The organism is Kitasatospora sp. NPDC022785 (genome assembly GCF_055561295.1).
The window spans coordinates 1-55,820 of record NZ_JBVHHB010000027.1 but is presented as its reverse complement, the minus strand read 5'-3'; the positions used below and the strand labels follow the sequence as shown (position 1 = coordinate 55,820).

At 73.3% G+C, this 55,820-nt stretch carries 54 protein-coding genes (1 of these 54 running past the window's edge); 39 read left to right on the top strand and 15 right to left on the bottom strand.

The window, feature by feature from the left end; translation table 11 throughout:
* The 7 genes from ACZ3YO_RS32070 to ACZ3YO_RS32040 all read left to right on the top strand — a co-directional run.
* A protein-coding gene (locus tag ACZ3YO_RS32070) for a sugar transferase (protein WP_465576382.1) crosses the window boundary here: on the top strand, positions 1-386 show its end. 1,138 nt of this gene lie to the left of the window's left edge; only the last 386 of its 1,524 coding nucleotides appear in the window; its start codon lies beyond the left edge, outside the window; the stop codon is at positions 384-386.
* A gap of 5 nt (positions 387-391) precedes the next feature.
* A complete protein-coding gene (locus ACZ3YO_RS32065; RefSeq protein WP_465576380.1) occupies positions 392-1,711 on the top strand; it encodes an O-antigen ligase family protein in 1,320 nt (439 codons plus the stop codon).
* The gene (locus ACZ3YO_RS32060) at positions 1,708-3,414 is read left to right on the top strand and encodes a lipid II flippase MurJ (RefSeq protein WP_465576378.1); all 1,707 of its coding nucleotides are present in this window, start codon (positions 1,708-1,710) and stop codon (positions 3,412-3,414) included. The genes ACZ3YO_RS32065 and ACZ3YO_RS32060 overlap by 4 nt, the downstream gene beginning before the upstream one ends.
* Before the next feature lie 178 nt (positions 3,415-3,592).
* Positions 3,593-4,318: a polysaccharide deacetylase family protein gene (locus ACZ3YO_RS32055; RefSeq protein ID WP_465576375.1), complete on the top strand. Its 726-nt coding sequence runs from the start codon at positions 3,593-3,595 to the stop codon at positions 4,316-4,318.
* On the top strand, positions 4,315-5,430 hold the full coding sequence (locus ACZ3YO_RS32050; protein ID WP_465576372.1) for a glycosyltransferase: 1,116 nt from the start codon (positions 4,315-4,317) through the stop codon (positions 5,428-5,430). Before ACZ3YO_RS32055 ends, ACZ3YO_RS32050 begins: the two co-directional genes overlap by 4 nt.
* Positions 5,431-5,495: 65 nt before the next feature.
* The gene (locus ACZ3YO_RS32045) at positions 5,496-6,287 is read left to right on the top strand and encodes a Wzz/FepE/Etk N-terminal domain-containing protein (RefSeq protein WP_465576369.1); all 792 of its coding nucleotides are present in this window, start codon (positions 5,496-5,498) and stop codon (positions 6,285-6,287) included.
* A complete protein-coding gene (locus ACZ3YO_RS32040; protein ID WP_465576367.1) occupies positions 6,284-7,447 on the top strand; it encodes a GNAT family N-acetyltransferase in 1,164 nt (387 codons plus the stop codon). The genes ACZ3YO_RS32045 and ACZ3YO_RS32040 overlap by 4 nt, the downstream gene beginning before the upstream one ends.
* A gap of 46 nt (positions 7,448-7,493) precedes the next feature.
* Here the strand turns inward: ACZ3YO_RS32040 and ACZ3YO_RS32035 are convergent, their stop codons facing one another.
* Entirely contained in the window at positions 7,494-8,756 is a 1,263-nt protein-coding gene (locus tag ACZ3YO_RS32035; RefSeq protein ID WP_465576364.1) for a glycoside hydrolase family 26 protein, read from the bottom strand.
* A 344-nt stretch (positions 8,757-9,100) separates the two neighbouring features.
* Between ACZ3YO_RS32035 and ACZ3YO_RS32030 the strand changes: the two genes are divergently transcribed.
* The 9 genes from ACZ3YO_RS32030 (at position 9,101) to ACZ3YO_RS31990 (ending at position 16,033) form a co-directional block, all read left to right on the top strand.
* Entirely contained in the window at positions 9,101-10,030 is a 930-nt protein-coding gene (locus ACZ3YO_RS32030; RefSeq protein WP_465576362.1) for a hypothetical protein, read from the top strand.
* A gap of 214 nt (positions 10,031-10,244) precedes the next feature.
* A complete protein-coding gene (locus tag ACZ3YO_RS32025; RefSeq protein ID WP_465547994.1) occupies positions 10,245-11,843 on the top strand; it encodes an ABC-F family ATP-binding cassette domain-containing protein in 1,599 nt (532 codons plus the stop codon).
* 327 nt (positions 11,844-12,170) lie between these two features.
* Entirely contained in the window at positions 12,171-12,404 is a 234-nt protein-coding gene (locus tag ACZ3YO_RS32020; protein ID WP_049658450.1) for a helix-turn-helix domain-containing protein, read from the top strand.
* A 231-nt stretch (positions 12,405-12,635) separates the two neighbouring features.
* A complete protein-coding gene (locus tag ACZ3YO_RS32015; protein ID WP_396324170.1) occupies positions 12,636-13,442 on the top strand; it encodes an enoyl-CoA hydratase/isomerase family protein in 807 nt (268 codons plus the stop codon).
* A 166-nt stretch (positions 13,443-13,608) separates the two neighbouring features.
* Positions 13,609-14,124 (top strand): Asp23/Gls24 family envelope stress response protein, encoded by a 516-nt coding sequence (locus ACZ3YO_RS32010; RefSeq protein ID WP_465576357.1) that lies wholly within the window; start codon positions 13,609-13,611, stop codon positions 14,122-14,124.
* 55 nt (positions 14,125-14,179) lie between these two features.
* Positions 14,180-14,371, top strand: coding sequence for a hypothetical protein (locus tag ACZ3YO_RS32005; RefSeq protein WP_396324168.1), 192 nt, complete (start codon positions 14,180-14,182; stop codon positions 14,369-14,371).
* Positions 14,371-14,730, top strand: a complete 360-nt coding sequence (locus ACZ3YO_RS32000; protein WP_465547999.1) for a hypothetical protein — start codon at positions 14,371-14,373, stop codon at positions 14,728-14,730. Before ACZ3YO_RS32005 ends, ACZ3YO_RS32000 begins: the two co-directional genes overlap by 1 nt.
* Complete coding sequence (locus ACZ3YO_RS31995; RefSeq protein ID WP_465576353.1) at positions 14,727-15,377, top strand: DUF6286 domain-containing protein; 651 nt, start codon at positions 14,727-14,729, stop codon at positions 15,375-15,377. Before ACZ3YO_RS32000 ends, ACZ3YO_RS31995 begins: the two co-directional genes overlap by 4 nt.
* Positions 15,374-16,033, top strand: a complete 660-nt coding sequence (locus tag ACZ3YO_RS31990; RefSeq protein WP_465576350.1) for an alkaline shock response membrane anchor protein AmaP — start codon at positions 15,374-15,376, stop codon at positions 16,031-16,033. Before ACZ3YO_RS31995 ends, ACZ3YO_RS31990 begins: the two co-directional genes overlap by 4 nt.
* A gap of 9 nt (positions 16,034-16,042) precedes the next feature.
* On the opposite strand, the gene ACZ3YO_RS31985 is transcribed toward ACZ3YO_RS31990, so the two are convergent.
* A complete protein-coding gene (locus tag ACZ3YO_RS31985) occupies positions 16,043-16,804 on the bottom strand; it encodes an SDR family oxidoreductase (protein ID WP_465576346.1) in 762 nt (253 codons plus the stop codon).
* Between the two features lie 205 nt (positions 16,805-17,009).
* Here ACZ3YO_RS31985 and ACZ3YO_RS31980 point away from each other — a divergent pair, with 205 nt between their 5' ends.
* Positions 17,010-17,435 (top strand): MerR family transcriptional regulator, encoded by a 426-nt coding sequence (locus ACZ3YO_RS31980; RefSeq protein WP_396324251.1) that lies wholly within the window; start codon positions 17,010-17,012, stop codon positions 17,433-17,435.
* Positions 17,436-17,768, top strand: coding sequence for a thioredoxin (gene trxA / locus ACZ3YO_RS31975; RefSeq protein ID WP_396324163.1), 333 nt, complete (start codon positions 17,436-17,438; stop codon positions 17,766-17,768).
* Positions 17,769-17,786: 18 nt separating this feature from the next.
* On the opposite strand, the gene ACZ3YO_RS31970 is transcribed toward trxA, so the two are convergent.
* Entirely contained in the window at positions 17,787-18,587 is an 801-nt protein-coding gene (locus ACZ3YO_RS31970; protein ID WP_465576342.1) for an SURF1 family cytochrome oxidase biogenesis protein, read from the bottom strand.
* 31 nt (positions 18,588-18,618) lie between these two features.
* A complete protein-coding gene (locus ACZ3YO_RS31965; RefSeq protein WP_465576339.1) occupies positions 18,619-19,614 on the bottom strand; it encodes a DEDDh family exonuclease in 996 nt (331 codons plus the stop codon).
* A gap of 179 nt (positions 19,615-19,793) precedes the next feature.
* On the opposite strand from ACZ3YO_RS31965, the gene ACZ3YO_RS31960 reads away from it, so the two are divergent.
* On the top strand, positions 19,794-20,837 hold the full coding sequence (locus ACZ3YO_RS31960) for a zinc-dependent alcohol dehydrogenase family protein (RefSeq protein WP_465576337.1): 1,044 nt from the start codon (positions 19,794-19,796) through the stop codon (positions 20,835-20,837).
* Positions 20,838-20,915: 78 nt separating this feature from the next.
* Here ACZ3YO_RS31960 and ACZ3YO_RS31955 read toward each other — a convergent pair whose 3' ends face one another.
* Complete coding sequence (locus tag ACZ3YO_RS31955; RefSeq protein WP_465576334.1) at positions 20,916-24,098, bottom strand: hypothetical protein; 3,183 nt, start codon at positions 24,096-24,098, stop codon at positions 20,916-20,918.
* 375 nt (positions 24,099-24,473) lie between these two features.
* On the opposite strand from ACZ3YO_RS31955, the gene ACZ3YO_RS31950 reads away from it, so the two are divergent.
* The 3 genes from ACZ3YO_RS31950 to moaA all read left to right on the top strand — a co-directional run bounded on the left by ACZ3YO_RS31950 (position 24,474) and on the right by moaA (position 27,522).
* Positions 24,474-24,830, top strand: a complete 357-nt coding sequence (locus tag ACZ3YO_RS31950; protein ID WP_465548014.1) for a DUF485 domain-containing protein — start codon at positions 24,474-24,476, stop codon at positions 24,828-24,830.
* Positions 24,827-26,437 carry a solute symporter family protein gene (locus ACZ3YO_RS31945; protein WP_465548016.1) on the top strand — a complete coding sequence of 537 codons (1,611 nt, stop codon included), beginning with the start codon at positions 24,827-24,829 and terminating at the stop codon, positions 26,435-26,437. The genes ACZ3YO_RS31950 and ACZ3YO_RS31945 overlap by 4 nt, the downstream gene beginning before the upstream one ends.
* Before the next feature lie 95 nt (positions 26,438-26,532).
* Positions 26,533-27,522, top strand: coding sequence for a GTP 3',8-cyclase MoaA (gene moaA, locus ACZ3YO_RS31940; protein ID WP_465576330.1), 990 nt, complete (start codon positions 26,533-26,535; stop codon positions 27,520-27,522).
* A gap of 81 nt (positions 27,523-27,603) precedes the next feature.
* On the opposite strand, the gene ACZ3YO_RS31935 is transcribed toward moaA, so the two are convergent.
* From ACZ3YO_RS31935 to ACZ3YO_RS31910, 6 genes are all read right to left on the bottom strand, one after another.
* Positions 27,604-27,840, bottom strand: coding sequence for a hypothetical protein (locus tag ACZ3YO_RS31935; RefSeq protein ID WP_465576328.1), 237 nt, complete (start codon positions 27,838-27,840; stop codon positions 27,604-27,606).
* 263 nt (positions 27,841-28,103) lie between these two features.
* Positions 28,104-28,496, bottom strand: a complete 393-nt coding sequence (locus ACZ3YO_RS31930; protein WP_465576325.1) for a DUF3099 domain-containing protein — start codon at positions 28,494-28,496, stop codon at positions 28,104-28,106.
* Positions 28,497-28,670: 174 nt separating this feature from the next.
* Positions 28,671-29,219 carry an RNA 2'-phosphotransferase gene (locus ACZ3YO_RS31925; protein ID WP_465576322.1) on the bottom strand — a complete coding sequence of 183 codons (549 nt, stop codon included), beginning with the start codon at positions 29,217-29,219 and terminating at the stop codon, positions 28,671-28,673.
* 31 nt (positions 29,220-29,250) lie between these two features.
* Positions 29,251-30,648 carry a metallopeptidase TldD-related protein gene (locus tag ACZ3YO_RS31920; protein ID WP_396324152.1) on the bottom strand — a complete coding sequence of 466 codons (1,398 nt, stop codon included), beginning with the start codon at positions 30,646-30,648 and terminating at the stop codon, positions 29,251-29,253.
* A complete protein-coding gene (locus tag ACZ3YO_RS31915) occupies positions 30,648-32,210 on the bottom strand; it encodes a TldD/PmbA family protein (RefSeq protein WP_396324151.1) in 1,563 nt (520 codons plus the stop codon). The genes ACZ3YO_RS31920 and ACZ3YO_RS31915 overlap by 1 nt, the downstream gene beginning before the upstream one ends.
* A gap of 152 nt (positions 32,211-32,362) precedes the next feature.
* Complete coding sequence (locus ACZ3YO_RS31910; RefSeq protein ID WP_465576318.1) at positions 32,363-33,511, bottom strand: MBL fold metallo-hydrolase; 1,149 nt, start codon at positions 33,509-33,511, stop codon at positions 32,363-32,365.
* A 370-nt stretch (positions 33,512-33,881) separates the two neighbouring features.
* Here ACZ3YO_RS31910 and fabG point away from each other — a divergent pair, with 370 nt between their 5' ends.
* Together fabG and fabI are read left to right on the top strand one after the other, a co-directional pair.
* Positions 33,882-34,601: a 3-oxoacyl-[acyl-carrier-protein] reductase gene (gene fabG / locus ACZ3YO_RS31905; protein ID WP_396324149.1), complete on the top strand. Its 720-nt coding sequence runs from the start codon at positions 33,882-33,884 to the stop codon at positions 34,599-34,601.
* A 2-nt stretch (positions 34,602-34,603) separates the two neighbouring features.
* Positions 34,604-35,371 carry an enoyl-ACP reductase FabI gene (gene fabI / locus ACZ3YO_RS31900; protein ID WP_465576315.1) on the top strand — a complete coding sequence of 256 codons (768 nt, stop codon included), beginning with the start codon at positions 34,604-34,606 and terminating at the stop codon, positions 35,369-35,371.
* Positions 35,372-35,536: 165 nt separating this feature from the next.
* Here the strand turns inward: fabI and ACZ3YO_RS31895 are convergent, their stop codons facing one another.
* Positions 35,537-36,211 (bottom strand): FadR/GntR family transcriptional regulator, encoded by a 675-nt coding sequence (locus tag ACZ3YO_RS31895; RefSeq protein WP_465548031.1) that lies wholly within the window; start codon positions 36,209-36,211, stop codon positions 35,537-35,539.
* A gap of 191 nt (positions 36,212-36,402) precedes the next feature.
* Here ACZ3YO_RS31895 and ACZ3YO_RS31890 point away from each other — a divergent pair, with 191 nt between their 5' ends.
* The 3 genes from ACZ3YO_RS31890 to ACZ3YO_RS31880 all read left to right on the top strand — a co-directional run bounded on the left by ACZ3YO_RS31890 (position 36,403) and on the right by ACZ3YO_RS31880 (position 38,603).
* A complete protein-coding gene (locus ACZ3YO_RS31890; RefSeq protein WP_465576311.1) occupies positions 36,403-37,704 on the top strand; it encodes a CynX/NimT family MFS transporter in 1,302 nt (433 codons plus the stop codon).
* Positions 37,705-37,773: 69 nt separating this feature from the next.
* A complete protein-coding gene (locus ACZ3YO_RS31885) occupies positions 37,774-37,896 on the top strand; it encodes an SGM_5486 family transporter-associated protein (RefSeq protein ID WP_396324145.1) in 123 nt (40 codons plus the stop codon).
* Between the two features lie 179 nt (positions 37,897-38,075).
* Positions 38,076-38,603 carry a SixA phosphatase family protein gene (locus ACZ3YO_RS31880; protein ID WP_465548035.1) on the top strand — a complete coding sequence of 176 codons (528 nt, stop codon included), beginning with the start codon at positions 38,076-38,078 and terminating at the stop codon, positions 38,601-38,603.
* A gap of 152 nt (positions 38,604-38,755) precedes the next feature.
* Here ACZ3YO_RS31880 and serB read toward each other — a convergent pair whose 3' ends face one another.
* Positions 38,756-40,018, bottom strand: a complete 1,263-nt coding sequence (gene serB, locus ACZ3YO_RS31875; protein ID WP_396324143.1) for a phosphoserine phosphatase SerB — start codon at positions 40,016-40,018, stop codon at positions 38,756-38,758.
* Between the two features lie 312 nt (positions 40,019-40,330).
* Here serB and ACZ3YO_RS31870 point away from each other — a divergent pair, with 312 nt between their 5' ends.
* The 4 genes from ACZ3YO_RS31870 to ACZ3YO_RS31855 all read left to right on the top strand — a co-directional run bounded on the left by ACZ3YO_RS31870 (position 40,331) and on the right by ACZ3YO_RS31855 (position 46,008).
* Positions 40,331-42,934 carry an FHA domain-containing protein gene (locus ACZ3YO_RS31870; RefSeq protein ID WP_465576306.1) on the top strand — a complete coding sequence of 868 codons (2,604 nt, stop codon included), beginning with the start codon at positions 40,331-40,333 and terminating at the stop codon, positions 42,932-42,934.
* Positions 42,935-43,224: 290 nt separating this feature from the next.
* Positions 43,225-44,322: a GAF domain-containing sensor histidine kinase gene (locus ACZ3YO_RS31865; protein WP_465576519.1), complete on the top strand. Its 1,098-nt coding sequence runs from the start codon at positions 43,225-43,227 to the stop codon at positions 44,320-44,322.
* Positions 44,315-44,971 (top strand): response regulator, encoded by a 657-nt coding sequence (locus ACZ3YO_RS31860; protein WP_396324141.1) that lies wholly within the window; start codon positions 44,315-44,317, stop codon positions 44,969-44,971. The genes ACZ3YO_RS31865 and ACZ3YO_RS31860 overlap by 8 nt, the downstream gene beginning before the upstream one ends.
* 131 nt (positions 44,972-45,102) lie before the next feature.
* Complete coding sequence (locus ACZ3YO_RS31855) at positions 45,103-46,008, top strand: hypothetical protein (protein ID WP_465576303.1); 906 nt, start codon at positions 45,103-45,105, stop codon at positions 46,006-46,008.
* Between the two features lie 25 nt (positions 46,009-46,033).
* Here ACZ3YO_RS31855 and ACZ3YO_RS31850 read toward each other — a convergent pair whose 3' ends face one another.
* A complete protein-coding gene (locus ACZ3YO_RS31850; protein ID WP_465576300.1) occupies positions 46,034-46,837 on the bottom strand; it encodes a hypothetical protein in 804 nt (267 codons plus the stop codon).
* Between the two features lie 149 nt (positions 46,838-46,986).
* Between ACZ3YO_RS31850 and ACZ3YO_RS31845 the strand changes: the two genes are divergently transcribed.
* From ACZ3YO_RS31845 to ACZ3YO_RS31815, 7 genes are all read left to right on the top strand, one after another.
* The gene (locus ACZ3YO_RS31845) at positions 46,987-47,778 is read left to right on the top strand and encodes an ABC transporter ATP-binding protein (RefSeq protein WP_465548046.1); all 792 of its coding nucleotides are present in this window, start codon (positions 46,987-46,989) and stop codon (positions 47,776-47,778) included.
* A gap of 154 nt (positions 47,779-47,932) precedes the next feature.
* Positions 47,933-48,355, top strand: a complete 423-nt coding sequence (locus ACZ3YO_RS31840; RefSeq protein ID WP_396324138.1) for an NfeD family protein — start codon at positions 47,933-47,935, stop codon at positions 48,353-48,355.
* Between the two features lie 10 nt (positions 48,356-48,365).
* Positions 48,366-49,406 (top strand): SPFH domain-containing protein, encoded by a 1,041-nt coding sequence (locus tag ACZ3YO_RS31835; RefSeq protein WP_465548048.1) that lies wholly within the window; start codon positions 48,366-48,368, stop codon positions 49,404-49,406.
* A 311-nt stretch (positions 49,407-49,717) separates the two neighbouring features.
* The gene (locus tag ACZ3YO_RS31830; protein WP_465576295.1) at positions 49,718-50,476 is read left to right on the top strand and encodes a sulfite exporter TauE/SafE family protein; all 759 of its coding nucleotides are present in this window, start codon (positions 49,718-49,720) and stop codon (positions 50,474-50,476) included.
* A 34-nt stretch (positions 50,477-50,510) separates the two neighbouring features.
* A complete protein-coding gene (locus tag ACZ3YO_RS31825; RefSeq protein ID WP_396324135.1) occupies positions 50,511-50,687 on the top strand; it encodes a DUF1272 domain-containing protein in 177 nt (58 codons plus the stop codon).
* Positions 50,688-50,729: 42 nt separating this feature from the next.
* Complete coding sequence (locus ACZ3YO_RS31820) at positions 50,730-51,032, top strand: 4a-hydroxytetrahydrobiopterin dehydratase (protein ID WP_465576292.1); 303 nt, start codon at positions 50,730-50,732, stop codon at positions 51,030-51,032.
* 100 nt (positions 51,033-51,132) lie between these two features.
* Complete coding sequence (locus ACZ3YO_RS31815; RefSeq protein WP_465576290.1) at positions 51,133-53,124, top strand: outer membrane protein assembly factor BamB family protein; 1,992 nt, start codon at positions 51,133-51,135, stop codon at positions 53,122-53,124.
* A 125-nt stretch (positions 53,125-53,249) separates the two neighbouring features.
* Here ACZ3YO_RS31815 and ACZ3YO_RS31810 read toward each other — a convergent pair whose 3' ends face one another.
* On the bottom strand, positions 53,250-53,780 hold the full coding sequence (locus ACZ3YO_RS31810; protein ID WP_396324132.1) for an HNH endonuclease: 531 nt from the start codon (positions 53,778-53,780) through the stop codon (positions 53,250-53,252).
* A gap of 293 nt (positions 53,781-54,073) precedes the next feature.
* Between ACZ3YO_RS31810 and tyrS the strand changes: the two genes are divergently transcribed.
* Positions 54,074-55,342, top strand: a complete 1,269-nt coding sequence (tyrS, locus tag ACZ3YO_RS31805; RefSeq protein ID WP_465548065.1) for a tyrosine--tRNA ligase — start codon at positions 54,074-54,076, stop codon at positions 55,340-55,342.
* Positions 55,343-55,820: the final 478 nt, after the last annotated feature.

Genomic DNA, 55,820 nt, shown 5'->3' with positions numbered 1-55,820 from the left:
GCAACGAGCACGAGTCCGCGACCCGCTGGAACATCGCCCAGGACCACCGGATGGGCGCCGTCGGCAGGTTGATGCGCCGCAGCTCCCTCGACGAGCTGCCGCAGCTGTGGAACGTCCTGCGCGGCGACATGAGCCTCGTCGGCCCGCGCCCCGAGCGCCCCTACTTCGTCATGCGGTTCAGCCAGGCCTACCCCGAGTACGCGGACCGCCACCGCGTTCCGGTCGGCCTCACCGGCCTCGCCCAGGTCAACGGCCTGCGCGGGGACACCTCGATCGAGGACCGGGCCCGCTTCGACAACCGCTACATCGAGAGCTGGAGCCTCTGGCAGGACGTCAAGGTCCTGTGCCGCACGGCGGCCCTGATGCTCCACCCGGACGGGAGCTGACCCGCGTGGCCCTCACCCTCACCGCCGTCCCCCGACCCGCCCGGGCCTTACGCCGGGCCGGGACGGCCCTCCTGGAACGGCCCAGCCTCCTCGCCGCCGCCACCGTCCTGCTGGTCTGCGTCCCCACCGGCGAGAAGGACGTCGCCGCCGCCGTCCACGTCACGGCGGCCGACCTCGCCTCGCTCGCCCTGGTCGCGCTCACCGCCGCCGGCCTGCTGCGCGGCCGCACGCCCGTGATCGGCCGCACCGCCGCCGTCGGGTTCGGCGCGATCGTGGTCGCCGCCGCCGTCGCCACCATCGGCTCCATCGACCCGGCCACCAGCCTCACCGGCTTCGTCCGCCTCACCCAGGTCTTCGTCCTGGTGCCCGCCGCCGTGCTCTGCGCGCTGCGCGACCGCACCGACCAGCGGCTGGTCCTCGGCTCCTTCGTCGCAGCCGCCCTGATCCAGGGCGTGGTCGGCGCCCACCAGTACCTCACCCGGACCGGCGCCTCCTACACCGGCCAGCCGATCCGGGCCGTCGGCACCTTCGGCGCGCTCGACGTCATGGCGATGTCCACCGTCGTCAGCTACGGCCTGCTCGCCGCCCTCGCCCTCGCCCTCGCCGAACGCGGGCCCGGCGGCGACCGGCGGCTGCGCCGCGCCATGTACGCGGCCGCCGCCTTCCTCGCCTTCCCGCTCGCCGTCTCCTTCAGCCGCGGCAGCTGGATCGCCACCGGTGCCGCCGCCGCCGTCCTGCTGCTGCGCGCCGACGCCCGGCTCGCCGTCCGCAGCGCCGTCCTCGCCCTGGCCGCCGGCGTGGTGCTGGTCGGCGGCCTCGGCCTCGGGGGCTCCGGCGTGACCGCCCGGCTCACCTCGATCGGCTCCGTCTCCGCCGCCCCCGACCAGTCGGTCTCCGACCGCTACGACCTCTGGTCCACCGCCGAACGCATCTGGCAGGACCACCCGGTGAGCGGCGCCGGCCCCAAGGCGTTCCAGCAGCTGCGCGACAGCCACGCCCCGCTGCGGCTCTCCTCCGGCAGCGACGCCGCCGACGCCACCATCGGATTCCAGCGCGAACCGCTGCTCTCCCCGCACAACATGTACTTCCTGGTCCTCAGCGAACAGGGCCTGATCGGGATCGTCGCCTACGCCGCCCTCTTCCTCGGCCTGCTCCTCGGCTGCCTGCGCCGCGCCTCCGGCCCCGGCCTCGCCGCCCTGGCCCTGCTGGTCTGGGTGCTGGTCGACTTCCTCTACGCGGACATCGGCGGCACCACCACGGTGCTGACCTCCGTCGTCCTCGGCCTCGCCGCCCGGGCCGCTGCTCCGGAGGCCGCCGCCCGATGACCACAGACCAGCCGGCCGCACTCGCCCCCACGCTGCCGGCCCCCCGGACCGCCCCCGCCGGGACCGACGCCGCCCCCCGACGGGGCTTCCTCGCCAAGGCCTTCGGCGTCACCGCCGTGCTCAGCGCCGCCGGCTCCGGCCTCGGCCTGCTCCGCGACCTGCTGCTGGCCCGCTACTTCGGCGCCAACCAGGGCACCGACGCCTTCCTGGTCGCCTGGACGGTGCCGGAGACCGCCGCACCACTGCTGATCGAGGACGCCATGTCCTTCCTCATGGTGCCCGCCTTCGCCCTCGCCCTGGTGCTGCGCGAGGAGCGGCCCGACGGCCCCGACCCCGTCCGTCAGCTGGTCCGTGCCACCCTGCCCTGGCTGCTGCTCGCCCTGAGCGCGCTCTCGCTCGGCGCCGCGCTCGGCGCCGACCAGCTGGTCGACCTGCTCGCCCCCGGCCTGGCCAACCCCGCTCTCGCCGTCACCTGCACCCGGATCACGGCGTTCACCGTGCTGCCGTTCGGCGTGGCCGGCTACCTCGCCGCCGCGCTCCGCGCGCACCACTGCTTCACCGCCCCGGCCGGCATCTACGTCGCCTACAACCTCGGCATCCTCGGCGTGCTGCTCAGCTGCCACGCGCTCTGGGGCGTCCGCTCCGCGGCGATCGGCGTCGCCCTCGGCAGCCTGCTGATGGCCGGCCTGCTGGTGAGCCCGTTCCTGCGCCGGCTGCGCACCGGCCGCCCCGCCAGGGGCCGCCGCTCGCGCCACGCGCTGGTGCTGATCCCGCTCGCCCTGCTGCCGGTGGCCGCGTTCACCCTGACCCGGCAGGCGCAGGTCTTCATCGAGCGCTTCCTCGGCTCCGCGCTGCCGCCGGGCACCATCTCGCACCTCAACTACGCCGTCAAGGTCTCCCAACTGGCCATGACGGCAGCCATCCTGATCTGCACCGTCACCTTCCCGCTGGTCGCCCGGGCGCTCGCCGCCGGGGATCTGACCGCCGCCCGCGACCGGGTCGAGAAGGACCTCGGCCAGGCCGCCGCCGTCGTCCTGCTCGGCACCGCCTTCCTGCTCGCCTGTGCGCCCTCGGTGGTCGCGCTGCTCTTCCAGCGCGGCGCCTTCGGCCCGCAGGACACCGCCGCCACCGCCGCCGTCATCCGGGTCTACAGCTTCGGCCTGCCCGCCCAGGCGCTGATCGGCGTGATGATCCGCCCGTACTTCTCGCTCCGCCCGGTGGTCCGCCGGGCCGGCCACCCGGGCAGCGACGACGGCGGCCGCCGGCTGCTCGACTGGTACCCGGCCGCCGCCATGGTCCTCGGCCTGGTCGTCACCGTCGTCGTCGGCCTGCTCAGCACCTCCCGCTTCGGCGCCCTCGGCCTGGCCGCCGGCAACGCGGCCGGGATCACCACCACCGCCGCGCTGCTGCTGCGCGGCCTGGTCCTGCGCGGCATCGCGCTGCGCCTGAGGCTGGTCCTCGGCGGCCACGCCCGGTTGCTGGCCGCCGCCGCCGGCGCGGCCGTCCTCGGCACCCCCGCGGCCGCGTTCCCCTCCGACCCTCTGCTCTCGACGCTGCTCGGGGGCCTCACCGTGGTGCTGGCCTTCGCCGCCCTCGGCACCGGCCTCGGTGCCCGCGAGGTGCGCGGACCGGTCCTCGCCGCCGTCCGGGCCCTGTGCCCGCCACCTGTCGCCGATGAAGGGAAGCTTCCCCATGGACGTTGAACGGGGTTCCCTCCGTTCGGCCCTGTCGGGCGTTCGCCGCTCAGCCGCGCCGACGGCAGCCGGCCCGCGCGCCGACGCACCGCGCACCGGCGCCCGCCGATCCCAGGCACGGCTGCCCGGAAGCCGCCGACCCGTCCCGGCCCCGCCCGGCCCGCAGAGCTCCTCGCCGTGGATCCTGATGTACCACTCGGTGGCGGTCGAGGAGGAGGACCCGTACCAGCTGACCGTCAGCCCCGAGCGGTTCGCCGAGCAGATCGCCTGGCTGCACCGGCGCGGCCGACGCGGCGTCTCGGTCCGTGAGCTGATGCGGGCCCGGGCCGCGGGCAAGGACGAGAAGCTGGTCGGCCTCACCTTCGACGACGGCTACGCCGACTTCGCCCGGTACGCCGTACCGATTCTGCACGCGTACGGCTTCACGGCCACCGCCTACGTGGTCGCCGACCTGCTCGGCCGGGCCAACGACTGGGACGCCGAGGGCCCGCGCAAGAAGCTGCTCACCGTCCAGGAGGTCACCGAACTCGCCGCCGCCGGCTGGGAGATCGGCTCGCACGGGCTCGGCCACCAGTCCCTTCCCGGCCTGGCCGCCGACGTTCTCGCCACCCAGACCCGGGAGAGCCGCCGGGCCCTGGAGGAGGTCGTCGGCGGCCCGGTGACCGGCTTCTGCTACCCGTACGGCGCCGTCGACCTGCCCGCCGCCCAGGCCGTCCGCGACGCCGGCTACGACTACGCCTGCGCCATCGCCCACTCCCCGCTGACCGGCCGCTACGCGCTGCCCCGCTGCTACGTCGGCGACCGCGACGGCGCCTGGCGGCTGCGCGCCAAGCGCGGCCGGCACCGGCTCCGCGACACCGTCACCGAGCTGCGCCGCAGCCGCCTGGCCTCGCGCTGGGAGGGCGGGCGGTGAGAGTGCTGCACATCGTCACCGGCCTCGCCTCCGGTGGCGCCGAGCGCCAGCTCCAGCTCCTGCTGCGGCACCTGCCCGCGCACCAGCACTGCGAGGTGGTCGCGCTGACCAACCCCGGCACGGTGGCCGCCGCGCTGCGCGCCGAGGGCGTCACCGTCCACCACCTCGCCATGCGCGGGAACCGGGACATCGGCGCACTGCCGCGGCTGGTCCGGCTGATCCGCGCCGGCCGCTACGACCTGGTGCACACCCACCTCTACCGGGCCGGCCTGTACGGACGCCTCGCCGCCCGCCTCGCCGGGGTCCGGGCCGTGGTGGCCACCGAGCACTCGCTGCACGCGGGGGTGATCGAGGGCCGCCCGGTCACCCGTGGCGTCAAGGGCCTCTACCTGGTCGCCGAACGCCTCGGCACCACCACGGTCGCGGTGTCCCGGCAGGTCGCCCAGACCCTGCACGCCTGGGGCGTCCCGCCGGCCCGGGTCGAGCTGATCCCCAACGGCATCGACACCGCCCGCTACCACCGCCCGGACGCCGACCGGGCCGCGGCCCGCGCCCGCCTGCGCGCCGAACTCGGCCTCCCGCCCGGCAGCTGGGTGGTCGGCGGGGTGGGCCGGCTGGTCCCGGGCAAGCGCTTCCACGTCCTGCTGGAGGCACTCGCCGAACTGGACGGCGCAGCGTGCCTCGTCCTGGTCGGCGAGGGCCCCGAGCGCGCCGCCCTGGAGCGGCGGGCCGCCGAGCTCGGGGTCCGGGACCGCCTGGTACTCACCGGCGAGCGCGACGACGTCCCCGAACTCCTCACCGCCCTCGACGTGCTGGCCGCACCCTCGACCGCGGAGACCTTCGGCCTCGGCGTCCTGGAGGGCCTCGCCGCCGGCCTCCCCGTCCGCCACAGCGCCTGCCCGGCGCTGGACGAACTACCACCCGCCGCCGCCCCGCAGGCCCGCCGGATCCCCTCCGACGCCGCCGCCTACGCCACCGCGCTGGGCGAGTTGCGCCACCTCAACGACCACAACAGCGACCCGCTGCCCCGCCCTCCGGCCGTCGGCCACTACGACATCGCCCGGGTGGCCGCCGACCTCGGCGCCCTCTACGACCGCCTGGCCCCCGCTTGAGCCGCCGGCCGCCCCCGACCCGCCGCGCCGCCGGCCCGGCGGCCCTCATGTCCAAGGAGCACCCCATGTCCGAACCGCGCCGAAGCGCCCGCAGCCTGGCCCGCCGCTGGTGGCCGGTGGTCCTCGCGGTGCCGCTGGGCGCCGCCGGCGGCGCCGGGTACGCCGCGGTGGCCCACCCCTCGTACGCCGCCAACTCCTATGTGATCGTGGTGCCGCAGAACCCGGGGGAGAACGTCACCGCGGTCAACTTCGCCCAGGCGTACGGCCGGCTGGCGGGCCAACCGCAGGTGCTCGCCGCGGCCGCCGCCGAGACCGGCCGGAGCCGCACCGACCTGGAGGCCCTGGTGCACGGCACCACCTCCCCGGACGCCCCGATGATCGAGATCACCGGCACCGGCGGCCGGCCGCAGGAGGCCGTCGAGGCCGCCGACGCGGTGGCCCGCTCGCTGGTCGCCTTCGCCAACGGCAGCACCAAGGAGACCGGTGTCCGGCTGGTCCCGCTGGCCCCGGCGGCCGAGCCGGACCGGCCGACCACACCCTCCGCCGAACTGGACGTCGCGGTCGGCGGCGCGGCCGGTGTGCTGATCGGCGCGCTGGTGATGATGACCCGTCGCCGGGGCGGCGACGGGCCCGCACCCGAGGCCGTGGCCGCGCCGACCGCCCCGCGCCCGCGCACCGAGGAGCCCGCGGCGGCCCGGGACGAGGCCCGGGACGGGGCCCCGGCCGCCCCCGCCAAGGCCCCGGCGGGCAGGGCCGGGCAGACCGAGCAGGCCGAGCAGACCGGCAAGAGCGATAAGGCCGACAAGGCCGACAAGAGCGACAAGAGCCAGAAGGCCGCCGCCGGGAGCGGACGATGAGCACCGGAGCCGCCCCGGCCACCGGTCTCCCCGCCCCGCCCGCCGCACCGGGCTGGACGGCCGAGCTGCGCCGGGAGGACGACGCCCTCGACGTCCTCGCCGAGGAGTGGGACGACCTGGCCACCCGCTGCCGGACGGCCACCTTCTTCCAGGCCGCCGCCTGGCAGCGTTCCTGGTGGCGCCAGTACGGCCGCCCGGGCGAGCTGCTGGTGGTGCTGGTCCGCCGGGACGGCCGGCTGGTCGGCGCGGGTGCTTTCCAGCGTCGCCGCGGCCCGCTCGGCGGCCTGACCGGCCTCGGCGACGGCCTGGTCGACTTCACCGACATCCTGCTCGACGACGACTGCGCCGACCGCGCCGCCGCCGAGTTCGCCGCCGTCCTCCCGCTCACCCGCCCCTGGCACAGCCTGGAGCTGCGCGAGGTGCACCCCGAGGCGGCCGTGCAGCGGGTGTTCGAGCAGTGGCCCGGCCATCGGCGCCGGTTCGCCGACTCGCTCTGCCAGTACCTCCCGGCCGTCCCGATGGACCAGCTGCTCAAGCGGCTGCCGGGCAAGACCGCCCAGCGCAACCGGGTCAAGCTGCGCAAGATCGCCGAGGTCGGCGTCGAGGTCCGCCCGACGCCGCCGGAGGAGGTGCCCGAGGCGCTGGAGGGCCTGCTCCGGCTGCACTTCCTGCAGTGGCAGGAGCGCGGCGTCACCGCGGAGCACCGCACCGAGCGGTTCGCCCGCCACCTCGTCGAGTCCACCACGGGCCTGGTCGCCACCGGCCGCGCCGCCGTGCACCAGTTCCGGCTGGACGGTGAGCTGGTCGCGGTCAACCTGCTGCTGCTCTGCCCGTCCTTCAGCGGCCTCTACCTGTACGGCGCGCACCCGGGGCTGCGCGACCGGCTGGACATCGCCGGGCTGCTGTTCGGCGCGGCGCTGGACGAGACGGTCGCGGCCGGGATCCCGGTGATAGGCCTGCTGCGCGGCCAGGAGCCGTACAAGCAGCGCTGGCGGCCGGACGGGCGGCCGAACCAGCGGCTGATCCTCGGCCCGCGCGGGCCGGCCCCCGCCGCCGGCGCCCGGGCCGGTACGGTGCGGGCCCGGCAGGTCGCGGTGCACGTGCTGAACACCCGGCTGCCGAGGCTCAAGGAGGCGTTGCTGGCCCGCCGCCGGAGCTGACCTGGTCCCGGCCGGCAGGCCCCGTCCACCGGGCTCCGGCGCCGGGTCAGCGCCGGGCGGGTCCGCCGGCCGGCGACGGGCTCGGCGAGGCCGTGGGCGAGGGCGAGGGCGACGGCGAGGCCGCCCCGGAGGGAGGCGTCGTCGCAGTGGCGGACGCGGACGCGGCCGGAGAGGCCGTGGGCGAGGCCGACGGCACCGGAGCAGCCGACGGAGCAGCCGACGGGGTGGCCGTCGCGGTGGGTACCGGGGCCGCCGACGGCACGGTGACCGGGGCCCCCTTGGACCCGGCCATGAGGTTCTTGAACCGGGCGCTGGACCGCGGGTTCTTGTCACACTGCCAGAACCCGTGCGGGCAGTAGTCGGTGACGGTCTGGTAGCTGGTGTCGTGGGTGCGCATCCACTCCACCATCCGCTGCACGTACTCCGGGTTGTCCCCGTTCCGGAACAGCCCCCACTCCGGGTACGAGACCGGTTTGCCGCGCTTGGCCGCGAACTCCACCTGGTCCTGCAGCCCGTACGGCTCGCGCACGTAGTCGTCGAAGGTGGCGCCGGCCGGCTGGTCGTAGCTGTCCATGCCGATGATGTCGACCACGTCGTCGCCGGGGTAGCACTTGGTCCACGGGATGGCGTCCGCCCCCCGGTTCGGGGCGAAGTCGAAGCGGAACCGCTGCCCTGGCACCGATCGCATGACCGAGACGATCCGCCGCCAGTACGTCTTCCAGGCGGCCGGGTCGGGCTTGCAGCGGTGGGTGTAGGTGACGCCGTTCATCTCCCAGCCGAGGGTGAGCACGGTGTCCGCCCCGCCGAGCGCGACCAGCCGGCGGGCGAGCTTGAGGAAGTGCCGGTCGAAGTCCCCGCGCGCGCCCTGGGCGAGCAGCCTCGCCACCTCGGCGTCCGGCACGTTGCCCTCGTTGGGCACCAGCATCGGCACGCCGAGGACGAGCATCCGGGCCGGGTCGGCGAGCCGCCACTGCGACCACATGCCGAGCACCACCGGCTCGCCCTCGATGTCGGCCCAGCCGTTTCCGGCCAGGTAGGTGTGGCCGACCTGCATGTTGGCGTTGTTCAGCCATTGCGCGTACCGGCCGAGCTGCGGGATGTAGTTGTCCCAGGAGCCGACGAAGGCACCGAACGGGGGCTCGTGCTGCGGCCGCTGGACGACCGGCCTGGGCGCCGCGCCGCGCGGCTGGACGGCGTCGGAGGAGAGGCTGTGCCGTTCGGTCTGGCTGAGTGGCGTCCCGGTCGGGACGCCGGCGGTGGTCAGCAGCAGCAGGGCGGCGCCGGCCAGCGTCAGGCGGCCGTATCGCATGGTCTCTCCTCCGGGCGTCGCAGAACGGGGCCGGATCGACGGACCGTGGTGCCCCGTTCGCAGACAGTAGGCCCAGGAGGCATCGGAAAAGCCGAATGTCACCCTAAAGTGGGCGATATTCGAACGCCGTCTGCCGCAACGTGCCGTGTATCACCTCTGTAACAGTCCGCGCGGCCCCGGGAGCCCTACCGCGGCGGGCCGTGCGGAGCGGCGGTGGGCCCGACGGCGCAGGTCGGCGGGCGGGTCCGGGGGAGGCCCGGGATCCGGCCGGTCCTCGTCCCACCGTTCGGACCCGAGGGAAAGTCCGGCTGACTCGTGTGGGTGCCGAAAGGTACGCTCCGCCCGTGTCCTGGAAGCCACTGCGTGTTCTCACCCCCCGATCGATCCTCCCTGCCCTGGCGGTGCTGCTGGTCCTTGTGGCGGGCGCGGCCGCGCACGCCAACAAGCCCGTGCCGTTCGGGGACCGGGTGGCCGAGCCGGGCGGAGCGGACGCCAGCCCGGTCAACGCGCAGTCGCTGAGCGCGGCCGACCTGGAGCTGAAGGTGGGCCCCGGCCTGGAGGCGTACAACCGCTCCACCGGCGAACACGCCTGGTCCTACCGCCGCGAGGGCGCCACCGCGCTCTACCTGTCGATGGCGGGCGAGAGCGCCGTGGTGGTCTGGGACGACGGCCTGGTCACCTCGGTACGGCCCGGCGACCACGAGGTGCGCTGGCACCGCGCCGTCCCCGGCCTGGCCGACTGGCTGCGCGGCGACGGCGAGCCGGGAGCCGACAAGCGCACCGAGGAGCAGCGCAAGCAGCTGGCGACGGAGCGCGCCGCCGCGGCCCTGCACACCGTCCAGCAGTCCGCGCCCTGGGTGGCGGTGGTCACACCCAACCTGACGATGGGTTTCCGCGACGGCGACGGCGACCTGCGCTACAACTCCAAGCCGGCCGGCAACTGCGTCTACGACCCGATGCGCACGGTCGGCACGGACTTCGCGGTGCTGGTCCCGCGCACCTGCACCAACAGCAGCGGCCAGCCGGTCTCCGGGGGCATCAACGGCTACCGGCTGGACAGCACCGGCTGGGTGCTCAACGCCGGTCCGGCGGTCTCGCTGAAGGCCCTGGACGGCCGCCGGGTGCTGATCTCGGACGGCCCGATCGTCGGCCCCAAGGTGTTCGACACCCAGGCCGCCGCCCCCGAGTCCGCCTGCGGCAGCCCGTCCGAGCCGTTCGCCGCGGTCCGCCCGCAGGGCACCTGCGCGGCCCCGGAGGCGGACTCCCAGCCGTAGCCGCGCTCCCGGGCGGTACCCCGGGCCGGTAATTCTCCGGGCCCCCTCGCGGGGCCCGGTAGACTTGCCGTCATGGCTGTTCTCTCCGGGCACTAGCGGGCGAGCGGCGCCGCCCCGAGCGGTCTGCCGGTCCACCGACGACGCCCCCCTTCCGCTGCCCCGGTCCTGAGCCCCGCCCAGGTGCCCGCCCACGTCCCAGGAGTAGTTCCCAGCCATGATTTCCGCCAACGCCCTCGAGCTGCGCGCCGGTGCCCGGGTCCTGATCGAGTCCGCGAGCTTCAAGGTCGCCCCCGGCGACCGGATCGGCCTGGTCGGGCGCAACGGCGCCGGCAAGACCACGCTCACCAAGGTCCTGGCCGGCGACGGCCTGCCGGCCGCGGGCACCGTGACCCGCTCCGGCGAGGTCGGCTACCTCCCGCAGGACCCGCGCACCGGCGACCTCGACGTCCTCGCCAAGGACCGCATCCTCTCCGCCCGCGGCCTCGACTCCGTGCTGAGGAAGATGCGCGAGAACGAGGACCGGATGGCCAACGGCAAGGGCGCCACCCAGGAAAACGCGATGAAGAAGTACGCGCGCCTGGAGACGGAGTTCCTCACCAAGGGCGGGTACGCCGCCGAGGCCGAGGCCGCCACCATCGCCGCCGCGCTGGGCCTGCCGGACCGCATCCTGGGCCAGCAGCTGCACACGCTCTCCGGTGGTCAGCGCCGCCGCGTCGAGCTGGCCCGGATCCTCTTCTCCGACTCCGACGTGCTGCTGCTCGACGAGCCCACCAACCACCTCGACGCCGACTCGATCGCCTGGCTGCGGGACTTCCTGAAGACGTACAAGGGCGGCTTCATCGTCATCTCGCACGATGTCGACCTGGTCGAGACGGTCGTCAACAAGGTCTTCTACCTGGACGCCAACCGCTCCGCGATCGACGTCTACAACATGGGCTGGAAGCAGTACCAGCAGCAGCGCGAGGACGACGAGAAGCGCCGCAAGCGCGAGCGGGCCAACGCCGAGAAGAAGGCCGCGACACTGAACGCGCAGGCCGACAAGATGCGCGCCAAGGCCACCAAGACGGTGGCCGCACAGAACATGGCCCGCCGCGCCGAGAAGCTGCTCTCCGGTCTGGAGCAGGTCCGGCAGAGCGACAAGGTCGCCAAGCTGCGCTTCCCGGACCCGGCCCCCTGCGGCAAGACCCCGCTGACCGCCGCCGACCTCTCCAAGTCCTACGGCTCGCTGGAGATCTTCACCGGCGTCGACCTGGCCATCGACCGCGGCTCGCGCGTCGTCGTGCTGGGCCTCAACGGCGCCGGTAAGACCACCCTGCTGCGGATGCTGGCCGGGGTGGAGAAGCCGGACACCGGCGAGGTGATCCCGGGCCACGGCCTGAAGATCGGCTACTACGCCCAGGAGCACGAGACCCTGGACCCGGAGCGCACGGTGCTGGAGAACATGCGTTCCTCGGCCCCCGACACCGACCTGGTGCAGATCCGCAAGATCCTCGGCTCGTTCCTGTTCTCCGGCGACGACGTCGACAAGCCGGCCGGGGTGCTCTCCGGCGGTGAGAAGACCCGCCTGGCGCTGGCCTCGCTGGTGGTCTCCAGCGCCAACGTGCTGCTGCTGGACGAGCCGACCAACAACCTCGACCCGGCCAGCCGCGAGGAGATCCTCGGCGCGCTGCGCGAGTTCAGCGGCGCGGTCGTGCTGGTCACCCACGACGAGGGCGCGGTCGACGCGCTCCAGCCCGAGCGGATCATCCTGCTGCCGGACGGCGTGGAGGACCTCTGGAGCCCGGCGTACGCCGATCTGGTCTCGCTCGCCTGACCTGGAGTAGACGCTTGGTCCCCTCTTTGGACCAGAAAAACTAGTCCTTACGGCGTGTCCGGGAATGAAGAGGTCCTGGATTCCGTTTGAGGAGCTTCCGTCGGCCCGCCACTCGATCGTGGTCGGGCCGACGCTGCTGATCAGCCCTTTCGCGCCGGACGGCCTAATCCGCCCGGGGGCGTGCACTCTGCGTGAGCGCCGTTATGCGCTCGGATCACCACCGGTGGACCACGCATTCCCGACATCGACCTTGCCGAATGGGTGGCCAGGACGCTGTGGATGGGTGATCATGGGAATCTGACCGAGCAACGCTACGAGGAGGCACGGGTGGCCGAGACTCTGAAAAAGGGCAGCCGGGTGACCGGTGCCGCGCGTGAGAAGCTCGCGGCCGATCTCAAGAAGAAGTACGACTCCGGGGCGAGCATTCGCGCTCTCGCGGAGGAGACCGGTCGCTCGTACGGCTTCGTGCACCGGATGCTGAGCGAGTCCGGAGTGATCCTCCGGGGCCGCGGTGGTGCCACGCGGGGCAAGAACAAAGCTACTGCTGGAGCCAGCTCCTGACGGTCCGTCAGTCCATCGGCGGATGACTCGGCGGCAGGGCGCCGACCGGGGAGGCGACCGTTGGTCGTCCGCCCCCGGCCCGTGCGAACCGGCCGCCGATCGTCATGCCCGCCCGCGCCGCGCTCCGGCGCCCCCGCCCCTTCCGTAATCGGGTGCGCCGCCGCCCTGCCGCTGTGCTTCCAGGTTTGTTACTCTCCGGTAGCCAAGTCCCCCGCCACCGGAGGTCCCCGCATGACCGCCCCCGCCACCGACCCGCAGGCCCCGAGCTGGGAGCAGGACGGCGTACGCCTGGAGATCGACGGCGAGCTCGCCGTCGTCACCCTCTGTCAGCCCCAGCGGCGCAACGCCCAGTCGCCCGCGATGTGGCGCGCCCTGACCGCCGCCGGCCGTCAACTGCCGGGCGGTGTCCGGGTGGTGCTGCTCCGCGCCGAGGGCGTCTCCTTCTCGGCCGGCCTGGACCGCGCGATGTTCACCGCCGAGGGCATCCCCGGTGAGCGCACCTTCCTCCAACTGGCCGCCGCCGAGGACAAGGACCTCGACGACACCATCGCCTCCTACCAGGAGGCCTTCACCTGGTGGCGCCGCCCCGACCTCGTCTCCATCGCCGCCGTCCAGGGCCACGCCGTCGGCGCCGGCTTCCAGCTCGCCCTCGGTTGCGACCTGCGCGTCGTCGCCGAGGACGTCCGGTTCTCCATGAAGGAGACCTCGCTCGGCCTCGTGCCCGACCTGGCCGGAACCAAGCCGCTCACCGACCTGGTCGGCTACGCCCGGGCACTGGAGATCTGCGCCACCGGCCGCTGGGTGGGCGCCGAGGAGGCCGCCGCCATCGGCCTGGCCAACCTGGCCGTCCCCGGCGCGGAGCTCGACGGTGCCGCCCGTGACCTCGCCGCCGCGCTGCTGGCCGCGCCCCGCAGTGCCGTCATCGAGACCAAGGCGCTGCTCCAGGGTGCGGGTGGCCGCTCGTACGACGAGCAGCGCTCGGCCGAACGGGTGGCGCAGGCCCGCCGGCTGCGCGACCTGGCCGGTATCGGCGACTGACCGCGCCCTTCCGCCGAAGGCCCGGCTCGCGGGGTGCCCCCGCGAGCCGGGCCTTCGGCGTTCCCGGCCTGCGCGGGGTGGCGCTCCGGGGGCGGGAATCGTGGCGAAATGCCAGAGTTGGAGCGATTTGCGATATAGCTGGAGCCGTACGACGGGAGAAGCGCCCATGCCTGACACTCCGACGCCCGCCACCATGCACAAGAACCCCCCGGCCGCTGCCGCTGCCGCTGCCGCAACGCCGTCCAGCAGCGACAGCAACAGACCGGTCAACGACCGCGGCCGCACCGCGCTGGCCGTGGGCGTGGTCGAGAAGATCGCCGGTATGGCCGCCCGCGAGGTCCCCGGCATCCACGCCCTCGGCTCCGGCCTCTCCCGCACCTTCGGCGCGATGCGCGACCGGGTGCCCGGTGGCAGGTCCAGCATCGGGCGCGGGATCAAGGCCGAGGTGGGGGAGAAGCAGACCGCCATCGACATCGCGCTGGTCGTCGAGTACGGCGTGGTCATCCCCGAGCTGGCCCGCCAGGTCAGGGAGAACATCATCGACGCGGTCGAGCGGATGACCGGCCTGGAGGTCGTCGAGGTCAACATCGCGGTCAACGACGTCCACCTGCCCGACGAGCCGGATGTCGAGGAGGAGGACGAGGAGACCGTCCCCCCGGGCCAGCGGCCCAAGCTGAAGTAACGCAGTCTGGGGCAGCCCGCGCGGCGGGGAAGCAGCGGAAGACGAGGTGGAGCGGATGAACCTGGCCATCGTCGGCCTGGTGGTGGGTATGGCCCTCGGCTTCGCCGGCTATTTCGGCGGGTTCGCGGCGTTCCTGCTGGTGGCCGCACTGGGTGTGGTCGGCTTCGTGGCCGGGCGGCTGCTGGAGGGCGACATCGAACTCGGTGACCTCGGCGACCTGCTGCGCGGCCGCGACCGGCGCCGTTGATGGCGGCCCTCGCCACCCCCGTCTCCGGCACCCCTCGGCGCGAGCCCGGCGCCCGCGGCCGGCTCCGCGTCGCCGACCGGGTCTACGCCCGGATCGCCGCCCGGGCCGCCCGCGAGGCGCTCGCCGACGCCTGGCGGGGCCGGGCCGACCACGGCGGTCCGCCGAAGGTGTCGGTCTCCGTGCCCGGCTCCACCGTCCTCGTCCGGGCCGTCGTCGACCTGCCCTTCCCCGCCGACCTCGCCGCGCTCGCCCGCGCCGTCCGCGACCGGATCGCCGCCCAGGTCGGCGGGCTGACCGGGACCCGCGTCAGCGAGGTGGTGGTGGTCGTCGAGAAGCTGGTGCCGAGGGGAGCGGCATGACGGAACAACTGCCGGAAACCCATCCCGTGGAGCCGCCGGGCGAACCGCCCGCGCCCGAGGCGGCGAAGGTGCCCCGGCTGCGGGCGCCGCGGACGGCCGCCGCGGTGCTCGTCGCCGTCGTGGCACTGGTGCTCGGCGGGGCGCTGCTCTACGACGTGATCGCCGTCCGCACCGGCCACCCCGCCCGGCGCTGGCGCGCCGAGATCGGCGACGAACTGGCCACCCGGCACCTGGACGACCTCTGGGTCCTGCTCGGTGCCGGGGCCGCCACCCTGGTCGGCGCCTGGCTGCTCTGGCTCGCGTTCGCCCCCGGGCTGCGCCGCTGGCTGCCGCTGCGCCCGCACGGGGACACCGCCGCCGCCATCGACCGGGCCGGCGTGGGCACCCTGCTGGCCGACCGGGCCGCCGGCCTGCCGGGCATCGAGCACCTCACCGTACGGATCAACCGCCGCCGGGTGAAGGTCGTCCTCGACGGACCGGCCGACCCGGCCTCCGTCCAGCGGCAGCTGCGGGAGGAGCTGGCGCGGGTCACCCTGGCCCGGCCGCTCCGGCTCGACGTGCGGACCAGGCGCGGCCGGGCCCGCCACGGCGGGGCGACGGCCGGGCCGGAGAGTCCCGGCGTACCCGGGACGGGAGGGGCGGGATGAGCCGGTCCACCGTCAACCGGGTGCTGCTCGGTGTGGCCGGGCTCGTGCTGCTGGCCGCCGGGCTGCTGGTGCTGGCCGGCGGCCTCGACCTGTACCGGCGGCTGGGCGTGGACCCGCCGAGCCGGTGGCCGCTCACCTCGCCGGACCAGCCGGTGGTCAGTGCGTACTCGCGGACCGAGTGGGTGAATCAGTCCTGGTGGGCGGACCGGTCCTGGTGGTGGGCCGTCGTGATCGCCGTGCCGGCGATCGTGGTGGCCGGTGCGGCCTGGTGGCTCTTCGCGCAGCTGAGGCGCAGCGGCCCGTCCACCGTCGCCGTTCCCACGCCCGGCGCGTCCGGGCTGCGGCTGCGGCTGCGCAGCCGGGCACTGGAGGAGGTGCTGGAGACCGGCACGATGGCGCTCCCGGAGGTCGAGCGGGCCGGCGTCCGGCTGGTCCGGGGCCGCCGGCACCCGCGGCTGCGGGCCACTGTCCGGTTGACCCCCGGGGGCGATCCGGCGGCCCTGGTCGAGCACTTCGAGACCGGCCCGCGCAGCGACGCCCGGGCCAGCCTCGGCCTCGCCGGGCTGCCGGCCGACCTGCGGGTCCGGGTGGCGGCGGCGAAGCCGGCCGCCACCCGGAGGCGCGGCGGCCGGCGCAAGCATCCGCGGGTCCAATAGACCCGCAGGTCAGAGGCCGCGCAGGGCGCCACCGTCGACGGGGAGCATCACGCCGGTCAGGTAGGAGGCGGCGGGGGAGAGCAGGAAGGCGGCGGCCTTGCCGAACTCCTCCGCCGTGCCGTAGCGGCCGAGCGGGATGGCGGCGTTGTGGCGGGCGCGGGCGGCGGCGGCGTCGCCGCTGAGGGCGTCCAGCTCGCGCACCCGGTCGGTGTCGATCCGGGCCGGGAGCAGCCCGACGACCCGGATGCCGCGCGGCCCCAGCTCGTCGGCGAGCGACTTGGCGGCCATCGCCAGGCCGGGCCGCAGCCCGTTGGAGATGCCGAGGCCCGGGATCGGCTCGCGGACCGAGCCGGAGAGCACGAAGCCGATCACGCCGCCCTCGCCGAGCACACCGGCCGCGCTGCGGGCGATCCGCAGGGCGCCCAGGAAGACCGACTCGAAAGCGCCGCGCCAGGCCTCCTCGGGGACGGTGGTCACCGGGCCGGCCTGCGGGCCGCCGACGCTGATCAGTACGCCGTCCAACCGGCCGAAGCGCTCGACGGCCGCGGCGACGAGGTGGTCGGCGGTCGCGGGGTCGGAGTTGTCGGCGATCAGGCCGTGGGCGGCATCCGGGCCGCCGAGGGCGTCGACGGCGGCGTCGACGGACTCCTTGCTCCGGCCGCTGACCAGCACCCGGGCACCGTCGGCGGCCAGCTCCCGGGCGGCCGCGAAGCCGAGGCCCCGGGTGGCGCCGGTCACCACGTACACCTTGTCCTTCAGTCCAAGATCCATGGCCCCCATCCTGCCGGGTGCCGGGGCGGACGGGGGAGCAGCGGGGGCAGGGGCGGCCGCGGCGGCCGCTGTGTGGCCGGATCGGTGCCCCGCCGGCCGGAAGTCGCCGGCACCGAGGGCCCGCCCGCGCTGGCGTTGACGTCGGCGTCAAGGTCTACCGTCGTTCCCGGCGGCGTTCGGAAGCGGCCGGGAGGGCAGGTGCGTGATGCGGATCGGTGAGCTGGCGCAACGGGCGGGGACGACCACCCGGGCGCTGCGGTACTACGAGCAGCTCGGGCTGTTGCCCGCCCGGCGGGCCGGCAACGGCTACCGCGCGTACGGCGAGGACGATCTGCGGCTGCTCCGGCAGATCCGCACCCTGCAGGACTTCGGGTTCGGGCTGGAGGAGACCCGCCCGTTCGTGGAGTGCCTCCAGGCGGGCCATCCGGAGGGGGACTCCTGCCCGGCCTCGCTGGAGGTCTACCGGCGCAAGCTGGCCGAGCTGGACGACTGCATCGGCCGGTTGCAGGAGGTCCGTACGCAGGTGGCCGAGCAGTTCGCCCGGGCCGAGCAGGCCCGTGACGAGCTGGCGGCGGAGGCCGGCGGCCGGGCGCCGCAGTGTGAGTTGGCGATCGAGTGGGAGGAGCGGTAGATGGTGCGGATCACGGGCGTGCCGGCGGTCACGGACGAGACGTTCGCCGCCGAGGTGCTGGCGGCCGAGGGGCCGGTGCTGGTGGACTTCACGGCGGACTGGTGCCCGCCGTGCCGCCAGATGGTGCCGGTGCTGGCGGACATCGCGCGGGAGGAGGCGCACCGGCTGACGGTGGTCAGCCTGGACGTGGACCACAACCCGCAGACGCAGGCCGCGTACGGCGTGCTGTCGATGCCCACGCTGATGGTGTTCCGGGGCGGCGAGCCGGTGAGGGCCGTGGTCGGCGCCCGGGCCAAGGCCCGGCTGCTGCGCGAGCTGGAGGACGTCCTGTGACGACCGGCGGGGCCGGCGCTACGCCGGCACGGCCTCCGGCGCCGCCTCGGCCTCGGCGGCCTCCTTGCGGCGGTCCTTGGCTTCGCGGCGGGCCATCACCCAGACCCCGACCGGGATCAGCGCGGTGAACAGCCACCACTGGATCGCGTACGCCATGTGCGGGCCGATGTCGGAGTGGTTGGGCTCGGGCAGCAGCTCGGGCTGGTCGGCGGGGGCCGGGGCGGTGGCGGTGAGCTCCAGGTAGCCGCCGAGCAGGGTCGCGCCGGTCTCCTGGGTCTGCTGCTCGGTGCTGATCAGGTTGAACTGGCGGTCCGGCAGCCCGGCCCGGTCGCGGATACCGCTGCCGGCCGCGGTCTCGTCGGCGCGCATCCGGCCGGTGAGGGTGACCTCGCCGGCCGGCGCGGCCGGCACCGACGGGTAGGCGGCGGCGGAGTCGCCGGACGCCACCCAGCCCCGGTTGACCAGGACGGTGCCCTTGCCGTCGGAGAGCCTCAGCGGGGTGATCACGAAGTACCCGATCTTGTCCCCGCCGGAGCCGGTGCGCTTGCGGACCACGAACTCGTGCGCCGGGTCGTACTCCCCGGTGGCCGTCACCGACCGCCACGTCAGGCTCTTCGGTACGGCGAAGCCGGGCGTGGCCGACAGCGTGTCGTACGGGACCGGCGACGCGGTGAGCGACGTGGCGATCAGCCCGTTGCGGGCCACCCGCGCCTCGTGGCGGTGGTACTGCCAGATCCCCAGCTTGATCGTGGTGGGGACCAGCAGGAGGGCGATCAGCAGGGTGATCAGCCAGCGCCGGGAGAGGAGAAAACGGTACACACGGGCACGGTACGCCCACCTCACAACCGGATCACGCACCGGGGTGCGGGGCGACCTCGCGCAGCAGCTGGAGGAAGGCGTCCTCGCCGACCACCGGGGTGCCGACCTCGCGGGCCCTGCGGGCCTTGCCGCTCCAGCTGCCGGGCTCGTTGGTGACCAGCAGGCTGGTGAGCCGGCTCACCGAGGTGGCGATGTGCAGGCCGGCCTCGACGGCGCGGTCCTCCAGCAGCTCGCGGTCGGTCGCGGTGTCGCCGGTGAACGCCACCCGCATGCCCTGCACCAGCGGCTTGCCGTCCTCCCAGCGCCCGGGGTTCGGATACGGGCACGGCGGGCGCTTCTTCGCCTGGCGGTAGGAGGAGCCCGTCCATGAGCTGCGGGCGGCGGAGACGGGCTCGTCCTCGCCGAGGTCGGTGACGGCGACGCAGTTCTGCAGCGGCAGCGGGACGCCGCCGCTGCGGGCCAGGTGGAGGCTGGGGCGGAAGGCCTCGGCGAGCACCCGGGCGTCGTCCAGGGCGTTGTGCGCCTGGCGCTGCTGGACGCCGAAGTAGGCGGCGAGCGAGGCCAGTTTGCCGTTGGGCAGCGGAAGCCGGAGGTCGCGGGAGAGCACCATGGTGCAGAGCCGCTGGTCGACCGGGGCGTGCCGGCCGGCCCGGGAGAACTCGCGGGAGATCATGTTCCAGTCGAAGAGCGCGTTGTGGGCGACCAGGACCCGGCCGCGCAGCCGCTCGGCGAAGTCGTCGGCGATCTCCGGGAAGGTCGGCGCACCCGCGAGCACCTCGTGGGTGAGGCCGTGGATCCAGACCGGGCCGGGGTCGCGCTCGGGATTGACCAGGGTGTACCAGTGGTCGGTGACCTCGCCCTCGGCGTCCAGCTGGTAGACGCCCGCCGAGATGACGCGGTCCGAACGGCCGAGGCCGGTGGTCTCGACGTCCACCACCGCGAAGCCCTCGGCGGGGGCGGCGGAGCGCTGGGCGGGGACGGGGACGGCCCGTGGCGCGCCGGACGTCTCGGGCTGGATCGCATGCATGGTCAAACAGAATAAGCGCCGCGACGGTGGGGGCCGGTCGAAATGTGGCGAAGGCCGCCCGGAGTGAGCGGTTCGGCGGGCCGGAATAGAGTGGGCAGCGTATTCGTCGTACACCCAGTCGAATATCCCCTGGCTGCCCAACACCCCCGCGCAGCCGATTTCCCGAAGGACGAACGCTCATGCGCGCCACCGTGATCCACGGCCCCCACGACATCCGGATCGAGTCCGTGCCGGACCCGGTGATCCAGAACCCGACCGACGCCGTGGTCCGCGTGGTGAACGCCTGCATCTGCGGCAGCGACCTGTGGGCGTACCGGGGCGTGGCCGCCAGGGTGGCCGGGCAGCGGATCGGGCACGAGTTCCTCGGTGTGGTCGAGGAGACCGGCGCCGAGGTGAGCGGCTTCAAGCGGGGCGACCTGGTCGTGGCGCCGTTCGTCTGGTCGGACGGCAGCTGTGACTTCTGCCGCGAGGGCCTGCAGACCTCCTGCCCGCACGGCGGCTTCTGGGGCCAGGTCGGCTCGGACGGCGGCCAGGGCGAGGCGGTGCGCGTCCCGTTCGCCGACGGCACGCTGGTGGCCCTGCCCAAGGACGCGGCGGGCGACGAGAAGCTGCTGCCCAGCCTGCTCGCCCTCTCCGACGTGATGGCCACCGGGCACCACGCCGCCGTCTCGGCGGGCGTGCGGCCGGGCGCGACCGTGGCGGTGGTCGGCGACGGCGCGGTGGGCCTGTGCGGCGTGCTGGCGGCGCAGCGGCTCGGCGCGGGCCGGATCATCGCGCTCGGCCGGCACACCGCCCGTACCGACCTGGCCCGCCGGTTCGGGGCCACCGACGTCGTCGCCGAGCGCGGCGAGGCCGCGATCGAGGCGGTCAAGGAGCTGACCGGCGGCCAGGGAGCGCACGCCGTGCTGGAGGCGGTCGGGACCGAGGAGTCGATGCGCACCGCCGTCTCGATCACCCGCGACGGCGGCGCGGTCGGCTATGTCGGGGTGCCGCACGGCGGCAGCGCGGGCGTCGACATCGGTCAGATGTTCGGCCGAAACGTTTCGCTCAACGGCGGCGTCGCCCCGGCCCGCGCCTACATCCCCGAGCTGCTGCCGGACGTCCTCTCCGGCGCCATCGAGCCCGGCCTGGTCTTCGACCGCACGGTAGGCCTGGAAGACGTCCCGGACGGCTACCGGGCGATGGACGACCGCTCCGCCCTGAAGGTGCGGATCGCGTTCTGACCGGCTCCCCGACCGCATGACACCGGCCTGTGCCCCACGTGGGGCACAGGCCGGTGCCGTTCGCAGCGGTCGGACGGCTCAGACGTAGTAACCGAGGACGTCCGCGATGAGGTGCGTGCCGGTCCAGGCGCCGTTGAAGAACATCACCCGGCCGGCGTCGTCGAGCGGGACGATGACGAGGTTGGGTGTGGTGACGCCGGGGGCGGTCCAGTTGAGGTTGCTGGAGGTGGGCTGTGGTGCGTTGGACGCCCAGACGGTGAGGTGCCCGGGGCCGTCGGTCTCGGTGGCCGTGACGTTGAGCACGACGGCCTTGGCGTTCGCGGGGACGTTGGCACGCCCGGCCACCTGGAGGCCGAAGACGCCACGCCCGGGGATCTTGTCGGTGCCGGGTCGGCCGATGGCGTCGCGGGTGTCGAGCAGGCGGTCGGGGCTCACGGGAGTGAACGCGGAGCCGGTGGCGTCGTCGGTGTAGTAGCCGAAGACGTCGGCGATGAGGTGGGTGGTGCTCGACGAGGCGTTGAAGAGGTTGATCTTGCCGTCGGGGCCGAGCGGGACGATGACGAGGTTGGGTGTGGTGACGTCGGGGGCGGTCCAGTTGAGGTTGCTGGAGGTGGGCTGCGGCGAGCCGGAGGCCCAGGCGATCAGGTGCCCGGGGCCGTCGGTCTCGGTCGCGGTGACGTTGAGCACGACGGACTTGGCGCCGGCGGGCACATTGCCCCGGCCCGCAACCTGGACGGACACGGTGCTGCGGCCGGGGACCTTGTCGGTGCCGGGTCGGCCGATGGCGTCGCGGGTGTCGAGCAGGCGGGACGGGCTGACGGTGCGGTAGGTGGAGCCGGTGGCGTCGTCGGTGTAGTAGCCGAAGACGTCGGCGATGAGGTGGGTGGTGCTCGACGAGGCGTTGAAGAGGTTGATCTTGCCGTCGGGGCCGAGCGGGACGATGACGAGGTTGGGTGTGGTGACGCCGGGGGCGGTCCAGTTGAGGTTGCTGGAGGTGGGCTGCGGCGAGCCGGAGGCCCAGGCGATCAGGTGCCCGGGGCCGTCGGTCTCGGTCGCGGTGACGTTGAGCACGACGGACTTGGCGCCGGCGGGCACATTGCCACGGCCCGCAACCTGGACGGACACGGTGCTGCGGCCGGGGACCTTGTCGGTGCCGGGTCGGCCGATGGCCTCGCGGGTGTCGAGCAGGCGGGACGGGCTGACGTTGTGGAAGGTCGTCCCGGGGGAGATGACGGAGACCAGGTGGAGGTTCTGGTGGCTGTCGCCGTAGACCAGACCGCCGCCGAAGCGGTCGACGCTCCACGGGTTGAAGAGGCGGCTCTGATTGAGGCGGGTCTTGAGGGAGCTGGTGACCGGGATGCCGGTGTGGAAGTCCACCACGGCGCTTCGTTCGGCGTCGTAGTCCGCGTAGACGAGGAAGCCGTTCCCCATGCCGACGGCGCGCGCCGGGACCTCGATCGGGCGGCTCGTGCCGTCCGGTCGCAGCAGCCCCGCCGATCCGGTCGGTCCGTCGAACCAGCAGTTCCAGTAGAGCCAGCCGCCGGCGGACATCAGGTGGGTGATCCGGCAGTCCTTGCCGGTCTGCAGAGTCCGGGTCTGCTGGGTCGTCAGGTCACGGACGACGATCTCTCCGGGAGTGCTGCCCGGGGTGAGCAGCCGGCCGCCGTCGATCGTGCCGATGGAGGTGGGGGCCGTCGCGATGGGCGTGCCCGGGGTGGCGCTGTCGATGTCGAGCACCGCGAGCGAGGATCCCGGGTACTGAGAGGTGTCCAGGAGCACGAAGCGGCCATCCGCGACGACGATCCCCTCGCGGAAGGGGAGGGTGTCCAGGTTGATTTCCCGGGTCTCCTGACCCCGGCGCACGATCATGCCGCGGGTGCTGAGGTGGACCACCCGGCCGTCGCCCGTCCCCTTCATGTCCGTGCAGCTGTCGGGGCCGCCGCAGGAGATGGAGTGATCCACGAAACCGGTGCTGCCGAGGGGCCGGCGGGCCGACACGGTGGACGGGGAACCGACGGTGACCCGCTGCTCGTAGAAGCCCTTGCCGAGGCTGTTGCCGCTCTCGGCGCTGATCAGGGTGTTCGCCGACAGGTTCAGGGAGTCCAACCGGTAGGACTCCGGCGCCACCTTGTAGTTCACCGGGACGGTCGAGGGCGCTGCGGCACCGGTGGCCGTGACCTTGCGGACCATCCAGTCGGCGCCGGTGTCGCCGCCTTCGACGAGCGCCGTGCCGTCGGGGGCCTGGACGATGGTGGGCGAGGCGTGCGACAGCACCGAGACCGGATCTCCGCCCCCGATCGGCGTGGCCTTCAGCTCCCGCTCGACGGGGACCGCCGAATCGTGGCTGTCGTAGGGCGGGCGCCCGACGCTCAACAGCCAGCCGCCGGACAGCCCGAGTGCGAGAGGCTGGTCGTAGTAGCTGACCGGGATGGTCACCTCGGGGGCGTTCAGGTCGGCCCGGGAGAGGATGTGGACGTTGCAGTCGCCGCCGAGCCAGGCGATGTGCGCGGGGTCGACCGCGGTCAGCCGCTGGCAGATCTGGCCGCCTCCCCAAGGTCCGGGGAGGGGCGGCGAGACCCGGACAGCGCCCGTGTGGGTGTCGGCCAGGCCGATCCGGTATTCGCTGTTGACGGAGAGGCCCAGCGCCACCTCGTTCGCGTCCCCGCCCAGGTAGTCGCTCCAGTCGCGCTCCACCCCGGCGTCCTGCCACTTGGCGACGGGCAGGACCGAAGTACCGCCCTTGCCGTCGGCGCGGAGGAGGACCGGGGATCGTCCCGTCGAGGCGGATGCGTCGGTCAGGGCGAGGACGGCGTCACCGTAGAGGCCCCGGATCGCCGCCGTGTCCGGGCTGTTCAGGACGGTGACGGAGCCCGTGGCCATGTCCTGGAGCTTCCAGAGCTTGCTCGGCTGACGTGGGTCCATGTCGATGGTGACGTCCGATCCCGCGCCGTGCAGGCCGGGACCGGTTTGGCCGGGGTCGTAGGCGCCGACCACTGTGGTGGCACCGGTGTCGTAGGCGGTCCAGGCGAAGGTGGCGTCCTGCGTGGTGTGCAGGAAGCCCTTGGAGCCGGCCGCGAGCAGGGTCTCCGTCCGCGGCTGGGGCAGTGGCTGGCCGGGGACGACGAGTTCGGGGAGGGCGACCGGGTCGGCGCTCGGGGCCGCGGGCGCGGCGGTGGCGGTGGGGAGCGGGCCGGCGAGGGCGAGGACTGAGGCCAGGAGTGGCATCGCGAGGAGCCGGGCCGGGGTGGTTCTGAGGTTCACGATGGTGGATTTCCCCCTGGAAAAGGCGAGGTCAGTTCCTCGGCGCTGTCTGAAAACTGACGGAACGCCTGGTTGCCGCCTGGATGCGCGCAAAAAGGTCGGAATTCATGAAGATCACATGAGTGGCTGGAGGCTACCACCGTGAGGTGACACCGGGGGCGGGGGTCGGCCGTACGCGTCAGAGCCCGTCAGAATGGTCTGATTTCAGCCAATCGACTGGCGCGAGAGGGTGAACGGCTGGCTGATCGCGGTCAACCCCTTTCCGGGCGGGCAGGACGCTCCTAGCATTGCGCGGCGCGCATCCGGACTGTGACGCCCCTCACGTCCGATCGTTCCCCTGGTGCGACCAGCACGCCGAAGGAGTGAGGAGAGAGAGTGGAATCGCCGCCGATCACCACTGCCCCTACGGAAGTCCGACTCATCGAGGAGAGCGAAGAGTTCCGAACCCTGCGGCGCTCGTTCCGGAGCTACGCGTTCCCCGTCACCATCGGCTTCGTCCTCTGGTACCTGCTGTACGTCCTGCTCTCCTGCTACGCGCCCGGTCTGATGGGCACCAAGGTGGTCGGGCACATCAACGTCGCCCTGGTCCTCGGGCTGCTGCAGTTCGTCACCACCTTCGCCATCGCGGCCTGGTACGCGCGCTACGCGGACCGGCGGCTCGACCCGCCCGCCGCCGCGATCCGCGAGGCCCAGGGCGCCGTGGTCCACGCCCCGCGGGAGGCCGCCGAATGACCCTGCTCGCCACGTCCGCCACCGAGCACCGCGGCCTCACGATGACCCTGTTCGGGTTCTTCGTGCTGGCCACCCTCGGCATCACCGTCTGGGCCGGGCGGCAGACCAAGGACGCCGCCGACTTCTACGCCGGCGGCCGCGGCTTCACCGGCTTCCAGAACGGCCTTGCCATCTCCGGCGACTACATGTCGGCCGCGTCCTTCCTCGGCATCGCCGGGGCCATCGCGCTCTCCGGCTACGACGGCTTCCTCTACTCGATCGGCTTCCTGGTCGCCTGGCTGGTCGCGCTGCTGCTGGTCGCCGAACCGCTGCGCAACGCCGGCCGGTACACCATGGCCGACGTGCTCGCGTTCCGGATGAGGCAGCGGCCGGTGCGCACCGCGGCCGGGATCTCCACCATCGTGGTGTCGATCTTCTACCTGCTGGCCCAGATGGTCGGCGCCGGGACGCTGGTCGCCCTGCTGCTCGGGGTCAACGGGGACGGTGCCAAGCAGCTGACCATCGTCGCGGTCGGCGCGCTGATGGTGATCTACGTGGTGATAGGGGGGATGAAGGGCACCACCTGGGTGCAGATCATCAAGGCCGTGCTGCTGATCGCGGGCACCGCGCTGATGACCGTCCTGGTGCTGGCCAAGTACCACTTCAACCCCTCCGCGCTGCTGGGCGCCGCCGCCGACGCCAGCGGCAAGGGGGCCGCGTTCCTGGAGCCGGGGCTCAAGTACGGCGTCAGCGGAACCAGCAAGCTCGACTTCCTCAGCCTCGGGATCGCGCTCGTGCTCGGCACCGCCGGGCTGCCGCACATCCTGGTCCGCTTCTACACCGTGCCCACCGCCAAGGCCGCCCGGAAGTCGGTGCTCTGGGCGATCGGGATCATCGGCGGCTTCTACCTGATGACCCTGGCGCTCGGCTTCGGCGCGGCGGCCCTGGTCGGACCCAAGGCGATCAAGGCGGCCAACGCGGCCGGCAACACCGCTGCCCCGCAGCTCGCCGAGGAGCTCGGCGGCGGCGCGGGCACGACCGGCGGCGCGATCCTGCTGGCGGTGATCTCCGCGGTCGCCTTCGCCACCATCCTGGCCGTGGTGGCCGGCCTCACCCTGGCCTCCTCGGCCTCCTTCGCCCATGACCTGTACGCCAACGTCATCCGGCGGGGCAAGGCCACCGAGAAGGAGGAGGTGCTCTCGGCGAAGTGGGCCGCCGTCGCCATCGGCGCGGTCGCGATCGTGCTCAGCCTCTTCGCGGGGAAGCTCAACACCGCCGCGCTGGTCGCACTGGCCTTCGCGGTGGCGGCCTCGGCCAACCTGCCGACGCTGCTGTACTCGCTGTTCTGGAAGCGGTTCACCACCGCGGGCGCGGTCAGCTCGGTCTACGCGGGCCTGATCACCTCGGTGACGCTGGTCCTCTTCTCGCCGGTCGTCTCCGGCGGCAAGAACTCGCTCTTCCCGCACTCCGACTTCCACTGGTTCCCGCTGGAGAACCCCGGCCTGGTCTCCATCCCGGTCGGCTTCCTCGCGGGCTGGATCGGCACCCTGCTCTCCAAGGAGAAGGCCGACCCGGCGAAGTACGCTGAACTGGAGGTCCGCTCGCTGACCGGGCTGGGCGCCCATTGACGGACGGGCGATGACTAAGCTGGCCCGGCCCGCCGAACGCGGCGGCCGGGCCGGCCGCTTTTCCGGGCCGGCCGCGAACTCGGGAAGGGACCGCCGTGCTCCTCGACACCTTCGGCCGGCAGGCCGTCGACCTGCGGGTCTCCCTCACCGACCGGTGCAACCTGCGCTGCACCTACTGCATGCCTGAGGAAGGTTTGCAGTGGCTGGCCAAGCCGGACCTGCTCACCGACGAGGAGATCGTCCGGCTGGTGACGATCGCGGTCCGCGACCTCGGCGTCCGGGAGGTCCGGTTCACCGGCGGCGAGCCGCTGCTGCGGCCCGGGCTGGTCGGCATCGTCGACGCCTGCGCGAGGCTCGAACCGCGCCCCGAACTCTCCCTCACCACCAACGGCATCGGCCTCGCCCGGACCGCCGCAGCGCTGCACGCGGCCGGGCTGGACCGGGTCAACGTCTCGCTCGACACCCTCGACCCGGACACCTTCCACACCCTCACCCGCCGCCACCGCCACCAGGACGTCCTGGACGGGCTGGCCGCCGCCGAGGCCGCCGGGCTGGTGCCGGTCAAGCTGAATACCGTGCTGATGCGCGGGATCAACGACCACGAGGCTCCCGAGCTGCTCGCCTGGTGCCTGGAGCGCGGCTACGAGCTGCGGTTCATCGAGCAGATGCCGCTGGACGCCCAGCACGGCTGGGACCGCTCGGCGATGGTCACCGCCGAGGAGATCCTGGACCGGCTCGCCGCCCGATTCACGCTCGCCCCCGAGCCGTCCGCCCGCCGTGGCGCGGCGCCGGCCGAGCGCTGGGTGGTCGACGGCGGCCCGGGCCGGGTAGGCGTGATCGCCTCCGTCACCCGGCCGTTCTGCCGGGCCTGCGACCGCACCCGGCTGACCGCCGACGGGCAGGTGCGCAACTGCCTCTTCGCGACCGGGGAGACCGACCTGCGGACGGCGTTGCGTTCGGGCGGCGGCGATGCCGAGATCGGCGAGCTGTGGCGCGCGGCGATGTGGGGCAAGAAGGCCGGAGCCGGGATCGACGATCCGGAGTTCCTCCAGCCCGACCGGCCGATGTCGGCGATCGGCGGCTGAGCGAGGCCTGGCGGGGCCTGACGGCGTCGGCGGAGCGGCGGGGCCGGAGACGCCGACCGGTGGCCTGGGGCCGCGCGGGGTCTACTCGCCGTCCTCGGGGGTCCAGTCGGTGAGGGCGACGACCTCCTTGAGGAAGCCGCGCACGCCGAGGAACTGCGCGAGGTGCTCGCGGTGCTCCTCGCAGGCCGCCCAGGTCTTCCGGCGGTCCGGGGTGTGCAGCTTGGGGTTGTTCCAGACCAGAACCCAGCGGGCGTCCGCCCGGCAGCCCTTGGCGGAGCAGACCGGCGTCTGCGGCTGGGGGGTGTCCGGGGAGAGCATCGGGCCGTCCTCAAGCGGTGGGCGGGTGTGGTCACCGCCAGTCTTTCACGTGCCCGGACGGCTTCCGGATCCGGGCATGGCGACGCCGGGCAGCCACGGGGGGAGCCGCCCGGCGTCGGTCCGTCGCTCCGACGGGGGATGCGGAGCGCGTACGCAGTATGTCACGGCAGGACCCTCGGATGGGGAGGTCTTGCATGATTAATCTGAGGTTCTTTTGAGCTTTCCGCAGGGGCAGTTGGCGGAAACTCTGCCAAAACGGACAGTCAGCTCGGGTTCTGTGGAGAATCGGTGGCTGCACTCTCTGTCACGTCCGTATCGTGCGACGCATCCGCCCCACCGGCACCACCGGTACCGCCGGGCCCGAGCATCAGCGGAACGTCCGGCGGCACGTCGAAGGTGCTCGGCAGGCCGGGCGCCCTCTCCCGGCCCGCGTTGGCGATCAGCACCGCGAAGTACGGCAGCAGCACGCCGCCCGCCAGCGCGGCGACCGCCAGCCACCGCTGGATGTCCCACAGGATCACCCCCAGCAGGACGCAGACGGTGCGGAGCAGCATCGAGGCCACGTAGCGGCGCTGCCGCCCGCGGACGTCCTCGGAGAGGCTGCTGCGCGCACCCGTAATCCGGTAGACCTCTCCACCGTCGGTGCTCTTGCCCATGTCCTACCGCCCTCGTCCACGCACCCGCGCGCCTCGCCGCGCGGCCACCTCACGGTACGCCGCGCGGGAACCGGCGACGAGACCGGGGCGGACGGACACGCGCCACCGGGGGCCTGTCCGGCCCATCAGGCCGGGCCGCGGGGGCTGAGCGGCGGGGGCCGGACCGGACGCGCCCTACCGCGCCTGGGAGAGGTACTCCGGCGGCACCGCGTCGGTCAGCCAGACACCGTTGGCGCTGATCCGGAACTCGTGGCCGGCCGACACCATCGCCGCGGCGTCGACCGTCAGGACCACCGGGCGGCCGTGCCGGGCACCGACCCGGGTGGCCGTGTCGGTGTCGGCGGAAAGGTGGACGTCCTGCCGGGCCATCGGCCGAAGGCCCTCGCGGAATATCGACGCAAGGTTCCGGGTGGCGGTGCCGTGGAACAGCACCGCCGGGGGCTCGGTGGCGGTCAGACCGAGGTCGACCGCCACCGTGTGCCCCTGGCTGGCGCGGATCGAGAGACCGTCCTCGGAGAAGGCGAACCGGCGCTTGTTGTTGGTCGCCACCACGTGGTCCAGCTCGGCCCTGGTCAGCCGGTTGCCCCTGGCCGCCAGTGCGGCGAGCAGGACGTCCACCCGGACCCAGCCGGCCGCGTCCAGGGTGATCCCGACCCGCTCGGGCTCGTGCCGCAGGATGCGGGAGAGCATCTTGCTGGTCCTGACCGTGCGCTTCTCGTCCACTTCTCTCGATCCTTCCCCCGTGGCGGCCCGGCTACGAGGCCTGGCTGACCGAACTCATGTTGAAGTCCGCGACCCGCACCGGCGGCATCGCCGTCCGGGTGAACCAGTCGCTCCACTCGCGCGGCAGGCAGCGCTCGGTCCGGCCCACCTCGGTGATCCGGCCGAGCAGCTCGACCGGCGACTCGTTGAACCGGAAGTTGTTCACCGCGCCGACGACCTCGCCGTTCTCCACCAGGTAGACGCCGTCCCGGGTGAGGCCGGTGAGCAGCAGCGTCGCCGGGTCCACCTCGCGGATGTACCAGAGGCAGGTGAGCAGCAGGCCGCGCTCGGTACGGGCGATCATCTCGTCCAGGGTCGGCGCGGCCGTCTGGTCGGCCGTCTGCAGGACGAGGTTGTCGATCGCCGGCTTCAGCGGCAGGCCGGTCAGGCCGGCCGAGTGCCGGGTGGTGATCAGCTCGGCCAGCTCGCCGTCCCGGATCCAGTCGGTGGCGGTCAGCTCCACGCCGTTGTCGAAGACCGAGGAGTCCCCGGCCGTCGAGTGCGCCAGCACGAACGGCGCCGCCTCCAGGCCCGGCTCGGCCGGGTCGGAGCGCAGCGTCAGCGGCAGCTTGGCCAGCTTGTCGCCGATCCGCGTTCCTCCGCCGGGCCTGGAGAACACCGTCCGCCCTTCGAAGGCGTCCCGGCCGCCGGAGGACCAGCTGAGGTAGATCATGAGGTCGGCCACGGCCGAGGGCGGCAGCAGCGTCTCGTACCGGCCGGCCGGCAGGTCGACCTTGCGCGCGCCCCAGGCCAGCCGCTTGGTCAGCTGGGCGTGCAGGTCGGCGACGTCCACGTCGGTGAAGTCCCGGGTGGCGGCACCGGCCCAGGCCGAGCCGGTGAGGTCGGCCGTCTTGGCGTTCACCTCGACCATGCCGGTCGGCTGGTCGTGGCGCAGCCGCAGGCCGGTGGAGGTGCCCAGGTAGCTGGAGACCAGCTCGTGCCGGGCGAAGCCGTACAGCAGCTCGCCCTGCGCGGCGGCCCGGGCGAAGGCCTCGCCGAGGGCGGGTGCGAACGCCGCGAACACCTCGATCGAGGTCTCGGCCGGCGGCTCGGTGAAACGGGGGGAGGACGGCCGGTCGGCGATCAGCGGCTGGGCGTCCTCGGCCGGACCGGCCGCCCGGGCGGCGTCCTCCGCGGCCCGGACCAGGCCCTCCACCTCGTCCGCGGTGACGGCCTCGCGGGAGACCACCCCGGAGGCGGTGCCCTCGGCCCCGGCCACCGTGGCGATCACGGTGAGGCGGCGGCCGCGGGTGACCCCGTTGGTGGTGAGCGCGTTGCCGGCCCAGCGGAGGTTGGCGGTCGACTCCTCGTCGGCGATCACCACGCAGCCGTCGGCGCGGGAGAGGCCGAGCGCCAGCTCGACGAGTTCGTGGGGCTGCGTCGCGGCCATCAGTGACCCGCCTCCTGCTGGGTGTTGAGCACGTTGACGTTGCGGAACAGCGCGGACGGGCAGCCGTGGCTGACCGCCGCGACCTGGCCGGGCTGCGCCTTGCCGCAGTTGAAGGCACCGCCGAGGACGTAGGTCTGCGGGCCGCCGACGGCCGCCATCGAACCCCAGAAGTCGGTGGTGGTGGCCTGGTAGGCGAAGTCCTTGACCTGGCCCGCGAGCTCGCCGTTCCTGATGGCGTAGGCGCGCTGGCCGGTGAACTGGAAGTTGTAGCGCTGCATGTCGATCGACCAGGAGCGGTCGCCGACGATGTACAGGCCGTTCTCCACGCCCGCGAACAGGCCCTCGGTGGACGGGCCGCCGGCGGCCGGCCGGAGCGAGACGTTGGCCATCCGCTGCACCGGGACGTGGGCGGGGGAGTCGGCGAACGCGCAGCCGTTGGAGCGGTCGAACCCCTTGAGCTTCGCCATCCCGCGGTCCAGCTGGTAGCCCACCAGGACGCCGTCCTTGACGAGGTCCCAGGACTGGGTGGCGACGCCCTCGTCGTCGTAGCCGATGGTGGAGAGGCCGTGCTCGGCGGTGCGGTCGCCGGTGACGTGCATCAGCTCGGAGCCGTACTTCAGCGAGCCCAGCTTGTCGAAGGTGGCGAAGGAGGTGCCCGCGTAGGCGGCCTCGTAGCCGAGCGCCCGGTCCAGCTCGGTGGCGTGGCCGATCGACTCGTGGATGGTCAGCCAGAGGTTGGACGGGTCGATCACCAGGTCGTAGCGGCCGGCCTCGACGCTCGGCGCCTTCATCTTCTCGGCCAGCAGGACGGGGAGTTCGGCCAGCTCGGCGTCCCAGTCCCAGCCGGTGCCGGTCAGGTACTCGAAGCCGCGCCCGACCGGCGGGGCCAGGGTGCGCATCGAGTCGAAGGCCCCGGTGCGCTCGTCCACCGAGGTGGCCTCCAGCGTCGGGTGCAGCCGGATCCGCTGCTGGGTGGTCACGGTGCCGGCGGTGTCGGCGTAGAACTTGTTCTCCTGCACCGTCAGCAGCGTGGCCTGGACGTGCGAGACGCCCTCGGCGGCCAGCAGCCGCGAGCTCCAGCCGGCGAGCAGTGCCGTCTTCTCCGCGTCCGGCACCTCGAAGGGGTTCACCTCGTACGCGGAGACCCAGGTGGCGTCCGGGTAGACCGGCTCGTCCGCCAGCTCGACCCGCTCCTTCGACCCGGCCGCCCGGCTGATCCCGCCGGAGAGCCGGGCCACCGCGACGGCCTGCTCGGCGACCTTCGCCGCCGCGGCCGTGGTGAGGTCCACCCCGGCGGCGAAGCCCCAGGCGCCGTCCAGCAGCACCCGGACGGCGAAGCCGAGCTGGACGCTGTCGGAGGTGCCGGCCGGCCGGGCGTCGCGCAGCCGCCAGGAGGCGCTGCGGACCCGCTCCAGCCGGAAGTCGGCGTGCGCGGCCCCGAGTTCACGCGCCCGGGTGAGGGCGGCGTCGGCCAGGGCGTGCAGCGGGTAGGCGAGGAACAGCGGGTCGACGGCGCGCCCGGGCGCGGCGCCGGCACTGCTGGTCGGGGGGATCGGAGGCAATCGGGCTCCCTGGTCGGAGGGGCGGCGGTGCGGGCGGCCCCGGACAGGGGTACCCGCACCGCATCATTTCCCGTCCACAGGGATTGGGCCAGCGCATTTCGGCGGTGACACGCGCCGTCCGGCGCTGCGGCCCGCACGCCTCGGCGGGGGCGTCAGACGACGCTCTCCCACCAGCCGTCCAGCTCCGGCGGATTGTCGACGTCGACGCGCTCGCCGGGGCGGGGCACCGCCAGCGGTACGGCCTGCTGCTTGGCCTCCGCCAGCAGCCGCTCGATCGGCTCGGACCACGGGTGCAGGCCCAGGTTGAAGGTGCACCAGTGGACCGGGACCAGCAGGCCGGCGTTCAGCTCGCGGTGGGCGAGGACGGCGTCCTCCGGCGTCATGTGGATGTCCGCCCAGGCCGCGTCGTACGCGCCGATCTGCATCAGCGCGGCGTCGAACGGGCCGTGCTGCGCGCCGATCTCGGCGTAGCCCTCGAAGTAGCCGGAGTCCCCGGTGTAGAAGACCTTGCGGGTGGGTCCGGCGATCACCCAGGAGCCCCAGAGGGTGGTGTTGCGGGTCAGGCCGCGGCCGGAGAAGTGGTGGGCCGAGGTCAGGGTGACCGCCAGCTCGCCGAGGGTGCAGGTCTCGTCCCAGTCCAGCTCGATGATCCGGTGCTCCGGGACGCCCCAGCGGCGCAGGTGACCGCCGATGCCGAGCGGCACCGCGAACGGCGCCGACTGGCTGCGCACCAGCCGCTTGACCGTCGCCATGTCCAGGTGGTCGTAGTGGTCGTGCGAGATCAGCACCGCGTCGACCTGTGGCAGCTCCTCCAGCTCGACCGGCACCGGGTGCAGCCGCTTCGGGCCGACGTGCGCCGAGGGGGAGCAGCGCTCGCTCCAGACCGGGTCGAGCAGCACCCGGGTGCCCTCGATCTCGACCAGCGCGGACGCGTGTCCGTACCAGGTGATCTCCACGCCCTCGGCGGCCGGGCGCGTCCCGGCGGCGGCGGGGCGGACGGTCGGCACCGGGTGCGCGGGTACCCGGCCCTCGCGCTGGAACAGCATCCGGCGCACGGTGTCCCGGTCGAAGTCGGGGGTGGACTTGGCCCGCGCCAGCGTGGACGGCGCGTTGTGGAAGACGCCGTCGCGGTACTGCGGCGAGTCGCGCACCCGCTCCTCGCGCTCGCCGTCCGGCCGGCGCCCGAACGCCGCCGGCAGGTCGCGCAGCGACCAGGCGGCCGCTCCCGCGCCGGCCGCCAGGGCGGCCAGAGCCAGCAGTCGTCCGCGCCGGTGGGTGGTACCGGGCCGTCCCTCGATCATCCGCGCTCTGCCTTCGCTCGTCGGCCTCGTCCGTCGCCGCGGCCGCCGGGGCCCTTCCAGGGAAGCGGTGCGGTCGGCCCCGCTTGTCCGCACCACGGGGGCAACGGGTACGCGGCGGTACATGTTCCCGTGCGCCCGGTGCGGACGGGACCGTGGGCAGGTCTCGTGGGAAGCCATAACGACCCGTGTGCGGCCGGTGCGCCGTCCGTGTGCAGCACGTGAACCCGGCATGGGCGCGGATTGTCGGATTGCGACAGTTCCGCCGGTGAGGCGCTGTGGGAGCTCGATTCGTCTCCGCCCCGGGCCGACCGATAGCGTCACACTGCGTACGCAATCCGACGTACGCACCCTTACGGAGAGAGGTGGATCGTTGAGCCGCTCGGTTCTCGTCACCGGAGGAAACCGGGGCATCGGCCTCGCGATCGCCCTGGCCTTCGCCGAGGCGGGCGACAAGGTCGCCATCACCAGCCGCTCGGGTGAGGTGCCCGAGGAGCTGGCCAAGCACGACGTCCTCGCGGTGCGCTGCGACATCACCGACAGCGCCCAGGTGGACGCGGCGTTCACCGAGATCGAGGCCAAGCACGGCGGTGTGGAGGTGCTGGTCGCCAACGCGGGCATCACCCACGACACCCTGCTGCTGCGCATGTCCGAGGAGGACTTCACCTCCGTCGTGGACACCAACCTCACGGGCACGTTCCGGGTGGTCAAGCGCGCCTCCAAGCTGATGATGCGCGCCCGCAAGGGCCGGGTCGTGCTGATCTCCTCGGTGGTCGGCCTCTCCGGCTCGCCGGGCCAGGCCAACTACGCCGCCTCCAAGGCCGGCCTGGTCGGCTTCGCGCGCTCGCTGGCGCGCGAGCTGGGCCCCCGCAACATCACCGTCAACGTGGTCGCCCCCGGCTTCGTCGACACCGACATGACCGCAGTGCTCAGCGACGAGCGCCGCGCGGAGATCGTCTCGGGCGTGCCGCTGGGCCGTTACGCGGCGCCCGCCGAGGTCGCCTCCACCGTGCGGTTCCTCGGTTCGGACGAGGCCGCGTACATCACCGGAGCCGTCATTCCCGTCGACGGCGGATTGGGCATGGGTCACTGAACATGAGTGGAATCCTTGAGGGCAAGCGGATCCTGATCACCGGAGTGCTGATGGAGTCCTCCATCGCGTTCCACACCGCCAAGCTCGCCCAGGAGCAGGGCGCGGAGATCATCCTCACCGCCTTCCCGCGCCCGACCCTCACCGAGCGGATCGCCAGGAAGCTGCCGAAGCCGGTCAAGGTGCTGGAGCTGGACGTCTCCAGCGAGGAGCAGCTGGCCGGCATCGCCGACCAGGTCCGCGAGCACCTGCCGACCCTGGACGGCATCGTCCACTCGATCGGCTTCGCCCCGCAGGACGCCCTGGGCGGCAACTTCCTCAACACGCCGTGGGAGTCCGTCGCCACCGCGATGCAGGTCTCGGCGTTCTCGCTGAAGTCGCTCACCACGGCGCTGCTGCCGCTCATGCAGGACGGCGGCTCGGTGGTCGGCCTGACCTTCGACGCCCAGTTCGCATGGCCGAAGTACGACTGGATGGGCCCGGCCAAGGCCGCGCTGGAGGCCACCTCCCGCTACATGGCCCGCGACCTCGGCGAGCGCAACATCCGGGTCAACCTGGTGTCGGCCGGCCCGATCGGCTCGATGGCCGCCAAGTCCATCCCGGGCTTCGGCGACCTCGCCGCCACCTGGGACGCCCGCTCCCCGCTGAAGTGGGACCTGAGTGACCCCGAGCCGGCCGGCCGCGGCGTCGTCGCCCTGCTGTCGGACTGGTTCCCGAAGACCACCGGCGAGATCGTCCACGTGGACGGCGGCCTGCACGCCATCGGCGCCTGACGGCCCGCACACACCGACGCCGCTGCCCGGCACTCCCCCTGGGGGTGCCGGGCAGCGGCTTTCCGCTTTCTCGGACGGCGGCGGGGCGGCAGCCGGCTGCCCGGTGCGTGACGCCGACGACGGCACGGCGGGGCCGGGGCCCGGGTGAGGGCCCCGGCCGTCGGGTCAGGAGTCGGAGGGGGCGCAGGCGCCGATGGCGCGGCCGGCCTCGACGGAGGCCCGCTGGGGGTCGCCGGCGCGGATCGCGTCGAGGATCTCGTCGTGGCCGAGGTAGCGCTCGGCGATCAGTTCGGGGCCGACGTCGTGGCGCAGGTGGGCGCGGGTGACCTCGCCGAGGTCGGCGTAGAGGGCGGCGAGCACGTCGTTGTGGGCGGCGGCCACGACGGCCTGGTGGAAGGCGGCGTCGGCCTGGACGAAGTCCTCGGCGTCGCCGGACTGCCAGGCGTCCTCGCGGCGGGCGAGCGCGGCGTCCAGCAGGGCGAGGTCGCGGTCGGTGCGGCGGGTGGCGGCCAGGCCGGCGGCGGAGGTCTCCAGGGTGACCCGCAGTTCGGCCACCTGGGCCTGGTCGGCGTCGGCGAAGCGGCGGTGCATGACCCCGGCGAGCTCGCTGGTCGCGAGGACGTAGGTGCCCGAGCCCTGGCGGATGTCCAGCAGGCCGTTGTGGGCGAGGGCGCGGACGGCCTCGCGGACGGTGTTGCGGGCGACGCCGAGCTGTTCGACGAGGGCGGCCTCGGTGGGGATGCGCGAGCCGACGGGCCACTCGCCCGAGGTGATCTGTGCGCGCAGTTGCGCGATCACCTGGTCGGACAGCGGGGTGCGCCTCGGTGAGGACAGCGCCACGGGGACTCCTTGCGGCTTCGGGTCGGCGACGGCGGGGGCGGCGGCCGGTGGGTGGGTGGGTCGGTTGGCGTTCGGGCGGTGGGGCGGTGGCCGGGCGGTGGGGCGGGGTCCGGACGGTGCTTCAGGGGGGTCGGGACATCATGTCAATTCAAAGATGCGCTAATTCATCCCATCATTCTATGATGGCTCCCATGCCTCCCGCAGCAGACACCGCCACGTCCCCGCGAACCGGGGCCGGACCGCAGACCGAGCGGCCCACCGCCACCGCCTCCCCCTCCTCCGATCGGAGCAAGTACCTCGGCTGGCTGTTCGCCGTCGCGATCGCCGCCGCCGCCTTCAACCTCCGCCCCGTGGTCACCAGCCTCGGGCCGCTGCTCCGGCAGGTCACGGCCGACCTCGGAATGAGCCCGACGGTGGCCGGCCTGCTCGCCGCCGTCCCCTCGCTGTGCTTCGCCGTCTTCGGGTTCACCGCCCCCGGCATGGCGCGCCGGCTCGGCCCGATCGCGGTCGTCACCGCGGGCATGGGCGCGATCACGGTGGGCGCCCTGACGCGTTCCTTCGCCGGCGGCACGGTGGTCTTCCTGCTGCTCACCGCGCTGGCGCTGGCCGGGGTGGCGGTCTCCAACGTGCTGATCCCGGTGGTGATCAAGCGCTACTTCCCGGACCGGGTCGGTCCGATGATCGGCCTGTACTCGATGGCGCTGTCGGCCGGGACGTCGCTGGCCGCGGCCGTGACCGTCCCGATGACCAGCGCGCTCGGCGGCGACTGGCGGGTCGGGCTCGGCGTCTGGGCCGCGCTCGGCGCGGTCGCCCTGGTGCTCTGGCTGGTCGTCGCGGCGGTCAGGCGCGAGCGCGGCGACAAGGCCTCCGCCACGACCACCGAGCGGCTGCCGATCACCCGCAGCCGCACCGCCTGGGCGATGGCCTGCTTCTTCGGCCTCCAGGCCACCGGCGCGTACGCCGTGATGGGCTTCCTGCCGATGATCTTCCAGGACGCCGGGGTCCCCAAGGGCACCTCCGGGGTGCTGCTGGCACTCACCATGGCGGTCGGCGTGCCGGTCTCCTTCGTGCTGCCCAACCTCGCCGCCCGCCGCGGTGACCAGCGGCTGTTCGTCGTCGTGCTGGCCTCCTGCGGCATCGCCGGGTACGCCGGGCTGGCGCTGGCCCCGGCCGGCGGCGCCTGGCTCTGGGCCACCCTGGTCGGTCTCTCCAACTGCGCGTTCCCCCTGGTGCTCACCATGATCGGCCTGCGTGCCAGGACCGCCGGCGGGGTGGCCCAGCTCTCCGCCTTCGCCCAGGGTGTCGGCTACCTGATCTCCATCCCCGGCCCGATCCTGATCGGCCGGCTGTACCAGGCCACCGGCGACTGGTACCTGCCGCTGGGCTTCCTCGGCCTGCTGCTGGTGCCGCAGATGCTCTTCGGCCTGCGGGCGGCGCTGGCCCGGCACATCGAGGACGAGGCGGTGCGCCCCGCCGCACCCGCCAGGGCCTGACGGGTCGGGCCCGCGCGGGCCCGAGGGGCCGGTGCCCGGCGGGCATGACCGGGGTGGGAGAATCCGGTCATGCCCGTACTCGAACCGAACCCCACCGACGGCCACAAGAAGCTCGGCCAGCTGGCCGCGGTGATCGCCGGCATCGTCGTCCTGCTGATCATCGTCGCCAACGTGGCCCAGAACCTCGGCTGACGCCCGCCCGGGACACCCGGCCGACCGACGGCCACCTCCTGCCGGCCGTCGGGCGACCTCCGGTTGGCCGGCACGCGAAGCCCCGGCGAACGGCGCATGATGGCACCCTCCACTCCTGAGAGTGGCGGCATCCGGGAGCATCGCGCCCCTCGGCGGCTTTTCTGCCAAGCTTGCTGGGTATGAGCGCCGACACGCCCCGCAGGATCATCGTTCTCCGCCATGCCAAGGCCGACTGGCCCAACGGCGTCGACGACCACGAGCGGCCGCTGGCCGACCGGGGCCGCCACCAGGCCCCGGACGCCGGTCGCTGGCTCGCCGACTCCGGCATCAACCCCGACTACGTGCTCTGCTCGACGGCCCTGCGTACCCGTGAGACGTGGAAGCTCGCCGCGCACGAGCTGCCGAAGCGCCCCCGGAAGACCGTCTACGAGGACCGGGTGTACGACGCCAGCCCCGGCGAGATCATCACCGTCCTCCAGGAGACGCCGGAGGAGTACGCCGACGTGGTGCTGGTCGGCCACAACCCCGGTGTGCTCGGGCTGACCCAGGTGCTGGCCGGGGACGAGGGCGACCGGGACGCGCTGGAGCGGCTGCGGCTCGGCGGCTTCCCGACCGCCGCCATCGCGGTGCTGAGCTTCGGCGGCTCCTGGAAGGGCGTCGAGCCGGGCGTGGCGGCGCTGGTCTCGTACTACACGCCGCAGGACTGACACCCGCGCCGGCCCGGTAGGCGCGGACCGACGGCCGGTGCGCCGCCGGCGCTGACGGCCGGCGCGCCCCAGGACTGACACGCGCAGGACCGATCGGACGTACGTGAGGGGCGCGAGGAGTGGTCCTCGCGCCCCTCACGCCAGTGCGGGAGCTACTCGGTCGGCGTGCCGTGCAGGACGTCGGCCGCCTCGACCTCCTCGCGGGTGATGCCCAGCAGGTAGAGCACGGTGTCCAGGAAGGGCACGTTCACCGCGGTGTCGGCGGCCTCCCGGACCACGGGCTTGGCGTTGAAGGCCACGCCCAGCCCGGCCGCGTTCAGCATGTCGAGGTCGTTGGCGCCGTCGCCGATCGCCACCGTCTGCTCCAGCGGCACCTTGGCCTGCTCGGCGAAGCGGGCCAGCCAGCGGGCCTTGCCGGCCCGGTCCACGATCTCGCCGACCACCCGGCCGGTGAACTTCCCGTCCACCACCTCCAGGGTGTTGGCGGCCGCGTAGTCCAGCCCCAGCTGCTCCACCAGGTGATCGGTGACCTGGGTGAACCCGCCGGAGACCACCGCGACCTGGAAGCCCAGCCGCTGGAGCGTCCGGATCAGGGTGCGTGCCCCCGGAGTGAACCGGACCTCGGCGCGCACCTTCTCGGTCACCGCGGCGTCCAGGCCGGCCAGCAGCGCCACCCGGGCGCGCAGCGACTCGGCGAAGTCCAGCTCGCCGCGCATCGCCGCGGCCGTCACCTCGGCGACCTTCTCCTCGCAGCCCGCGTGGGCGGCGAACAGTTCGATCACCTCGTCCTGGATCAGGGTCGAGTCGACGTCCATCACGATCAGCCGCTTGGCCCGGCGCTCCAGGCCGGCCGCCACCACGGCGATGTCCACCCGCTGGGTGGCCGCCTCCTGGGCCAGCGCGGCGCGCAGCTCGTCGGTGGCGACGCCCGAGACGGCCAGCTCGACGGCGGTCACCGGGTACTTGGCCAGCCGGAAGACACGGTCGATGTTGCCGCCCGCGGCGGTGATCCGGGAGGTGAGCGCGGCGGTGGCGGAGGCGGTCAGCGGGTGGCCGAGCACGGTGACGTGCGAGCGGCCCTCGCGGCGCGGCCGGTTGTCGCCGATGCCGGAGATGATCTCGGCCTGGAGCTTCTGCTCCTCGGCCCAGCGGTGCACGGTGGAGCGCAGCTCGCCCTCGACGCCGGGGGCGCCGCCGGCCGGCGGGGTGACCAGGGCGCACAGCGTTATCCGGCCACGGGTGACGACCTGTTCGATGTCGATCACGTCGACGCCGAATCCGGCCAGGGTGGCGAAGAGGCCGGCGGTGATGCCGGGGCGGTCCTTGCCGAACACCTTGACGAGCAGGGTGCGCTCGTCCTCGGTCCGGGGCTGCGGGGCGGGGAACGGCTCGGCGGCCAAGGGCGATGCGTTCATGATGCCTCCCACGCTACCCGCCGTCCGGCGACGTCACGGCACCCGTCCGCGTCGTGGACGGGACGGAGGACGGGCCCGGGAGGGGGGTGCGGGAGGTGTGCGCACCACCCCCGTGACCGGGCGGTTGCGCAGAGGTGACGACCAGGGGTGATGGCGGGGCCGTCCGCGAATCGTTGCCGCCTGGTCACAGTCACCGGGGGTGACTTTCGTCAACGGGCGACGGGCTGGAATGATTCCCCCGTCAGATTCAGGACGTCGCACCCCCGGTCGGGGGCCACAATCGGGGGACCGAGAGAGCGGGGCAGGCGAGCAGTGCCGCAACTCGTCATTGAGATCAACGGACAGCAGCGGACTCTGGAGCCGGGGCGGTCCTACACCATCGGGCGCAACCCGCAGTCGGACTTCCCGTTCGACGACGCCAGGGTTTCCTGGCACCACGCCACCATCTCCTTCAACGGGGCGGGTTGGCAGCTCGACGACCACGGGAGCACCAACGGCACCTACACCGGCGGCGCCCGCACCATGCAGGCCCAGCTCTTCCCCGGCGCGGTGGTCAACCTCGGCAACGCCGAGAACGGTCCGCGGCTCGGGTTCTCCGCGCCGGCCCAGGCCGCCGCGCAGGCCCCCGCCTGGCACGAGGCCGCCACCAGCCGCAGCCACGCCCCGGCGCCCCAGCCGCCCGTCCAGCAGCAGCAGCCGATGCAGCAGCAGTGGGCCCAGCAGCCCCCGGTCCAGCAGCAGCCCCAGCAGCAGTGGGGCGGGCAGCAGCCCGTCCAGCAGCAGTGGGGCGGCCAGCCGCAGCCGCAGCCCTTCCCGCAGCAGCAGGGCTTCCCGCAGCCGGACCCGCACGGCGGCTTCCCGCAGCAGCACGCCCCGCAGCACGATGCCGGCGGCCCGCAGCCGACGATGATCCGCAGCCTGACGGCCGGGATGAACACCGTCCGGATCGGTCGCGCGCTCGACAACGACATCGTGGTCTCCGACCTCCAGGTCTCCCGCCACCACGCCGAGCTGCGCCAGCTGCCCGACGGCCGGTACGAGATCGTCGACCTCGGCAGCCACAACGGCATCTTCCTCAACGGCCAGCGCGTCCAGCGTCAGCTGATCGGCCCGCAGGACCGCCTGACCGTCGGTCACTCCAGCTTCGTCCTGGTCGGCGACCAGCTGCAGGAGTTCGTCGACACCGGCGCCGTCTCCTTCTCCGCCCGCCACCTGACCGTCGAGGTCGACTTCAAGGGCGGCAAGAAGGTCCTGCTCAACGACGTCAGCTTCGGCGTCCCGGAGAAGTCCCTGGTCGCCGTCATCGGCCCGTCCGGCTCCGGCAAGTCGACCCTGCTGCGCGCCCTCACCGGCTACCGCCCGGCCGACCGCGGCGACGTCCTCTACGACGGCCGCAACCTCTACAAGCAGTTCGCCGAACTGCGCTCGCGCATCGGCCTGGTGCCGCAGTCGGAGATCCTGCACAAGGAACTGACCGTCCGCACCGGCCTCAAGTACGCGGCCCGGCTGCGCTTCCCCGGCGACACCGAGGCCGCCGAGCGCGAGGCGCGGATCGACGAGGTGCTCTACGAGCTGCGCCTCGACAAGCGCGCCGACAACCGGATCACCGCCCTCTCCGGCGGCCAGCAGAAGCGCGTCTCGGTGGCCCTGGAGCTGCTGACCAAGCCGTCGCTGATCTTCCTGGACGAGCCCACCTCGGGCCTCGACCCGGGCATGGACCGCGAGGTCATGCAGATGCTGCGCGGCCTCGCCGACGACGGCCGCACCATCCTGGTCGTCACCCACTCGGTGGCCGAACTCGCGCTCTGCGACCGGCTGCTGGTGATGGCGCCGGGCGGTTCGGTGGCCTACTTCGGTCCGCCGGACGAGGCGCTGCACTTCTTCGGGTACGAGACCTGGGCCGACGTCTTCCAGGCCTTCGAGAACTACCCGGACCACGACTGGGCCGGCCGCTACCGCGGTTCGGTGCACTACCAGCAGTACTCCGCCGACGTGGACGCCGGCGCGGTGCAGTCCGCCCAGATCGTCCAGGAGGCCATCCGCCCGCCGAAGCCGCAGAGCTGGGGCTCGCAGTTGTGGACGCTGATCCGCCGCTACGTGTCGGTGCTCGCCTCGGACCGCGGCTTCCTGGCCCTGTCGGTGCTGCTGCCCGCGGTCATCGGCGCGGTCAGCGTGCTGATCCCCAATGAACCGGGGCTCGCACCCAATCCGAAGACGCAGCTCCACCTCAACAGCGGGGCCGCGACGATCATGCTGATCCTGGCGATCGGCGCCTGCTTCTCCGGATCGGCCAACTCGGTCCGAGAGTTGATCAAGGAACGGGCGATCTACGAGCGAGAACGAGCCACCGGGCTCTCCCGCTCGGCGTACATGATGTCCAAGATCATCGTGCTGGGCTTCTTCAGCGTGATCCAGGGCGCCATCATCTCCGCCGTCGGCTTCCTGCCGCGCAAGCTCCCCGAGCACGGTCTGATCATCGAAAACCTGCCGGTGATCGAGATGACCATCGGCATGATCCTGCTCAGCTTCGCCGCGATGATGTTCGGCCTGATGATCTCCGCGCTGGTCAAGACCACAGAGAAGACCATGCCGCTGCTGGTCATGTTCGCGATCGTCCAGGTCGTCTTCACCGGCTGCCTCTTCCAGATCTTCGGCAAGCCCGGTCTGGAGCAGGCCGCCTGGCTGATGCCGGCCCGTTGGGGCACCGGCATCGTGTCCGTCACGCTCAACCTCTCCGAGCTCATGGGTCCCTGGAACAAGGACTTCCAGCACCCGGACTACGACCCGCTGTGGAAGCACACCGTCGCTCAGTGGTGGATCGACGCGGGAGCGCTCATCGCGATGTCGATCGTCATCGGTGTCGTCGTGACGCGACTCCAGCGCCGCCACGAGCCCGAGGTCATGCAGAAGGGCTGACCCCCTCGCCGCACCCCCAGGGGCGGCTCTTCCCGGCAACGGGGAGGGCCGCCCCTCGGCGTCCCGCCCTAGGTCCTGCGACCTGGTCCCCGCGCGCCCCCGGACCGACGCGGTGGCGCGCCCGGCGGCGGTAGTTTGGCGGTATGCCCACCCCGCCCAGTGACCGCCGCCCCCGGACCGGTCTGCTGCCCGTCGACCGGATCCCGATCGGCCCGCCGCCCGACGGCCCGCTGCCCGCCTGCGAGCCCTGCCTCGCCGGCATCGAGGCCGTCAGCCGGGCCCTTCTCGCGATGAGCCGCCACCTGGAGGTGCGCGAGGTCCTGCGCCGGATCACCGCCTCCGCCCGCGGCCTGCTCGACGCCGAGTACGCGGCCCTGGGCGTGCCCGACGACCACGGCGGCTTCGCCCAGTTCGTCGTCGACGGCGTCACCGACGAGCAGTGGAAGGCCATCGGCCCGCTGCCCCGCCAGCACGGCGTACTCGCCAAGATGCTGCACGAGACCGGCCCCACCCGCCTCGCCGACGTCCGCGAGGCGCCCGCGTTCGAGGGCTGGCCCGCCGCCCACCCGGAGATGGACGCCTTCCTCGGCATGCCCGTCCTCGACACCGACGCCGCCGAGGACGAACCGCAGGTCATGGGCGTCATCTTCCTCGCCAACAAGCGCGGCGGCGGCGGCTTCACCGACCACGACGAGGAACTGCTGCGGATCCTGGCCGCCCACGCCGCCCTCGCCCTCTCCAACGCCCGCCTCTACGAGCGCAGCCGCGAACTCACCCTGGCCGGCGAGCGCGCCCGGATCGCCCACGACCTGCACGACGCCGTGTCGCAGAAGCTCTTCTCGCTGCGCCTCACCGCCAAGGCCGCCGCCACCCTGGTCGACCGCGACCCGGCCCGCGCCCGCGCCGAACTCGCCGAGGTCGCCCGGCTCGCCGCCGAGGCCGCCGACGAACTGCGCGCCGTCGTCGTCGAGCTGCGGCCCGCCGCCCTGGAGGAGGACGGCCTCAGCGCCACCCTCGCCTCCCAGGTACAGGTCCTCGACCGCGCCCACAGCGCCGACGTCGCCTTCGCCGCCGACGGCGTGCGCGCCCTGCCGCCGGCCCAGGAGGCGGCGCTCCTGCGGGTCGCCCAGGAGGCCCTGCACAACGCGCTGCGCCACTCCGGCGCCCGCCGGGTCACCGTCACCCTGGCCGGCACGCCCGCCCGCGGCGCCGTCCTGCGGGTCCGTGACGACGGCCGGGGCTTCGATCCCGAGTCCGTGCGCCGGGCCGGCCGCCACCTCGGCCTCGCCTCGATGCGCGACCGCGCCTCCGCGGTCGGCGGCACGCTCACCCTGGACTCGGCCCCCGGCGCGGGGACGGTCGTCGAGATGGAGGTCCCCGGTGCCTGACACCACACCAGCGATCCGCGTCCTGCTGGTCGACGACCACCAGGTCGTCCGCCGCGGCCTGCGCACCTTCCTGGAGGTGCAGGACGACATCGAGGTCGTGGGCGAGGCCGCCGACGGTGCGGAGGGCATCGACCGGGCCCGCGAACTCGACCCGGACGTCGTCCTGATGGACCTCAAGATGCCCGGCGTGGACGGCATCGAGGCGCTGCGCACGCTCAAGGGCGAGGGCAGCCGGGCCCGGATCCTCATCGTCACCAGCTTCACCGAGCACCGCACGATGGTCCCCGCCCTGCGGGCCGGCGCCGCCGGGTACGTGTACAAGGACGTCGACCCGGAGGCGCTGGCCGGCGCGATCCGCTCGGTGCACGCCGGCCACGTCCTGCTCCAGCCCGAACTGGCCGAGGCGCTGCTCGCCGACGACGGCCCGCGCCCGCCGCAGGGGCGCGGCGGAACCCTGACCGAGCGCGAGCGCGAAGTCCTCGGCCACATCGCCGACGGCCGCTCCAACCGGGAGATCGCCCGCAGCCTGCATCTGTCCGAGAAGACGGTGAAGACGCACGTCTCCAACATCCTGATGAAGCTGGACCTCGCCGACCGCACCCAGGCCGCCCTCTGGGCCGTCCGGCACGGGGAGGCCCGGGAGGGGTAGCGTGGAGGCCTAGGCCCGTCGGCAGCGGGCCCGGGCCGCTTCCGCCCCCGGGCGCGACCCCTCGGGCGACGATCCGTCAGCGGTGTGTGCCGGCCTGGGGGACCGTCACCGAGTCACGGGGGAGTCGCCGGATGAGCACACCGAGGAAGACGTACGGGCCCGTCACGCTGGCCAAGGAACTGGGACTGACGCCGCGTCTGCTGAGCCGGGCCCAGCGGTTCGACCTCGTGCCGGCGCCGGACGGCGACCGCTGCTGGTCGCGGGCGGTGGTCGAACCGCTGCTGGAACGGCGGGCGGAGATCGCCGCGGCGCTGGAGGCCGAGGCGGCCGGGCGGGCCGCGAAGCTGGCGGCGGAGACGGCCCGGGACCGCGAGGCCTACGGGCCGGAGGTCCTGCGGCGGCGGTTGGGGCTGACGCGCTGGCAGTTCGACGAGGCGCTGGAGCGGGGTCTGATCCCCGAGCCGGACACCGGCCTCGCCCACTGGTCGGCGGCCGTGGAGTCGGCGCTCCGTGCACAGCTCCCGGAGCTGGTGGCCGAGCTGGGCGGCGGGCCCCGGATGGGCAGCCGCAGGGCGGCGAAGCTCCTGGCGCACGCCACCGGCCTGGCGGTCACCCCCGAGGACGTCCAGCAGCTGGTGGAGGTCGGCGTGCTGCGGCCGGCCGGCGAGTTCAAGGGCTGGCCCACCTACCGCGAGGAGGACCTGACGGCGCTGGCGGAGGCCTCGGTCGGGGCGGTCGTCGCCGCCCGGGAGGCCCGGACCGCCACGGAGGCGGAGGCGGAGGCGGCCACGGTGACGGAGGCGGTGACGGCCACGGTGACGGAGGCGGTGACGGCGGCCGGGGAGGACACCGGCCACCGGGACGGACCGAGCTGCTCCGCCGCGGAGGCCGCCGAGGAACGGGGCTGGTCGCGGAGCCGGTTCGCGCTGCACGTGGCCCGCGGCGGCCTCCTCCCCGGCGCCGACGGCCGGTTCGCCCGCGCGCACGTGCGCGAGCAGTACGCCGCCGACCCGTGGCGGGAGGAGGCCGCGGGCTGACGGCGCGGGCGGACCGGCGGGTGGATCAGCGGGCGTCGCGCTCGTCCACCAGGGCGTTGTACGCCGCCACCTGGGCCCGGCGGGCGGTCCGTTGCAGGGGCGCCAGGACGGCCTGGCGGGAGGCCATCTCGGAGGCGCTGACCGCGGCGCCGTGGCTGCCGGAGGCGATCGCGAGCAGCGCGGCGACCTGCCGGGCCGACTCCAGGACGCGGACGGCCCGCGGCGGGTAACCGGGGGCGAGCAGTTCGGCGTGGCCGCGCCGGCGGTAGGCCTCCAGCGCTCGCAGCGCCTCCGGGCCGGCGCCGGCGACGTCGAGGCGGGTGAGCAGCAGGGTGGCCTCGCGCAGGCTGTCCGCCAGCTCGCGCTCCGCCTCGTGCAGCGATGGCACGTCGGCCGGCGGGTTGTCGTTCACCTCGGCGCAGCGCCAGAGCACCGTCGCCGAGCGGTCCCCGGCCGGGCCGAACACCTCGACCTCCGGGACGAGCCCGAGCGGCACCCCGACGGCCAGCACCGCCTCGCCCGCGGCCATCGCCCGGTCGTTGAAGGCCGGCGGGCCGGTCAGCCCGAGCGGGTGGCCGGCCCCTGGCAGGGCCAGCCGCAGGCCCTTCACGCCGAGCACCCGGAGCCGCCCGAGCGCCCAGGTGAGGCCGTGCTGCTCGCCCGGGGCGTCCCCGGGCAGTCCGGTCACCCGGTGGCTCTCGTCGCTGCCGAGGACGGCCGCGGCGGCGTTGTCGGGCGGCACCAGACCGGCCAGCAGAGCGTTGCCCCAGGCGGCCAGCCGCCCTGAACGGGGCTCTTCGTACGGATTGTCGGCAGGAGTCGCGAGCATCCGGCCAGCCTACGGAATCGGCGGTCATCCGCGTGGCGTAGGTTTGCCCATGCGTGTGCGGCGCACCCCACTCCGTGCCACCCGGCCGCCGGAGTAGGCTGCCCGCCCGCACCGACGGCCGTGATTTCTGTTTTGGGGAAGGCGTAGGCATGAGCGACGTGCTGGAGCTGGTGGACGTATCCGTGGTCCGGGAGGAGCGCGCGCTGGTCGACCAGGTCTCGTGGTCCATCTCGGAGGGCGAGCGCTGGGTCATCCTCGGCCCCAACGGCGCGGGCAAGACCACCCTGCTGCAGATCGCCTCCACGTACCTCTTCCCGACCTCCGGCAAGGTGTCCGTCCTGGGCGAGAAGCTCGGCGAGATCGACGTCTTCGAGCTGCGCTCCCGGATCGGCCTGGCCGGCGCCGCGATGTTCGACAAGCTGCCCGCCGAGCAGACCGTGCTGCAGACGGTTCTCACCGCCGCGTACGGCATGACGGTCAGCTGGCAGGAGCAGTACGAGGAGTCCGACGAGTCCCGCGCGCTGGTGCTGCTGGACCGCCTCGGCATGTCCAAGCTGACCGCCCGCAAGTTCGGCACCCTCTCCGAGGGCGAGAAGAAGCGCACCCTGATCGCGCGCGCCCTGATGACCGACCCCGAGCTGCTGCTGCTGGACGAGCCGGCCGCCGGCCTGGACCTCGGCGGCCGCGAGGACCTGGTCCGCCGCCTCGGCGCGCTGGCCCAGGACGAGTTCGCGCCGGCCATGGCCATGGTCACCCACCACGTCGAGGAGATCGCCCCCGGCTTCACCCACGTCCTGATGATCCGTCAGGGCAAGGTGCTCACCGCCGGCCCGATCGACACCGAGCTGACCGCGCGCAACCTCTCCAAGTGCTTCGGCCTGCCGCTGACCCTGGAGCGGCACGGTGACCGCTGGTCCGCCCAGGGCCTGCCGCTCGGCTGAGGCCCCGCGGGCGCGTCCGGCCGGAGGGCTCCCGACCCGCCCGGCCGCACGGAACTCCGCTGAACTGGGACCGGTCGCACGTGCGACCGGTTTCCGCCCCTCCACCTGCGGGAACTGTCCGCCTCGAAGGCCCTTCGCTCCCTAGGATGGACACGTGGACAGCTGGATCTGGTGGCTCCTGGCCGCCGTCGGCCTCGGCATACCGTTGGTGATCACCGCGATGCCGGAGTTCGCCATGTTCGCGGTCGGCGCGCTCGCCGCGGCCGGCGTCGCCGGGCTGGGAATCGGGGTGGTCTGGCAGGTCCTGACCTTCGTCGCGGTCTCGGCCGGGCTGCTGGTGGTGGTCCGCCCCATCGCGTACCGGCAGATGCAGAAGGGCCCGCAGGTCAAGATGGGCATCGAGGCGCTCAAGGGCGCCACCGCGGTCGTCGCGGAACAGGTCGACGGGGAGGGCGGACGGATCAAGCTCAACGGCGAGATCTGGTCGGCCCGCGCGCTCAACCCCGGCAGTGTGTACTCGCCGGGGCAGCAGGTCGACGTCGTCGAAATCCAGGGCGCGACCGCCCTGGTCGTCTAGGGGAGAGTCCGTGGAACCCGTCCTTATCGTCCTGGTCGTCCTGGTCGTGGTGGCATTCATCGCGCTGATCAAGACGATTCAGGTCATCCCGCAGGCCAGCGCCGCGATCGTGGAGCGCTTCGGCCGCTACACCCGGACGCTCAACGCCGGCCTGAACATCGTCGTCCCGTTCATCGACCGGGTCCGCAACCGGATCGACCTGCGCGAGCAGGTCGTGCCGTTCCCGCCCCAGCCGGTGATCACCCAGGACAACCTGGTGGTCAACATCGACACGGTCATCTACTACCAGGTGACCGACCCGCGGGCCGCCACCTACGAGGTCGCCAGCTACATCCAGGCCATCGAGCAGCTCACCGTCACCACGCTGCGCAACATCATCGGCTCGATGGACCTCGAATCCACCCTGACCTCCCGTGAGGTCATCAACGCCGGTCTGCGCGGGGTGCTGGACGAGGCCACCGGCAAGTGGGGCATCCGGGTCAACCGCGTCGAGCTGAAGGCGATCGAGCCGCCGACCTCCATCCAGGACTCGATGGAGAAGCAGATGCGCGCCGACCGTGACAAGCGCGCCGCGATCCTCACCGCCGAGGGTGCCCGGCAGGCCCAGATCCTGCGGGCCGAGGGTGAGAAGCAGGCCGAGGTGCTCAAGGCCGAGGGTGAGGCCCAGGCCGCGGTGCTGCGCGCCGACGGTGAGGCGGCCGCGATCCGGACGGTCTTCGAGGCCATCCACGACGGCGACGCCGACCAGAAGCTGCTCGCCTACCAGTACCTGCAGACCCTGCCCGAGCTGGCCAAGGGCGACTCCAACAAGCTGTGGATCATCCCGAGCGAGGTCGGCGACGCGCTCAAGGGCCTCGGCGGCGCGTTCACCGGCCTGGCCGGCAACGGCGGCGTGAACGGCGGTGCGGTCGCGGCGCCCAGCGCGCCGGCGTCCACCCAGGTCCCGCTGGACCCGGCGGCCGGACCGCGCCCGCTGGACACCGACACCAAGGGCGCCGCCCGCCCGCGGGTCGACCCGGCCCGCGAGTACCGCAAGATCGACCCCGAGTGACCGGCTGAGCCCGGACCGCCGCGCGCCGAGGGCCCGCCCCCCTTTCCGTGGGGGGCGGGCCCTCGGCCGTTCCGGCGGGTCTGCGTCGTGTGCGTCCCGTGGGCCGTCGAGTCTCCGTGCCCGCTTCACCGCTGTGCCCGCTTCACCCACGCGTCCGCTTCACCGCTGTGCCCGCCTCACCGCTGTGCCCGCCTCACCGCTGTGCCCGCCCCGACGGTGTGTTGTACATCCCGAATCGTGGGCGGTTCTGGTAGGCCCGGCCCGGCGTCCGGCATGATCGCCTCGGGCAGGACCGAGACGAGAGGTGACCCATGACGCTCTGGGAGGCGATCGCCGTCCTGGTGGCGGGCGTCGGAGCCGGGATGATCAATGTGATCGTCGGCTCCGGGACCTTGATCACCTTCCCCGTCCTGCTCGCCGTGGGCATCCCGCCGGTCACCGCCAACGTCTCCAACTCCTTCGGCCTGGTGCCCGGTTCGCTCAGCGGCGTGATCGGCTACCGGCGGGAGCTGGCCGACCAGGGCCGCCGGCTGCTGCGCCTCGGCACCGCCTCGCTGCTCGGCGGGCTGGTCGGCGCGGTGCTGCTGATCGAGCTGCCGAGCGCCGCCTTCGACGCGATCGTGCCGGTGCTGATCCTGTTGGCCCTCGTCCTGGTGGTGATCCAGCCCCGGGTGGCCAAGGCGGTCGCCGCCCGCCGCAGGCCCGGGGGAGACCCGGACGGCGGCCTGGTGCTGCTCGGCGGCGTCTTCCTGACCGGCATCTACGGCGGCTACTTCGGTGCCGCCCAGGGCGTCCTGCTGCTGGCGCTGATGGGCATGCTGCTCCAGGAGGGACTCCAGCGGATCAACGCCGTGAAGAACGCCCTGGCGATGATCGTCAACGGCGTCGCCGCGGTCTTCTTCCTCTTCACCTCCACCGTCGACTGGGCCGCCGCCGGCCTGATCGCCGTCGGCTCGCTCTGCGGCGGGCTGGTCGGCGCCAAGGTCGGCCGCAAGCTGGCGCCGACCGCACTGCGCGCGATCATCGTGGTGGTCGGCCTGGCGGCCGTCACCAAGCTGCTCATCAGCTGATTATTCGTCAGATCTCTTCACCCCGGAGGACGTCATGGCCCTGGAGATGCGCGACACCTGCGAGCGTTGCGCGGTGTCGCTCACCGCGGACGGCTCCGCCTTCATATGCTCCTTCGAGTGCAGCTTCTGCGCGGAGTGCACCGAGGCGATGGCCGCCACCTGCCCCAACTGCGGCGGCGAGCTGGTGCCCCGTCCGCGCCGGAAGGCCTGACGCCCCACCTCCGATTTCCACCCGACGCACGGGAGCGGTCCGATGAGCAGCAGAGCACGCCTGACCGAGGACGAGATCACGGCCGCCCTGGCCGGGCTGCCCCAGTGGACCCGGGACGGCGACACCATCGTCCGTACCGCCGACGCCCGGGACTTCCCGGCGGCGATCCGGGTGGTCGTCGCGGTCGCCGAACAGGCCGAGGCGCTGGACCACCACCCCGACATCGACATCCGCTGGCGCACCCTCCGCTTCGCCCTCTCCACCCACAGCGCCGGCGGCCTCACCACCCTCGACTTCACCCTCGCCGCCCGTATCGACACCGCGTTGAGCGCCGAAACCGCCTGAGCCGCCTTCACGCCGGGACCGGAAGGGGCCGCTCCGGGGCGCTCCGAGGGGCGTGAGATGCTGACTGCCGCACTGCTGGCGGTCGGGAGGGACGGAACGGATGGCTCAGGACCCCCTCGGAGACGCCCAGCAGCAGCCGTGGTACCCGCAGCCGGCGCAGCAGCAGGAGTGGCCGGCCGGGTATCCGGAGCAGCAGTGGCAGGGCGCCCACGAGTACGGATCCGGCAGCGGCAGCGAATACGGTCAGGCGGGCTACGGCCAGTCCGGGTACAGCCAGTCCGGGTACGGTCAGGCGGGCTACGGCGAGCCCGGGTACGGCGGGCCCGGCCACGCGGAGAGTGGTTACGCGGAGAGCGGTTACGGGGAGAGCGGCTACGGTCAGGCCGGCTATGGCGAGACCGGGTACGCCCAGGGCGACGGTCACCCGGGCGGGCAGCACCAGCCGTACTACCAGTACGCCGATCACGAGCAGCAGCAGTACGCCCCGTACACCGTCCCGCAGCAGCCGGCCGGCGAGGAGCTGTACGCCCCCGCGGGCGCCGAGTACTCCGCCGACGGGTACGTGCACCTCGATCCCGAGCCGGAAGCCGAGCCCGAGCCGACTGCTCAGGCCGCCGCCGCGGTCGCCGCGGAGGCCGCCGAGCCGGAGCCGCCCGTCCGCCGGTCGGCCGGACGCCGGGGCGGTGGCCGTGGTGGGAACGGGAGCGGCGGCGGTCCCGGCGCTGCGCGCAACGGGCTCGCGGCCAAGGCCCGGGCCGCCGCCGACGCGGTGGTCTCCGCCGAGCACGCGCCCAGCCGCCGCGCCCTGACCATACGGGCGGGCGCCGGTGTCGCCGCGCTCGGCGTGCTGGTGGTGGCCGGCCTGATGGTCGGCATCGAGGGCGGCGGCAGTGCGTCCGCCGGCGCCGGCGGCGAGCCCGGTTTCGCCGTCGCCCACACCAAGGCCTGGGCGGCCCAGCCTGCCGCAGCACTCCAGCCGGGCGCCGACGACACCCTGGTCGGCAGCTGGCTGCTGACCGACGCGCTGGTGCGCGCCGACGCGACCGGTGTCCACGCCTACGACCGCGCGGACGGCAAGCCGACCTGGTCGGTCGAGCCGCCCGCCGCCGGGGCCGTCCCCTGCGGCCTCTCGCCGAGTGTGAACACGGCCGGCCTCGGCGCCGCCCTCTTCCGGCCCCAGGCCGACCCGAAAACCCCGTGCACGCTGGTGGCCGCCGTCGACACCAAAGCCGGCAAGACCGCCTGGACCAAGACCGTCTCCGATGCCAAGGGCGCCTACAACGCCCACGTCGGCGTCACCGACGACAAGGTGATCGCCGTCGGCGACGACCGCGCCGTCGCCTGGGAGTCCGCCGACGGCAAGGACGTCTGGCAGTACACCGGCCAGGGCAAGTTCTGCACCCTCTCCGGCGGCGTCGCGGGCAAGACCGTCATGGTCGCCAGCACTTGCGCCGACTCCACCCCCGTCGACCAGGCCGTGTCGCTCAACACCGCCGACGGCAAGGTGAGCTGGTGGCGCGGTCTGAACAACCAGCCGAAGACGGTGACGGTGCTCTCCGCCGAGCCGTCCGTCGTCCTCACCACGGGGGAGAAGCCCGGCGACGACAAGGTGTTCGCCTGGGGCGCCGCCGGTGACCCGGCCGCCGAGATCCCCGTGGCGGCGGGAGAGGGCCGGCTCGACGTCGCCCATGGAGCGTTTTCGGCCACGCCCGGCGTCTTCTTCCAGGACCGGACGATGGTCACCACACGCGTCCCGGTGAACGGCGGCGGCGCCGTCTCCGTCCTGGGCTACGACCTGGACACCGGGCAGCAGCGCTGGAAGACCGCCGCCAACGAGAAGGGCGTCGTCCGCGCGGTCGGTGTCGACGGCGGCGCGCTGCTGCTCGCCGCCGACGAACGCCTCGACCAGCCGGCCCACCTCAGCCGCTTCGCCCTGGCGGGCGGGCAGGAGGCGGTCGGCGGCAACTTCCCGCCGGGCACCGGTTCGCTGCTGGTCTCCGGGCGGGTGCTGATCGGCGGCGGCCAGGTCGTCGCGGTGCCCGAGCACGCGGCCACCTTCGGCACGGCGGCCGGCTACCAGGCCAAGGGCTGAGGGCCAAGCCCAAGGCCCCGAGGGCCCCAAGCCCAGGGCCCGAGGCCCGGGGACCGAGAGGTGAGGGCTCAGGGCGGGCACACGCCCGCCGCAGGCCGCGGCGGCGGCCGCGCCCTGCGCGAAGGCTACGCAGCCGAGGGCGCCACCACCGCTGCCGCCGGGAGCCACTGGGCGAGCTCCCTGACGTCCGAGCCGCGCAGGCCCAACGCCAGCATCAGAGTCGCCTGCGGGGTCGGCACGAACGGCTTGCGCAGCAGCTTCATCCCGGCCTGCTCGGGCGTCCGGTCCGCCTTGCGCTGGTTGTCCTCGGCACAGGCGGCCACGGTGTTCAGCCAGCTGTCCGCCCCACCCCGCGACCGGGGCTGCAGGTGGTCCACGGTGGTCGCCCGGCGCCCGCAGTAGGCACACAGGTGCTGGTCGCGGACCAGCACCCCACGGCGCGACCACGGAGCCTGTTGTCGGAACGGCACCCGTACGTACCGTTGCAGTCTGATCACCCGGGGCACCGGGACGGTGACCCCCGTCCCACGGACGCTCCGCAGCGGGTGCGCCTGCTCCACCACGGCCTTGTCCTGGAGTACCAAGACCACGGCACGCTGGAGCGACACCGTCGTCAGGGGCTCGTAGCTTGCATTCAGAACCAGCGTGCTGCGCACCTCGGCCCACCCTTTCCGGAGGCGTGCCACGGCGGCACGACCGTCTCCACACACGTCACTGCCGCCGCACGGCGGTGGGACCACTCTGAAGGGGCTCCGGGCCGACGAACAACGGAATTTCCGGTGTCGGGCCGGGGCAGCCGGGGCGTCGGCCCGTTCCCGCCGGGCCGCCTCGGCGAAAAGTCGCTGGCCGGGACCGCGTAGGCTCTACAACGCTGGAGCCGTTCCGTACCGGGGCCCGACCGAACCGGGTCCGCACCGGGCGGACGCCCGATCGAAGGAGAAGCGTGACCGTGACGGACATCGTCGACGAGCTGCAGTGGCGTGGGCTGATCGCCCTGTCCACTGACGAGGACGCACTGCGCAAGGCGTTCGCGGACGGCCCGGTCACGTTCTATTGCGGCTTCGACCCGACGGCCCCCAGCCTGCACCTCGGCAACCTGGTGCAGATCCTCACCATGCGCCGCATCCAGCAGGCGGGAAACCTCCCGCTCGGCCTGGTCGGCGGCGCCACCGGCCTGATCGGTGACCCGAAGCCCACCGCCGAGCGCGTCCTCAACGACCCCGAGACGGTGGCCGGCTGGGTCGAGCGCCTGCGTGGCCAGATCGCGCGCTTCCTCGACTTCGAGGGTCCGTACGCGGCGCGCATGGTGAACAACCTGGACTGGACCTCCGGGATGTCGGCCATCAGCCTGCTGCGCGACGTGGGCAAGTACTTCCGCGTCAACAACATGATCGCCAAGGAGGCCGTCGCCCGGCGGCTCAACTCCGACGCGGGCATCAGCTACACCGAGTTCAGCTACCAGATCCTCCAGGGCATGGACTACCTGGAGCTGAACCGCCGCTACGGCTGCGCCCTGCAGACCGGCGGCAGCGACCAGTGGGGCAACCTCACCGCCGGCACGGACCTCATCCGCAAGGCCGACGGCAAGTCCGTGCACGCGCTGGCCACCCCGCTGATCGTCAAGGCCGACGGCACCAAGTTCGGCAAGACGGAGTCCGGCACGGTCTGGCTGGACCCCGAGCTCACCACCCCGTACGCCTTCTACCAGTTCTGGCTGAACGCGGACGACCGGGACGTCTCCAACTTCCTGCGGATCTTCAGCTTCCGTTCGAAGGCGGAGATCGAGGAGCTGGAGCGCGAGACCGCCGAGCGCCCGGCCGCCCGCCTCGCCCAGCGCGCACTGGCCGAGGAGCTCACCACGCTGGTCCACGGCGCGGAGCAGTACGAGCGCGCCGTCGCCGCGTCGAAGGCGCTGTTCGGCCAGGGCGACCTCGCTGACCTGGAGGCCCCGACCCTCGCCGCCGCGCTGGCCGAGGTCCCCAAGGCCGAGGTGGCCGAACTCCAGCCCGTGGTCGACCTGTTGGTCGCCGTCGGCCTGTCGCCCAGCCGCTCCGCCGCCCGCCGGACGATCAAGGAGGGCGGTGCCTACCTCAACAACGTCAAGGTGACGGACGAGGAGGCGGTGCCCACCGAGGCCGACCTGCTGCACGGGCGCTGGCTGGTGCTGCGCCGCGGCAAGCGCAACCTGGCCGCGGCGGAGCTGGTCCAGGCCGGCTGAGCGTGGCTGAAACTGCATGACCGCTGACCTGCGCTTCTGAACACCGAGGGCCGGATCTGGACAGATCCGGCCCTCGGTGTTTGACTCGACCGTCCGGCTGGCCTAGTGTTGGACGAGTCGCTTGAAGCGGGCAGGTGCACGGGGAGGCCGAGAGGCCCCCGCGGACCAGCCGGAGCGGCCATCACACTCAGCAAGTCCTACTTTCACTTGATGCCCATTCAATTGGGTTGGTCGGCGTTTTCGTCGACCGGTGAAAACGGGGAATTTCGAGCCAGTCTCGGAATGAGCTAATGTGGAGGCCGCCGCAGAAAAGCGGACCTGGCCGGCCAGGGTCGGATGAATGAAACTCCGGAAAACGGAGCGGAAAACATCTGGTAAGCTGGAAACACGAAAGAACGAAGCGCCCGGAGGGCCCGCTGGAAGGCGGTCCGAAGGAAGTGTCCGTTCCTTGAGAACTCAACAGCGTGCCAAAAGTCAA

Bases quoted from the DNA above. Each gene is read 5' to 3' on its own strand.
- ACZ3YO_RS31850 (WP_465576300.1), bottom strand. From the start codon at position 46,837: ATGCTCGCGACTCCTGCCGACAATCCGTACGAAGAGCCCCGTTCAGGG.
- ACZ3YO_RS32045 (WP_465576369.1), top strand. From the start codon at position 5,496: ATGTCCGAACCGCGCCGAAGCGCCCGCAGCCTGGCCCGCCGCTGGTGG.
- trxA (WP_396324163.1), top strand. From the start codon at position 17,436: ATGGTGCGGATCACGGGCGTGCCGGCGGTCACGGACGAGACGTTCGCC.
- ACZ3YO_RS32025 (WP_465547994.1), top strand. From the start codon at position 10,245: ATGATTTCCGCCAACGCCCTCGAGCTGCGCGCCGGTGCCCGGGTCCTG.
- ACZ3YO_RS31980 (WP_396324251.1), top strand. From the start codon at position 17,010: ATGCGGATCGGTGAGCTGGCGCAACGGGCGGGGACGACCACCCGGGCG.
- ACZ3YO_RS32040 (WP_465576367.1), top strand. From the start codon at position 6,284: ATGAGCACCGGAGCCGCCCCGGCCACCGGTCTCCCCGCCCCGCCCGCC.
- ACZ3YO_RS31985 (WP_465576346.1), bottom strand. From the start codon at position 16,804: ATGGATCTTGGACTGAAGGACAAGGTGTACGTGGTGACCGGCGCCACC.
- ACZ3YO_RS31855 (WP_465576303.1), top strand. From the start codon at position 45,103: ATGAGCACACCGAGGAAGACGTACGGGCCCGTCACGCTGGCCAAGGAA.
- ACZ3YO_RS31990 (WP_465576350.1), top strand. From the start codon at position 15,374: ATGAGCCGGTCCACCGTCAACCGGGTGCTGCTCGGTGTGGCCGGGCTC.
- ACZ3YO_RS31920 (WP_396324152.1), bottom strand. From the start codon at position 30,648: ATGGCCGCGACGCAGCCCCACGAACTCGTCGAGCTGGCGCTCGGCCTC.
- ACZ3YO_RS31945 (WP_465548016.1), top strand. From the start codon at position 24,827: ATGACCCTGCTCGCCACGTCCGCCACCGAGCACCGCGGCCTCACGATG.
- ACZ3YO_RS32010 (WP_465576357.1), top strand. From the start codon at position 13,609: ATGCCTGACACTCCGACGCCCGCCACCATGCACAAGAACCCCCCGGCC.
- ACZ3YO_RS32055 (WP_465576375.1), top strand. From the start codon at position 3,593: ATGTACCACTCGGTGGCGGTCGAGGAGGAGGACCCGTACCAGCTGACC.
- ACZ3YO_RS31845 (WP_465548046.1), top strand. From the start codon at position 46,987: ATGAGCGACGTGCTGGAGCTGGTGGACGTATCCGTGGTCCGGGAGGAG.
- ACZ3YO_RS31910 (WP_465576318.1), bottom strand. From the start codon at position 33,511: ATGATCGAGGGACGGCCCGGTACCACCCACCGGCGCGGACGACTGCTG.
- ACZ3YO_RS32035 (WP_465576364.1), bottom strand. From the start codon at position 8,756: ATGCGATACGGCCGCCTGACGCTGGCCGGCGCCGCCCTGCTGCTGCTG.
- serB (WP_396324143.1), bottom strand. From the start codon at position 40,018: ATGAACGCATCGCCCTTGGCCGCCGAGCCGTTCCCCGCCCCGCAGCCC.
- fabI (WP_465576315.1), top strand. From the start codon at position 34,604: ATGAGTGGAATCCTTGAGGGCAAGCGGATCCTGATCACCGGAGTGCTG.
- ACZ3YO_RS32005 (WP_396324168.1), top strand. From the start codon at position 14,180: ATGAACCTGGCCATCGTCGGCCTGGTGGTGGGTATGGCCCTCGGCTTC.
- ACZ3YO_RS32000 (WP_465547999.1), top strand. From the start codon at position 14,371: ATGGCGGCCCTCGCCACCCCCGTCTCCGGCACCCCTCGGCGCGAGCCC.
- ACZ3YO_RS31815 (WP_465576290.1), top strand. From the start codon at position 51,133: ATGGCTCAGGACCCCCTCGGAGACGCCCAGCAGCAGCCGTGGTACCCG.
- ACZ3YO_RS32015 (WP_396324170.1), top strand. From the start codon at position 12,636: ATGACCGCCCCCGCCACCGACCCGCAGGCCCCGAGCTGGGAGCAGGAC.
- ACZ3YO_RS31885 (WP_396324145.1), top strand. From the start codon at position 37,774: ATGCCCGTACTCGAACCGAACCCCACCGACGGCCACAAGAAGCTCGGC.
- ACZ3YO_RS31960 (WP_465576337.1), top strand. From the start codon at position 19,794: ATGCGCGCCACCGTGATCCACGGCCCCCACGACATCCGGATCGAGTCC.
- ACZ3YO_RS31890 (WP_465576311.1), top strand. From the start codon at position 36,403: ATGCCTCCCGCAGCAGACACCGCCACGTCCCCGCGAACCGGGGCCGGA.
- ACZ3YO_RS31930 (WP_465576325.1), bottom strand. From the start codon at position 28,496: ATGGGCAAGAGCACCGACGGTGGAGAGGTCTACCGGATTACGGGTGCG.
- ACZ3YO_RS31865 (WP_465576519.1), top strand. From the start codon at position 43,225: ATGAGCCGCCACCTGGAGGTGCGCGAGGTCCTGCGCCGGATCACCGCC.
- ACZ3YO_RS31825 (WP_396324135.1), top strand. From the start codon at position 50,511: ATGGCCCTGGAGATGCGCGACACCTGCGAGCGTTGCGCGGTGTCGCTC.
- ACZ3YO_RS31880 (WP_465548035.1), top strand. From the start codon at position 38,076: ATGAGCGCCGACACGCCCCGCAGGATCATCGTTCTCCGCCATGCCAAG.
- ACZ3YO_RS32060 (WP_465576378.1), top strand. From the start codon at position 1,708: ATGACCACAGACCAGCCGGCCGCACTCGCCCCCACGCTGCCGGCCCCC.
- ACZ3YO_RS31830 (WP_465576295.1), top strand. From the start codon at position 49,718: ATGACGCTCTGGGAGGCGATCGCCGTCCTGGTGGCGGGCGTCGGAGCC.
- ACZ3YO_RS31935 (WP_465576328.1), bottom strand. From the start codon at position 27,840: ATGCTCTCCCCGGACACCCCCCAGCCGCAGACGCCGGTCTGCTCCGCC.
- ACZ3YO_RS31965 (WP_465576339.1), bottom strand. From the start codon at position 19,614: ATGCATGCGATCCAGCCCGAGACGTCCGGCGCGCCACGGGCCGTCCCC.
- ACZ3YO_RS31995 (WP_465576353.1), top strand. From the start codon at position 14,727: ATGACGGAACAACTGCCGGAAACCCATCCCGTGGAGCCGCCGGGCGAA.
- ACZ3YO_RS31820 (WP_465576292.1), top strand. From the start codon at position 50,730: ATGAGCAGCAGAGCACGCCTGACCGAGGACGAGATCACGGCCGCCCTG.